General features: G+C 73.1%; 54 protein-coding genes, 1 tRNA gene and 4 pseudogenes (2 of these 59 running past the window's edge). 22 read left to right on the top strand and 37 right to left on the bottom strand.

Annotation, left to right across the window (positions count from 1 at the left end; translation table 11 throughout):
• Both ligD (ACIBJE_RS11295) and ligD (ACIBJE_RS11290) read right to left on the bottom strand, forming a co-directional pair.
• Positions 1 to 150: the start of a non-homologous end-joining DNA ligase gene (gene ligD, locus ACIBJE_RS11295; protein ID WP_396746443.1), read on the bottom strand. Its footprint begins 765 nt before the window's first position; the window shows 150 of its 915 coding nt (coding positions 1-150); it begins with the start codon at positions 148 to 150; its stop codon lies off the left edge, out of view.
• Positions 140 to 1,084, bottom strand: coding sequence for a non-homologous end-joining DNA ligase (gene ligD, locus ACIBJE_RS11290; RefSeq protein ID WP_396746440.1), 945 nt, complete (start codon positions 1,082 to 1,084; stop codon positions 140 to 142). The genes ligD (ACIBJE_RS11295) and ligD (ACIBJE_RS11290) overlap by 11 nt, the downstream gene beginning before the upstream one ends.
• An 88-nt stretch (positions 1,085 to 1,172) precedes the next feature.
• Here ligD (ACIBJE_RS11290) and ACIBJE_RS11285 point away from each other — a divergent pair, with 88 nt between their 5' ends.
• The gene (locus ACIBJE_RS11285; protein ID WP_396746437.1) at positions 1,173 to 2,198 is read left to right on the top strand and encodes a Ku protein; all 1,026 of its coding nucleotides are present in this window, start codon (positions 1,173 to 1,175) and stop codon (positions 2,196 to 2,198) included.
• Positions 2,199 to 2,214: 16 nt separating this feature from the next.
• On the opposite strand, the gene ACIBJE_RS11280 is transcribed toward ACIBJE_RS11285, so the two are convergent.
• Positions 2,215 to 2,607, bottom strand: a complete 393-nt coding sequence (locus ACIBJE_RS11280; protein WP_396746434.1) for a PPOX class F420-dependent oxidoreductase — start codon at positions 2,605 to 2,607, stop codon at positions 2,215 to 2,217.
• Positions 2,608 to 2,766: 159 nt separating this feature from the next.
• Here ACIBJE_RS11280 and ACIBJE_RS11275 point away from each other — a divergent pair, with 159 nt between their 5' ends.
• From ACIBJE_RS11275 to ACIBJE_RS11260, 4 genes are all read left to right on the top strand, one after another.
• Positions 2,767 to 3,417, top strand: a complete 651-nt coding sequence (locus ACIBJE_RS11275) for an FKBP-type peptidyl-prolyl cis-trans isomerase (RefSeq protein WP_396746431.1) — start codon at positions 2,767 to 2,769, stop codon at positions 3,415 to 3,417.
• A 280-nt stretch (positions 3,418 to 3,697) separates the two neighbouring features.
• Complete coding sequence (locus ACIBJE_RS11270; RefSeq protein WP_396746723.1) at positions 3,698 to 4,522, top strand: hypothetical protein; 825 nt, start codon at positions 3,698 to 3,700, stop codon at positions 4,520 to 4,522.
• Positions 4,523 to 4,613: 91 nt separating this feature from the next.
• Complete coding sequence (locus tag ACIBJE_RS11265) at positions 4,614 to 5,261, top strand: HAD family hydrolase (RefSeq protein ID WP_396746428.1); 648 nt, start codon at positions 4,614 to 4,616, stop codon at positions 5,259 to 5,261.
• Positions 5,262 to 5,428: 167 nt separating this feature from the next.
• Positions 5,429 to 6,442 (top strand): NADPH:quinone reductase, encoded by a 1,014-nt coding sequence (locus ACIBJE_RS11260; RefSeq protein WP_396746425.1) that lies wholly within the window; start codon positions 5,429 to 5,431, stop codon positions 6,440 to 6,442.
• 204 nt (positions 6,443 to 6,646) lie between these two features.
• Here ACIBJE_RS11260 and ACIBJE_RS11255 read toward each other — a convergent pair whose 3' ends face one another.
• Positions 6,647 to 8,296 carry a fatty acid--CoA ligase gene (locus tag ACIBJE_RS11255; RefSeq protein ID WP_396746422.1) on the bottom strand — a complete coding sequence of 550 codons (1,650 nt, stop codon included), beginning with the start codon at positions 8,294 to 8,296 and terminating at the stop codon, positions 6,647 to 6,649.
• A gap of 54 nt (positions 8,297 to 8,350) precedes the next feature.
• Here ACIBJE_RS11255 and ACIBJE_RS11250 point away from each other — a divergent pair, with 54 nt between their 5' ends.
• Positions 8,351 to 8,842 carry an NUDIX domain-containing protein gene (locus ACIBJE_RS11250; RefSeq protein ID WP_396746419.1) on the top strand — a complete coding sequence of 164 codons (492 nt, stop codon included), beginning with the start codon at positions 8,351 to 8,353 and terminating at the stop codon, positions 8,840 to 8,842.
• Positions 8,843 to 8,922: 80 nt separating this feature from the next.
• Positions 8,923 to 10,221 (top strand): MFS transporter, encoded by a 1,299-nt coding sequence (locus ACIBJE_RS11245; RefSeq protein WP_396746416.1) that lies wholly within the window; start codon positions 8,923 to 8,925, stop codon positions 10,219 to 10,221.
• Between the two features lie 111 nt (positions 10,222 to 10,332).
• Here the strand turns inward: ACIBJE_RS11245 and ACIBJE_RS11240 are convergent, their stop codons facing one another.
• Positions 10,333 to 10,878, bottom strand: a complete 546-nt coding sequence (locus tag ACIBJE_RS11240; RefSeq protein WP_396746413.1) for a type 1 glutamine amidotransferase domain-containing protein — start codon at positions 10,876 to 10,878, stop codon at positions 10,333 to 10,335.
• Between the two features lie 138 nt (positions 10,879 to 11,016).
• Between ACIBJE_RS11240 and rfaE2 the strand changes: the two are divergent.
• Both rfaE2 and ACIBJE_RS11230 read left to right on the top strand, forming a co-directional pair.
• Positions 11,017 to 12,927 (top strand): annotated as a pseudogene (gene rfaE2, locus ACIBJE_RS11235) (D-glycero-beta-D-manno-heptose 1-phosphate adenylyltransferase); the annotation flags it as partial.
• Positions 12,928 to 13,178: 251 nt separating this feature from the next.
• Positions 13,179 to 14,066: a glycosyltransferase family 2 protein gene (locus ACIBJE_RS11230; protein ID WP_396746720.1), complete on the top strand. Its 888-nt coding sequence runs from the start codon at positions 13,179 to 13,181 to the stop codon at positions 14,064 to 14,066.
• 95 nt (positions 14,067 to 14,161) lie between these two features.
• Here the strand turns inward: ACIBJE_RS11230 and ACIBJE_RS11225 are convergent, their stop codons facing one another.
• The 3 genes from ACIBJE_RS11225 to ACIBJE_RS11215 all read right to left on the bottom strand — a co-directional run bounded on the left by ACIBJE_RS11225 (position 14,162) and on the right by ACIBJE_RS11215 (position 16,407).
• Positions 14,162 to 15,274, bottom strand: coding sequence for a glycosyltransferase family 9 protein (locus ACIBJE_RS11225; RefSeq protein WP_396746410.1), 1,113 nt, complete (start codon positions 15,272 to 15,274; stop codon positions 14,162 to 14,164).
• A 3-nt stretch (positions 15,275 to 15,277) separates the two neighbouring features.
• Positions 15,278 to 15,838, bottom strand: a complete 561-nt coding sequence (locus tag ACIBJE_RS11220) for an Hsp20/alpha crystallin family protein (RefSeq protein ID WP_396746717.1) — start codon at positions 15,836 to 15,838, stop codon at positions 15,278 to 15,280.
• 62 nt (positions 15,839 to 15,900) lie between these two features.
• Entirely contained in the window at positions 15,901 to 16,407 is a 507-nt protein-coding gene (locus tag ACIBJE_RS11215) for a DUF2231 domain-containing protein (RefSeq protein ID WP_396746407.1), read from the bottom strand.
• Positions 16,408 to 16,577: 170 nt separating this feature from the next.
• Here ACIBJE_RS11215 and ACIBJE_RS11210 point away from each other — a divergent pair, with 170 nt between their 5' ends.
• A complete protein-coding gene (locus ACIBJE_RS11210; protein ID WP_396746404.1) occupies positions 16,578 to 17,192 on the top strand; it encodes a pyridoxamine 5'-phosphate oxidase family protein in 615 nt (204 codons plus the stop codon).
• Between the two features lie 4 nt (positions 17,193 to 17,196).
• Here the strand turns inward: ACIBJE_RS11210 and ACIBJE_RS11205 are convergent, their stop codons facing one another.
• Together ACIBJE_RS11205 and ACIBJE_RS11200 are read right to left on the bottom strand one after the other, a co-directional pair.
• A complete protein-coding gene (locus tag ACIBJE_RS11205) occupies positions 17,197 to 17,490 on the bottom strand; it encodes a hypothetical protein (RefSeq protein ID WP_396746401.1) in 294 nt (97 codons plus the stop codon).
• A complete protein-coding gene (locus ACIBJE_RS11200) occupies positions 17,484 to 17,801 on the bottom strand; it encodes a DivIVA domain-containing protein (RefSeq protein WP_396746398.1) in 318 nt (105 codons plus the stop codon). Before ACIBJE_RS11200 ends, ACIBJE_RS11205 begins: the two co-directional genes overlap by 7 nt.
• Before the next feature lie 447 nt (positions 17,802 to 18,248).
• On the opposite strand from ACIBJE_RS11200, the gene ACIBJE_RS11195 reads away from it, so the two are divergent.
• Both ACIBJE_RS11195 and ACIBJE_RS11190 read left to right on the top strand, forming a co-directional pair.
• Entirely contained in the window at positions 18,249 to 18,449 is a 201-nt protein-coding gene (locus ACIBJE_RS11195) for a GntR family transcriptional regulator (RefSeq protein WP_377653408.1), read from the top strand.
• An 84-nt stretch (positions 18,450 to 18,533) separates the two neighbouring features.
• A complete protein-coding gene (locus tag ACIBJE_RS11190) occupies positions 18,534 to 19,370 on the top strand; it encodes a class I SAM-dependent methyltransferase (protein ID WP_396746395.1) in 837 nt (278 codons plus the stop codon).
• 17 nt (positions 19,371 to 19,387) lie between these two features.
• Here the strand turns inward: ACIBJE_RS11190 and ACIBJE_RS11185 are convergent, their stop codons facing one another.
• A complete protein-coding gene (locus ACIBJE_RS11185; protein WP_396746392.1) occupies positions 19,388 to 20,032 on the bottom strand; it encodes a GNAT family N-acetyltransferase in 645 nt (214 codons plus the stop codon).
• A gap of 176 nt (positions 20,033 to 20,208) precedes the next feature.
• On the opposite strand from ACIBJE_RS11185, the gene ACIBJE_RS11180 reads away from it, so the two are divergent.
• The 4 genes from ACIBJE_RS11180 to ACIBJE_RS11165 all read left to right on the top strand — a co-directional run bounded on the left by ACIBJE_RS11180 (position 20,209) and on the right by ACIBJE_RS11165 (position 23,769).
• A complete protein-coding gene (locus ACIBJE_RS11180; RefSeq protein ID WP_396746389.1) occupies positions 20,209 to 20,469 on the top strand; it encodes a hypothetical protein in 261 nt (86 codons plus the stop codon).
• 837 nt (positions 20,470 to 21,306) lie between these two features.
• On the top strand, positions 21,307 to 21,948 hold the full coding sequence (locus tag ACIBJE_RS11175; protein ID WP_396746386.1) for a hypothetical protein: 642 nt from the start codon (positions 21,307 to 21,309) through the stop codon (positions 21,946 to 21,948).
• Positions 21,949 to 22,044: 96 nt separating this feature from the next.
• Complete coding sequence (locus ACIBJE_RS11170; RefSeq protein ID WP_396746713.1) at positions 22,045 to 22,941, top strand: aminoglycoside phosphotransferase family protein; 897 nt, start codon at positions 22,045 to 22,047, stop codon at positions 22,939 to 22,941.
• Positions 22,942 to 23,094: 153 nt separating this feature from the next.
• Positions 23,095 to 23,769, top strand: a complete 675-nt coding sequence (locus ACIBJE_RS11165; protein WP_396746383.1) for a GNAT family N-acetyltransferase — start codon at positions 23,095 to 23,097, stop codon at positions 23,767 to 23,769.
• A gap of 15 nt (positions 23,770 to 23,784) precedes the next feature.
• Here the strand turns inward: ACIBJE_RS11165 and ACIBJE_RS11160 are convergent, their stop codons facing one another.
• From ACIBJE_RS11160 to ACIBJE_RS11145, 4 genes are all read right to left on the bottom strand, one after another.
• Positions 23,785 to 24,474, bottom strand: coding sequence for a hypothetical protein (locus tag ACIBJE_RS11160; RefSeq protein ID WP_396746380.1), 690 nt, complete (start codon positions 24,472 to 24,474; stop codon positions 23,785 to 23,787).
• Complete coding sequence (locus ACIBJE_RS11155; RefSeq protein WP_396746377.1) at positions 24,471 to 25,289, bottom strand: ABC transporter ATP-binding protein; 819 nt, start codon at positions 25,287 to 25,289, stop codon at positions 24,471 to 24,473. Before ACIBJE_RS11155 ends, ACIBJE_RS11160 begins: the two co-directional genes overlap by 4 nt.
• Positions 25,286 to 25,621 (bottom strand): PadR family transcriptional regulator, encoded by a 336-nt coding sequence (locus tag ACIBJE_RS11150; RefSeq protein WP_396746374.1) that lies wholly within the window; start codon positions 25,619 to 25,621, stop codon positions 25,286 to 25,288. The genes ACIBJE_RS11155 and ACIBJE_RS11150 overlap by 4 nt, the downstream gene beginning before the upstream one ends.
• 138 nt (positions 25,622 to 25,759) lie before the next feature.
• Positions 25,760 to 25,836: transfer RNA gene (locus ACIBJE_RS11145), tRNA-Thr, on the bottom strand.
• Positions 25,837 to 26,105: 269 nt separating this feature from the next.
• Between ACIBJE_RS11145 and ACIBJE_RS11140 the strand changes: the two genes are divergently transcribed.
• Positions 26,106 to 27,845 (top strand): metallophosphoesterase family protein, encoded by a 1,740-nt coding sequence (locus tag ACIBJE_RS11140; RefSeq protein WP_396746371.1) that lies wholly within the window; start codon positions 26,106 to 26,108, stop codon positions 27,843 to 27,845.
• A 26-nt stretch (positions 27,846 to 27,871) separates the two neighbouring features.
• Here the strand turns inward: ACIBJE_RS11140 and ACIBJE_RS11135 are convergent, their stop codons facing one another.
• From ACIBJE_RS11135 to tmk, 8 genes and pseudogenes are all read right to left on the bottom strand, one after another.
• Positions 27,872 to 28,375 (bottom strand): AAA family ATPase, encoded by a 504-nt coding sequence (locus ACIBJE_RS11135; protein ID WP_396746368.1) that lies wholly within the window; start codon positions 28,373 to 28,375, stop codon positions 27,872 to 27,874.
• A 74-nt stretch (positions 28,376 to 28,449) separates the two neighbouring features.
• A complete protein-coding gene (locus tag ACIBJE_RS11130; RefSeq protein ID WP_396746365.1) occupies positions 28,450 to 29,310 on the bottom strand; it encodes a stage 0 sporulation family protein in 861 nt (286 codons plus the stop codon).
• A gap of 82 nt (positions 29,311 to 29,392) precedes the next feature.
• A pseudogene (locus ACIBJE_RS11125) lies at positions 29,393 to 29,671 on the bottom strand (hypothetical protein); the annotation flags it as partial.
• Positions 29,672 to 29,800: 129 nt separating this feature from the next.
• A pseudogene (locus tag ACIBJE_RS11120) lies at positions 29,801 to 30,271 on the bottom strand (hypothetical protein); the annotation flags it as partial.
• Positions 30,272 to 30,531: 260 nt separating this feature from the next.
• Positions 30,532 to 30,819, bottom strand: a pseudogene (locus ACIBJE_RS11115) (hypothetical protein); the annotation flags it as partial.
• Position 30,820: 1 nt separating this feature from the next.
• Complete coding sequence (locus ACIBJE_RS11110; RefSeq protein ID WP_396746362.1) at positions 30,821 to 31,150, bottom strand: YbaB/EbfC family nucleoid-associated protein; 330 nt, start codon at positions 31,148 to 31,150, stop codon at positions 30,821 to 30,823.
• Between the two features lie 138 nt (positions 31,151 to 31,288).
• A complete protein-coding gene (locus ACIBJE_RS11105; RefSeq protein WP_396746359.1) occupies positions 31,289 to 32,560 on the bottom strand; it encodes a DNA polymerase III subunit delta' in 1,272 nt (423 codons plus the stop codon).
• Positions 32,560 to 34,620: a dTMP kinase gene (gene tmk, locus ACIBJE_RS11100; RefSeq protein WP_396746710.1), complete on the bottom strand. Its 2,061-nt coding sequence runs from the start codon at positions 34,618 to 34,620 to the stop codon at positions 32,560 to 32,562. The genes ACIBJE_RS11105 and tmk overlap by 1 nt, the downstream gene beginning before the upstream one ends.
• Positions 34,621 to 34,928: 308 nt before the next feature.
• Between tmk and ACIBJE_RS11095 the strand changes: the two genes are divergently transcribed.
• Positions 34,929 to 36,137, top strand: a complete 1,209-nt coding sequence (locus ACIBJE_RS11095; protein ID WP_396746356.1) for an amino acid deaminase/aldolase — start codon at positions 34,929 to 34,931, stop codon at positions 36,135 to 36,137.
• Positions 36,138 to 36,148: 11 nt separating this feature from the next.
• Here the strand turns inward: ACIBJE_RS11095 and ACIBJE_RS11090 are convergent, their stop codons facing one another.
• Positions 36,149 to 36,814, bottom strand: coding sequence for a TetR family transcriptional regulator (locus tag ACIBJE_RS11090; protein ID WP_396746707.1), 666 nt, complete (start codon positions 36,812 to 36,814; stop codon positions 36,149 to 36,151).
• Positions 36,815 to 37,032: 218 nt separating this feature from the next.
• Between ACIBJE_RS11090 and ACIBJE_RS11085 the strand changes: the two genes are divergently transcribed.
• Positions 37,033 to 38,349 (top strand): D-arabinono-1,4-lactone oxidase, encoded by a 1,317-nt coding sequence (locus ACIBJE_RS11085; RefSeq protein ID WP_396746353.1) that lies wholly within the window; start codon positions 37,033 to 37,035, stop codon positions 38,347 to 38,349.
• Between the two features lie 88 nt (positions 38,350 to 38,437).
• Here ACIBJE_RS11085 and topA read toward each other — a convergent pair whose 3' ends face one another.
• From topA to ACIBJE_RS11055, 6 genes are all read right to left on the bottom strand, one after another.
• Positions 38,438 to 41,278: a type I DNA topoisomerase gene (topA, locus tag ACIBJE_RS11080; protein ID WP_396746350.1), complete on the bottom strand. Its 2,841-nt coding sequence runs from the start codon at positions 41,276 to 41,278 to the stop codon at positions 38,438 to 38,440.
• Positions 41,279 to 41,703: 425 nt separating this feature from the next.
• Positions 41,704 to 42,459, bottom strand: a complete 756-nt coding sequence (locus ACIBJE_RS11075) for a hypothetical protein (protein ID WP_396746347.1) — start codon at positions 42,457 to 42,459, stop codon at positions 41,704 to 41,706.
• The gene (locus tag ACIBJE_RS11070; protein WP_396746344.1) at positions 42,450 to 42,992 is read right to left on the bottom strand and encodes a hypothetical protein; all 543 of its coding nucleotides are present in this window, start codon (positions 42,990 to 42,992) and stop codon (positions 42,450 to 42,452) included. The genes ACIBJE_RS11075 and ACIBJE_RS11070 overlap by 10 nt, the downstream gene beginning before the upstream one ends.
• A 169-nt stretch (positions 42,993 to 43,161) precedes the next feature.
• Positions 43,162 to 45,525: a sodium-translocating pyrophosphatase gene (locus ACIBJE_RS11065; RefSeq protein ID WP_396746341.1), complete on the bottom strand. Its 2,364-nt coding sequence runs from the start codon at positions 45,523 to 45,525 to the stop codon at positions 43,162 to 43,164.
• Between the two features lie 407 nt (positions 45,526 to 45,932).
• Positions 45,933 to 46,370, bottom strand: coding sequence for an ATP-binding protein (locus ACIBJE_RS11060; RefSeq protein WP_396746338.1), 438 nt, complete (start codon positions 46,368 to 46,370; stop codon positions 45,933 to 45,935).
• Positions 46,367 to 46,723 carry an STAS domain-containing protein gene (locus tag ACIBJE_RS11055; RefSeq protein ID WP_357137343.1) on the bottom strand — a complete coding sequence of 119 codons (357 nt, stop codon included), beginning with the start codon at positions 46,721 to 46,723 and terminating at the stop codon, positions 46,367 to 46,369. Before ACIBJE_RS11055 ends, ACIBJE_RS11060 begins: the two co-directional genes overlap by 4 nt.
• Before the next feature lie 142 nt (positions 46,724 to 46,865).
• On the opposite strand from ACIBJE_RS11055, the gene ACIBJE_RS11050 reads away from it, so the two are divergent.
• The 3 genes from ACIBJE_RS11050 to ACIBJE_RS11040 all read left to right on the top strand — a co-directional run bounded on the left by ACIBJE_RS11050 (position 46,866) and on the right by ACIBJE_RS11040 (position 50,195).
• Positions 46,866 to 49,214 (top strand): DEAD/DEAH box helicase, encoded by a 2,349-nt coding sequence (locus tag ACIBJE_RS11050; RefSeq protein ID WP_396746335.1) that lies wholly within the window; start codon positions 46,866 to 46,868, stop codon positions 49,212 to 49,214.
• 59 nt (positions 49,215 to 49,273) lie between these two features.
• A complete protein-coding gene (locus ACIBJE_RS11045; RefSeq protein WP_396746332.1) occupies positions 49,274 to 49,477 on the top strand; it encodes a hypothetical protein in 204 nt (67 codons plus the stop codon).
• Between the two features lie 139 nt (positions 49,478 to 49,616).
• Positions 49,617 to 50,195: a hypothetical protein gene (locus ACIBJE_RS11040; protein ID WP_088981044.1), complete on the top strand. Its 579-nt coding sequence runs from the start codon at positions 49,617 to 49,619 to the stop codon at positions 50,193 to 50,195.
• 163 nt (positions 50,196 to 50,358) lie between these two features.
• On the opposite strand, the gene ACIBJE_RS11035 is transcribed toward ACIBJE_RS11040, so the two are convergent.
• The 7 genes from ACIBJE_RS11035 to ssd all read right to left on the bottom strand — a co-directional run.
• Positions 50,359 to 50,760: an Rv3654c family TadE-like protein gene (locus tag ACIBJE_RS11035; RefSeq protein WP_396746704.1), complete on the bottom strand. Its 402-nt coding sequence runs from the start codon at positions 50,758 to 50,760 to the stop codon at positions 50,359 to 50,361.
• Positions 50,761 to 50,799: 39 nt separating this feature from the next.
• Positions 50,800 to 51,282 (bottom strand): TadE family type IV pilus minor pilin, encoded by a 483-nt coding sequence (locus tag ACIBJE_RS11030; RefSeq protein WP_396746328.1) that lies wholly within the window; start codon positions 51,280 to 51,282, stop codon positions 50,800 to 50,802.
• Positions 51,279 to 51,452: a DUF4244 domain-containing protein gene (locus tag ACIBJE_RS11025; protein WP_396746325.1), complete on the bottom strand. Its 174-nt coding sequence runs from the start codon at positions 51,450 to 51,452 to the stop codon at positions 51,279 to 51,281. Before ACIBJE_RS11025 ends, ACIBJE_RS11030 begins: the two co-directional genes overlap by 4 nt.
• A gap of 18 nt (positions 51,453 to 51,470) precedes the next feature.
• On the bottom strand, positions 51,471 to 52,112 hold the full coding sequence (locus ACIBJE_RS11020) for a type II secretion system F family protein (RefSeq protein WP_396746701.1): 642 nt from the start codon (positions 52,110 to 52,112) through the stop codon (positions 51,471 to 51,473).
• Between the two features lie 284 nt (positions 52,113 to 52,396).
• Positions 52,397 to 53,533, bottom strand: a complete 1,137-nt coding sequence (locus ACIBJE_RS11015; protein ID WP_396746322.1) for a type II secretion system F family protein — start codon at positions 53,531 to 53,533, stop codon at positions 52,397 to 52,399.
• Positions 53,506 to 54,741 (bottom strand): TadA family conjugal transfer-associated ATPase, encoded by a 1,236-nt coding sequence (locus tag ACIBJE_RS11010; protein ID WP_396746319.1) that lies wholly within the window; start codon positions 54,739 to 54,741, stop codon positions 53,506 to 53,508. The genes ACIBJE_RS11015 and ACIBJE_RS11010 overlap by 28 nt, the downstream gene beginning before the upstream one ends.
• Positions 54,738 to 55,413 carry the 3' portion of a septum site-determining protein Ssd gene (ssd, locus tag ACIBJE_RS11005; RefSeq protein ID WP_396746317.1) on the bottom strand. It continues 422 nt past the right edge of the window, so the window shows 676 of its 1,098 coding nt (coding positions 423-1,098); its start codon lies beyond the right edge, outside the window — the gene reads right to left on this strand; the stop codon is at positions 54,738 to 54,740. The genes ACIBJE_RS11010 and ssd overlap by 4 nt, the downstream gene beginning before the upstream one ends.

Raw genomic sequence — 55,413 nt, 5'->3', positions numbered from 1 at the left:
CAGGTGCGGCAGGAGCACCGGGGCGATCCGGGTGTAGTAGTCGATCACCTCGCCCTTGGTGAACCCGGCGTCCGGATAGAGCACCTTGTCCAGGTTGGACAGGTCCAGCGGGCGCCCCTCCACCTCCACGCGCAGCCGCTCAGCCGGCATCGTCGACCTCCTCGGGGGGCTTGTCCGGACGCAGTCGTAGTACCCGGGGAAAGCGCAGCCGACCGTCCGGGGTGCGCTGGCCGTACTTCACCTCGACCACCACCCGGGGCTCCACCCAGATCGCACCCCGGGCGTCCTCCCGGGGCACGCCGGGGGCGAACGGCGAGCCGGCGGTGCGCAGCGGCTCCAACTCGGCCAGCAGCGCCCGTTCCAGGGCCGCCCCGATCCCGCCGCCGACCCGGCCCCGGTAGGCGAGCCGGCCGTCCGGGCCGGGCACCCCGACCAGCAGTCCGCCGATCCTGCGCGCGCCGGGCCGCCAGCCGCCCACCACGAAGTCCCCGGTCACTTCCAGCTTGACCTTCACCCAGTCCGGCGAGCGCACCCCGGGGCGGTACGGCGCGTCGAGCCGCTTGGCCATCACCCCCTCCAGCCCATGCTCACCGGCCGCCTCGTAGGTGGCCGGCCCGTCGGGGAAGCCCGGCGGCACCGCCCACCGGGCCCCGGCCAGCCCCAGCGCCTCCAACTCCGCGCGCCGCCGGGCGTACGGCCAGCCGGTCAGGTCCGCGCCACGCAGCCGCAACAAGTCGAAGATCATGTACGTCACCGGGGCGACCGCCGCCAGCCGGGCCGCCCGGTTCCGGTCCCGCACGTGCATCCGCTCGGCCAGCGCGGTGAACGAGGGCTGCCCGGCGGCACCGAGGAGCACCACCTCCCCGTCGAGCAGGGCGTCGTCCACCTGCTCGCCCAGGCTCGCCAGTTCCGGGTACGCGGCGGTGATCTCCACGCCGGAGCGGGCGTAGAGGCGCTGGCCGGCGGCGGAGATGTCGGCCAGGGCGCGTACGCCGTCCCATTTGAACTCGTACGCCCATCCCGACCCGGCCGGCAGCGGCCCGGTCGTCGCGAGCATCGGCCTCAGCGGCGGGCGGCCCGGCACGAGTGTGACTGTAGTTCGCCCGCGAACGGCGCGCGCCACCTTCGATCATTTGCGATCCTGGTCAGAAGCGGTGGAGAGGAGCGCCAGCATGCGGGCGATCTGGAAGGGTGCCGTCTCGTTCGGTCTGGTCTCGATCGCGGTGAAGCTCTACTCCGCCACCCAGGAGAAGGACATCCGCTTCCACCAGGTGCACCGGGCCGACGGCGGCCGGATCCGGTACAAGCGCACCTGCTCGGTCTGCGGCGAGGAGGTCAGCTACGACGACATCGCCAAGGGGTACGACATCGGCGGTGGCGAGATGGTGGTGCTGACCGACGAGGACTTCGCCGACCTGCCGCTGACCACCTCGCACGCGATCGACGTGCTGGAGTTCGTGCCGGCGGAGCAGGTCGACCCGATCCTCTACAACAAGGCGTACTTCCTGGAGCCGGAGGGGGCGGCGACCAAGCCGTACGTGCTGCTGCGCGACGCCCTGGTCGACGCGGAGCGGGTGGCGATCGTCAAGGTGGCGCTGCGCCAGCGGGAGCAGCTCGCGACCCTGCGGGTCCGGGAGGGTGTGCTGTTGCTCAACACCATGCTCTGGCCGGACGAGGTCCGCAAACCTGACTTCGGGTTCCTGGACGAGGACATCACCGTCCGCCCACCGGAGCTGGCGATGGCCAGTTCGCTGATCGACTCGATGGCCGGCGAGTTCCAGCCGGACGCCTTCACCGACGACTACCGGGCCGCGTTGCAGGAGGTCATCGACGCCAAGGTGGAGGGGCGGGAGGTGGTCCAGCCCGAGGAGGTCGAGGAGGCCCCGGCTGCGGCGGTGGACCTGATGGCCGCGCTCCGCGCGTCCGTGGACCGGGCCCGGGCGGCCCGGGGCGAACAGCCGCCGGCCGGCGAACCGACGCCGATCTCGGCGGCCCGGTCGGCGCAGAAGGCCCCGGCGAAGAAGGCTCCGGCGAAGAAGGCTCCGGCCGGGAAGGCGGCCGGGAAGACCACGGAGAAAAAGGCCGCCCCGAAGAAGGCGGCGGAGAAGAAGGCCGCAGAGAAGAAGGCCGAACCGGCGGAGAAGAAGACCGGGGCCAGGAAGGCCGCGCCGAAGAAGGCGCCGCGCAAGACGGCCTGACCCCGGCCGGCGTACGTCAGCCCTGGCTGAGCCGCTGGGTCGGGGTGACCTTGACGATCACGCGCTCCTCGCCCGACTTACGGAACGGGTACGTGTCCTTGTCGAGGTACTTCTTCGCCATCCGGTCGATGTGCTCGTCGGCCCCCTCGGTGGTCAGCTCGACGGTGCCCTTGATCCACAGCGTCCGGTAGTCGTTGGCCCGGTCGGAGACGGAGATACCCACCACCGGGTTGCGCTCCATGTTCCGGTGCTTCACCCGGCCCTTGGCGGTGTTGAAGATGACGTGCTCGCCGTCGGTGTCCACCCAGACCGGGGTGACGTGCGGGGTGCCGTCGGCTTCGATCGTGGCCACGTGGGCCAACTGCGGCTCGTTCAGGAGGGCAATGTCGTCTGCGGTGAGGAACGCCATGGGCCGAATCTACCGTCGAACCGGCCCGCGCACGGCCCGATGCCCGGGGCCGGAGCCGCTGGGACCCCTGCCTGCGAGGCATCGATCCGGGTACCGTTTGCGTCGACTTCGGCCCGGCACCGGCGCCGACCACCTTCATCGCTACAGGGAGTCCTCGACGTGAGTGAGCGCACGGAGAACCGGTCCTCGGGCCAGAGCCCGGCGAGCAAGTCGGAGCGGCGGCTCGCCGCCAAGCTGGCCGCCCAGAAGGCCGCCGAGGCGAAGCGCCGCCGACAGTCGATGCTCGGCGCGCTCGCCGGTCTCGCCGTGGTCGGTGTCATCGTGGCGACGTTCGTGGTCTTCGGGAACGACGACGATCCGGCGGAGCAGCCCATGACCTCCTCGCCCAGTGCGTCGGCGGACGCGCCCGGGGCTCCCGCTCCGCAGCTGCCCCCGAACACCGACCCGGCGCTGGGCACCAAGCCGGCCGTGGCCAAGGGCTCCGGCGAGCTGACCAAGCTCACCGTCACCCCGCTGATCAAGGGCACCGGCCCGGCCACCAAGGCGGGCCAGCAGCTGACGGTCAACTACGTCGGGGTGTTCTACGCCACCGGCGAGGAGTTCGACGCCTCCTGGAAGACCGGGCAGCCGTTCGTCTTCCAGGTCGGCGGGGGCAGGGTGATCCCCGGCTGGGACCAGGGCCTGGTCGGGGTGAACGTGGGCAGCCGGGTCCAGTTGGACATCCCGGCCGAGCTGGCGTATGGCGACGGTGCCGGCGGTCGCCCGGCCGGCCCGCTGCGCTTCGTGGTGGACGTCCTCGCCGCCCAGTGACCGGCGCCACCGGTGGCGTCCGCCCCGCCCGGGTCGGACGCCACCGGGACCGACGGGCCACGCCGGCACCGCGCTGCGGCGGAGCCCGGTCGGACAGGACGGCAGTGGAGGGCGAAGACCGGCGGAACGGCCCGTGCGGTGTGGACCACAGGAGTCTTCCGGCGGCTTGACCGGTGGCAGTAGGTTCAGGATCCACCACGCAGCGCGGCGTGGTGACCACCCGCCGGACGCGGAGGTGCACGTGACGTCACTGGACGATCCGGGGCGGACCGCCCGGTTGATGTGGACCCACTACGAGCCGCTGCACGCGGTGACCTACTTCCACCCCCGGTCCCGGGCCGCCTACGAGGCGATCGGGCTGCGTGGGTACTGGCGCGGCTACTTCGCCGGGCGTGCCGCGCCGCTGGGCGCGACCGACGCCGCCCCGGTGGCGGCGGTCTTCTTCAGCTTCGCCCCGCACATGGTCGGCCGGGCGCTGCCGGCCGTCTGGCAGCTGGCCACCCCGGCGGAGGCACTGCGGGCCCGGCTCACCGGGGCGGTGCAGGCGCTCGCCGAGCTGACGTACGAACTGCCCGAGGGGCACCTGGCCGAGGCGGCGGAGCTGCTGGAGGCCGCCGCGGTGGCGGTGGAGCCCGGCGGCCGGGTGCTGGGCGCGGCGAACGGCGCCCTGCCCCGCGCCGAGTACCCTCTCGCCCGGCTCTGGCAGGCGGCCACCACGCTGCGCGAGCACCGGGGCGACGGGCACGTCGCGGCACTGGTCGCCGCCGGCCTCGACCCGGTGGAGACGCTGGCCTGGCGGATCGCCGACGGCATGCAGCCGATCATGCTGACCGGCCGGGGCTGGTCCGAGGAGCAGTGGCGGGCGGCCCACGACCGGCTGGTCGGGCGCGGCTGGCTGACCCCGGAGGGGAAGCCCTCGGAGGAGGGCCGGGCCGGCTTCCAGGCGGTCGAGGAGGCCACCGACCGCGCCGCCGCCCACCCGTGGCAGGCGCTCGGCACCGAGCGGGTCGACCGGCTCCGGGAGTTGCTCGACCCGCTGGCCCGCCGCTGCCACACCACGATCCCCCCGGGCAACCCGATCGGCCTGCCGGCCCTGCCGGGCTGACCCGCGCTGACCCGACCTGGCCGCACTGACCCGGACTGACCCGGCCGGCCCTGCCGGGCTGACCGGCCCCGGACACGGCAGGATGGGAGCCGTGACGGATGCGGTGGTCTTCGACCTCGACGGCGTGATCGTGGACTCCGAGCCGGTGTGGGAGGAGGTCCGCCGCGCGTACGTGGCGGCGCACGGCGGCACCTGGCAGCCGGACACCCAGCGCCGGCTGATGGGGATGAGCACCGGGGAGTGGGCCCGCCACCTCAGCGATGACCTCGGGGTCGACCGGACCGCCGAACAGGTGGCCGCCGAGGTGGTCGGGGAGATGGCCCGGCGGTACGCCGAGCGCGTCCCGCTGATCGACGGGGCCGACGACGTGGTGCGTCGGCTTGCCGCCTGCTGGCCGCTGGGGCTGGCCAGTTCCTCGCCGACCCGGCTGATCGCGGCGGCGTTGGCCGCGACCGGCCTGACCGACACCTTCGGCGCGACCCTCTCCACCGAGGAGACCGCGCACGGCAAACCCGCCCCGGACGTCTACCTGGCGGTGGCCGCGCGCCTCGGCGTGGAACCGGCGCGCTGTGTCGCGGTGGAGGACTCCTCCAACGGGGTGCGGTCCGCCGCGGCGGCGGGGATGCGGGTGGTGGCGGTGCCGCACGGGGCGTACCCGCTGGACCCGGACGCCGAACGGCTGGCCGCCGTGGTGCTCCCGTCGATCGGCGCGCTCACCCCGGAGGTCGTCGCCGGCTGATCCTCCCCCGGCACGGCCGTACCCGGCGGGTCAACCCCCGGCTTGGTCGTTTCCGGCTGATTCTCCCCCGGCATGGCTGTTCCCGGCGGGCCTCCCCTACTGCGGCCGTACCCGGCATGATCGGGGCACTGCCGGGTACGGCAGCGCGACCGGGAGGAGAGGACGGGATGAAGGCGATCGTGTACGAGCGCAACGGTGACCCCTCGGTACTCCAGGTGGTCGACCGGCCGGTGCCGGAACCCGGTCCCGGGGAGGTGCTGGTGCGGCTCGCGGTCGCCGGGGTGAACCCGACCGACTGGAAGGGCCGCCGCAACTGGCCGGTGCCCGAGGGCGGGCAGACCCCGGGGCAGGACGGCGCGGGGGTGATCGAGGCGGTCGGTACCGGGCTGGACCGGCGGCTGATCGGCGAGCGGGTCTGGGTGTGGGAGGCGTCCTGGCAGCGCCGGTGGGGCACCGCCGCCGAGTACACGGTGGTGCCGGCCCGGCAGGCGGTGCCGCTCGGTGACGCCTCCTTCGATGTGGGGGCCTGCCTCGGTATCCCGTTCCTCACCGCGCACCGTTGCCTGACCGCCGGGGAGACCATGCCGCGACGCCTGCACGCCGGCTCGCTCACCGGCCGGGTGGTGCTGGTGCAGGGCGGGGCCGGGGCGGTGGGAAACGCGGCCATACAGCTCGCCCGCTGGGCGGACGCCACGGTGGTCGCCACGGTCAGCAGCCCGGAGAAGGCGCTGCTCGCGGCGGCGGCGGGGGCTGACCACGTGGTCAACTACCGGGAGCAGGACGTGGTCGAGGAGGTCCGCCGGATCTCGCCCGACGGGGTGGACGCGGTCGTGGAGGTCTCCGCGGCCCGGAACGCCACCGCCGACGTGCAGATCCTGCGGACCGGTGCGGTGGTCAGCGTCTACGCCGACGACGGCGGCGACGAGGTGACCCTGCCGATCCGGACGCTGATGCTGCCGAACGCCCGCTGGCAGTTCGTCCTCGTCTACACCACCCCGTGGCCGGCCAAGGAGCAGGCCATCGCGGACGTGACGGCGGCGGTCGCCCAGGGGCACGTCCGGGTGGGTGAGGGGGCGGGGCTGCCATTGCACCACTACCCGCTCGTCGCCACGGCGGCAGCGCACCGCATCGTGGAGGACTCGGTGGTCGGGAAGGTGCTGATCAGCACCAGCGCGGCCTGACCGGTGATCGCCGGAGCTTCCGCCGACCGGGGGACAGAGCTGCCGACCACCGGGTGAATGTGAAAGATTTTCGCAACAATGCAGGTGCGGCATGACCCGCACGAGCGGGCGGCCCCGGCGCGGTGCGAACGCCGGGGCCGCTCCTGGGGAGGGGGAGTAGGAGTATCGCCCCTACCTCCTCAGGCGTCATGGCACCCGGAACCGTTACATCGCCGTCAACACGTGCACCGCGAGCGCGTCGTCGGCGTACCGGGCACGAACCGCCTTCTTGTCGAACTTGCCGACGCTGGTCTTCGGGACCGCGTCGATGAACGCCCACCGTTCCGGCAACTGCCACCGCGCCACCGAACCGGCGAGGAACTCGCGCAGCTCCTCCGCCGTCGCCGATGCCCCCTCCCGGAGCACCACCGTGGCGAGCGGTCGCTCGTGCCAGCGCTCGTCCGGCACCCCGACCACGCACGCCTCCAGCACCGCCGGGTGCGCCATCAGAGCGTTCTCCAACTCCACCGACGAGATCCACTCGCCGCCGGACTTGATCACGTCCTTCGAGCGGTCGGTGAGCGTGACGAAGCCGTCCGGGGAGAGCGTACCGACGTCGCCGGTGCGCAACCATCCGTCGTGGAACTTCTCCCCGTCCGGAGTCTCGTCACCGAGGTAGCGGGCGGTCACCCAGGGACCCCGGACCTCCAGCTCGCCGACCGAGGTGCCGTCGGCGGGGAACACCTCGCCGTCCGGCCCGACGATCCGGGCGGCCACCCCGGCGGGCACCCGCCCCTGCGTGTAGCGGTAACGCCAGGCCTCCTCCCCGGTCGCCCCGGCCGGCGGACGGGCCACCGAACCGAGCGGTGAGGTCTCGGTCATCCCCCAGGCGTGGATCACCTCGACGCCGTGCCGCTCGCCGAAGGCGTGCATCAGGGCCGGCGGGCAGGCCGACCCGCCGACCACCACCTCACGCAGCGCGGAGACGTCGACGTCGTGGGTGTCCAGGTGGGCCAGGAGGTCCGTCCAGATGGTCGGCACCGCGGCGGCCATCGTCGGCCGTTCCGTGGCGATCATCTCGGCGATCGGCGCCGCCTGGAGGAACCGGTCCGGCATGACCAGCGACGCACCGGACATGAACGCCGCGTACGGCAGCCCCCAGCCCATCGCGTGGAACATCGGCACGATGACCAGCTCCCGACTGGTCGCGTCCAGCCCGAACCCCTCCGGCATGCAGATCTGGAGCGAGTGCAGGTAGATCGAGCGGTGCGAGTAGGCCACCCCCTTCGGGTGGCCGGTGGTCCCGGAGGTGTAGCAGAGCGCCGCCGCGTCGCGCTCGTCGCACTCCGGCCAGTCGTAGACCGTCGGGCGGTCGGCCAGCAGCGCGTCCCAGTGGTGTACGACGATCCGGTCGCCGGCCGCCGCCGACAGGGGCGCCGGGTCCCCGCCGCCGACCACCACCACGTGCCGCACGGTGGTCATCTGACCGATCACCCGGGCCAGCAGCGGGATCAACGTGCCGTCGACCAGCACCACCCGGTCCTCGGCGTGGTCGGCGATGTAGGTGAGCTGCTCCGGGAAGAGCCGGATGTTCAGGGTGTGCAGCACCGCACCCATGCTGGGCACCGCGAAGTACGCCACCAGGTGCTCGTTGTTGTTCCACATGAAGGTGGCGACCCGCTCGTCCCCGGTCACTCCGCACTCGTCGCGCAGCGCGTGGGCGAGCCGGGCCGCCGTCCGGGCCACCTCGGCGTACGACATCCGGCGGGGTTCCGCGCCGGTCCAGGTGACCACCTCGGCCGTGCCGTGCACGGTGGCGCCGTGGTCGAGGATCCGGGCGATCTGGAGGGGGGCGTCCATCATCGTGCTACGCATAGGTAACAAAGTAGTGTGGCGTACGACACGTCGACCACCCCGTAGATTGGTCCGGTGAGTGTCTCCTGGGCCGAGTCGTACGTCGGGCAACTGCGGGCACTGGCCGGTGACCGCACCCTCATGTTCGTGGGCGCGCGGGCCGTGCTGCGCGACCAGCACGGGCGGGTGCTGCTGATCCAGCGCTCGGACAACGGTCACTGGTCGATGCCGGCCGGCGCGATGGAGCTGGGCGAGTCGATCGCCGACTGCGCCGTGCGCGAGGTCCGCGAGGAGACCGGGCTCCGGGCGCTGCGGGTCAGTGCGTTCGCCCTCTACACCGGCCCGGACCGCACCCACACCAACATGTACGGCCACACGTACCAGGTCTTCACCGCAGCGTTCCGGGTCGACGAGTGGGACGGCGAACTGCTGCGGATCACCGACGAGACGACCGACGCCGGTTTCTTCCACCCGGGCGGATTCCCCGCCCCGCTCTCCCCCTCGGTCGCCGAGACCCTCGCCGACCTCGCCGTCTTCGAGCAGACCGACCGGCTCATCCTCAAGTAGTCGGATAGCCCAAGTTAGGTAGCCCTCACCTCGGGGCAAAATGCTGGACAGGGCGCACCGGAACGACGAACATCCCGCACGTGCTGATCAGCCTGCTCCGCCGTACGGCGCTGGACGTGACGCCGCTGCGGACCTCGCGGGACTACCGGCTGGTCTTCACTGCGGCCGGCATCTCCAGCTTCGGATCCTTCATCACCTACGTCACGCTGCCGTACCAGGTGTACCAGATCACCGAGGACCCGCTCCTGGTCGGACTGATCGGCGTCTGTGAGCTCGTACCCCTGCTGGTGATGGCCTTCGTCGGCGGCGCGCTCGCCGACTACCTGGACCGCCGCCTGCTGGTGCTCGGCGGCGAGATCGGGTTCACCCTGCTCTGCGGGGTGCTGCTGGTGAACTCGCTCGACGACGAGCCGCATCTCTGGTTGCTCTACCTGGTGGCCGCGTTGACCGCGTCGCTGGACGGGCTGCAACGACCGGCCATGGAGGGGCTCACCCCGCGCATCGTCGCCCCGGACCAGATCCCGGCGGCCAGCGCGCTGAACTCGCTGCGGATGCAGCTCGCCCAGCTCGGCGGCCCCGGCCTGGCCGGCATCCTGATCGCCACCGTCGACCTGGCCTGGGTGTACGCCTTCGACCTGCTCACCTTCGCAGTCTCGCTGGTCTGCCTGGCCATGGTCCGGGCGGTGCCGCCGCCGCCGGCCGCCGACCGACCGTCGCTGCGCTCGGTGGTCACCGGCCTGCGGTACGCCCGCAGCCGTCCCGAACTGCTCGGCACCTACCTGGTCGACATCAACGCGATGTTCTTCGGCATGCCGCAGGCGCTCTACCCGTTCATGGCCGAGAAAATGGGCGGACCGTCGGTGCTCGGGCTGCTCTACGCCGCCCCGGCCGTCGGCTCGATGATCGCCACGGTCGGCTCCGGCTGGACCGCACGGGTGCACCGGCACGGGTTGATGGTGGTCCTCGCCGCCGGGGCCTGGGGGCTGGCCATCATCGGCTTCGGGCTGGTCAGCTCGCTCTGGTTGGCCCTGTTCTTCCTCGCCCTGGCCGGCGCGGCGGACATGGTCTCCGGCCTGTTCCGCATGATCATTTGGAACCAGACCATCCCCGATCACCTGCGCGGTCGGCTCGCCGGCATCGAGATGCTCTCCTACTCGACCGGCCCGCTCCTCGGCCAGCTCCGCTCCGGCCTGGCCGCCCGGTGGGTCGGCGTGAACGGCTCGATCGTCTCCGGTGGCATCCTCTGCGTGGTCGGCACCGTCGCGCTCGCCGCCGCGCTGCCCGCTTTCCTCCGCTACGACGGCCGCGACGGGCTGGCCCGCAAACAGGCCGAGGACGCGGCCTGGGCGGCCACCGCCGCCGACCGCGCCCCGGCCTGACCACACGGCCCGGACCGCCCCGCCGGGTCCGGTCGGAGCGGGCCTCACCCGGGCCGCACATCCCTCGTCGACGCCCACGCGACGTCTGCTTCCCCGGTGGCTCCGGGGGCCTCAACGGCGGGCGAACTCCTCGACGATCGTGGCGCAGAAGGCCGGCAGGTCGTCCGGCTTCCGGCTGCTGACGATGCCGCCGTCGACCACGCACTCCTCGTCGACCCACTCCGCGCCGGCGTTGACCAGGTCGGTGCGGAGCGTCGGCCAGGAGGTGATCCGCCGTCCCCGGACCAGGTCCGCCTCGACGAGCGTCCACGGGCCGTGGCAGATCACCCCGATCGGCTTGCCCTGCTCGTGGAAGCTCCGCACGAACCGCACCACCTCCGGGTCGGCCCGCAGGAAGTCCGGGTTCGCCACACCACCCGGCAGCACCAGCGCGTCGTACGCCCCGGCGTCCGCCTCGGCCACCGCAACGTCCACGTCGTAGCTGGTCGACGGGTCGAGGTGGTTGAACGACCGAATCGACCCGCCCTTCAGGGAGACCAGCTCGGTCCGGGCACCGGCCTTCTCCACCGCCTCGCGGGGCTGGACGTACTCGACCTCCTCCACCCCGTCGGCGGCGAGGAACGCGATCCGCCTGCCTTCCAGTACTCGGCCTGCCATCAGTCGGCCCTCCTCCGTCTCGTCCTGTTCTCCGTGTCACTGATGGTGTTCCCGGGGCGGGAGGGACAAAACGCGTCGCCCGGGTCACGCCGCCCGGCGGCGGGTTTGACCCGCCGAGGCAGGGGGATCCGGCACGGCATGGCAGGAGCAGCAGCGGAACAGCGCCGGCTCGCCACCGTCGTGGAGAGCTGGCGGGGACGGCCCGTCCTGGTCATCGGCGACGCGATGCTCGACGAGTGGCGGTTCGCCGACTCCGACCGGCTCTGCCGGGAGGCACCCGCCCCGGTGCTCACCCTGCGGCGACGGATCTCAGCGGCCGGCGGGGCGGCGAACACCGCCGTGAACCTGGCCGCCCTGGGCGGCCTCGCCGCGCTGGTCGCCCCGGTCGGCGCGGACGTCGCCGGGGACGAGCTGCACGACTGCCTGGACCGCGCGGGCGTCTGGGACCGGACGGTCAACCAGCCCGGCCGGCCCACCCCGGTCAAGCGTCGGATGCTGGCCGGCAACCAGATCCTGCTGCGGGAGGACTCCGGTGACCCGGACGACGTACTCACCGACGACGGGGTGGCCCGGCTGCTCACCGCCGTGGGGTGCGCGGTCGAGGAACTGCGCGCCGCCTCGGCCGGAGCCGCGCCGACCCTGGTGGTCTGCGACTACGGACTCGGTGCGATGTCCGCGCAGATCCGGGCCTGGCTGGTCGCCAACCGGCACCGCTTCGCCACCGTCGCCCTGGACGCGCACGACCTCGCCGACTGGCGCGGGCTCGCCCCGACCGTGGTGACGCCGAGCTTCGCCGAGGCGACCCGACTGCTCGCCCGCGCCACCGCCACCGGGGTCACCGCCCGGACCACCGGCGTCGACATCCTGCACCTCGATCACCCCGACCCGCCGGACGGCCCCTCCGAACTCGTCGTCGGCACCGCGCCGGGCGAGGGACGGGCCACCCGGACGGCCACCGCCGCCATCCACGACGGCAGCGCCCCGAGCCGGCCGGCCCACCCCGGCGACCCGGCCACCGACCCGGTCGCCACCCCGGCCACCGGCCTGTCACGCACCGTGCCGGCCGTTGGGCCACCGACGCCCACGTCGGCCGACGTGCCACCCACCGGGCCGACCGGCGAACCGATCCCCGGAGAGGAGCGGGTGGCGTTGAGCGGGGACGGGTTCAGCGTCACCGGCACCGGGGTGACCGTCTCCGCCGACGGCACCGGCACGGACCGGGCCCGCCTCGCCGAGTCCCGCCTGGCCGAACTACGCGCGCACACCGGGGCGGACGTGGTGGCCGTCACCCTGGACACCGAGGGCGCCGTGGTCGGCGGTGCCGAGGGCTCGACCAGGCGGAGCCATGCCACCCCGGTTCCGGCCAGCCACGCCGTGGGAGCCGGAGACGCTTACCTGGCCGCCATGACGCTGGCTCTCGCCGCCGAGGCCCCGCTGTCCACCGCCGCCCACCTGGCCCAGCTCGCCGCGACCATCACCGTCTCGGACACCGGCACCTGTGTCTGCCGCCGACAGGACCTGTTGTCCGCGCTCGGCGTCACGGTCGACGGCGGCGAGCGACCGGTGCTGGTCGGCCCGGAGGACCTGGCCTCGATCGTGGCCGCGCACCGGGTCGCCGACCGGTCGGTGGTCTTCACCAACGGCTGCTTCGACGTGCTCCACCGGGGGCACGTGCGATACCTGGAACAGGCGGCCGAACTGGGCGACCTGCTCGTCGTGGCGGTGAACTCGGACGACAGCGTCCGCCGGCTCAAGGGCCCGGACCGGCCGGTGAACCCGGTCGAGGACCGGGTCGCCCTGCTCGCCGCGCTGGCCTGCGTCGACCACGTGGTGGTCTTCGGGGAGGACTCCCCGGCGACGCTGATCGAGGCGATCCGACCCGACGTGTACGTCAAGGGCGGCGACTACCCGCCCGACATGGTGCCCGAGGCTCCCCTGGTCCGTCGGCTCGGCGGGCAGGTCCGCACCCTCGGCTACGTCCCGGACCGCTCCACCTCGGCGATCATCGAACGGATCCGGGCGCAGCAGCTCGCCGAGGCACCGCCCGCCACCGCCACCGCCACCGGCCACCGCACCGCCCCCGGCACCGGCACCGGCACCGGCACCGGTAAGCCGAATCCGGCCGGCATCGACCGCCCGAGGAACGCCCACCTCCACGGCGAAGCCCAGCCGAACGGCAACAGCCACCCCAACGGCAACGGCCACGGCAAGGGGAACCGGGGCCCCTTTCTCACCGGCCGGACGCCGTGAACCGGCCGGACGCCGTAGCTCCACCCGACGCCGCCCACCGGCCGGACATGATGGACCGGCCGCTCGACCTGGGCTCGCCGGACGGCTTCCGCCACGAACGCACCCTGGATGTGCTGATTCCCACCCGGAACCGGACGGCCGAACTCGCGGTCACGCTCTCCGGGCTCGCCGCCCAGGAGGGCGTACCCGGGTTCGGGATCGTGGTCAGCGACCAGTCCGACGGCATCCCGGCCTTCCGCCATCCGGCGGTCGCCACGATGACGCGGGCATTACGCCACCGAGGGCATCCGGTGCTGCTCACCCGTCGGTTGCCCCGGCGGGGCCTGGCCGAGCACCGGGCGTACCTGCTGGACCGGTCGGCGGCCCGGTACGTGCTCTGCCTCGACGACGACGTCTGGCTCGAACCGGGAGCCCTGCACCGGCTGGTCACCGCCATCACCGAGCTGGGCTGCGGGTTCGTCGGCAACGCCGTGCACGGCCTCTCCTACCTCGACGACGTCCGGCCGCAGACCCACCGGCACTACGAGGAGTGGACCGGTCCACCCGTACCGGAGACGGTACGCCCCGGCACCCGCGAGTGGCAGCGCGCGACCATCCACTCGGCGGCGAACCTGCTGCACGTGACCGAACGCCTGGACCTGCCTCCGGGCGCCTGGCGGGCGTACAAGATCTCCTGGATCGGCGGCTGCGTGCTCTACGACCGGGCCCGGCTGGTCGAGGCGGGCGGCTTCGATTTCTGGCGTCGCCTGCCCGAGGGGCACCAGGGCGAGGACGTGGCCGCGCAGCTCGCCGTGCTGGCCCGGTACGGCGGCGCCGGCATCCTGCCCAGCGGGGCGTACCACCTCGAGTCGCCGACCACGGTGACCGAGCGGGACGTGGAGGCGTGGGAGGTCGTCCTCACCGACGTCGCCCCCGGCACCGCGCAACCCACCCGCTGAGGTGTTTGCTGAGGTGTTTGCAGGGGACCCTTCCTCGGCAAAAAGCGGTAACAGGGGACCCCTGCTACCACCCAACCCAACCCACCCGAACCCGGTTACCCGGCGACGGCGAGGAGTTCGCGGGCGGCCTCGACGACCTCCACCGTGGGCACGTCGATGACGAACGAGTCGCGGTGCGGGCACTCGCCGTCGCCCGGCCGCGCCGGATACACCCCGGGGGTGCAGTCGACGCCGCAGACCGGGCAGTGCACCGTCCAGGACATGATCGGTCGATGCCGGTGGCGCAGCGGGTGCCCCGTGTTGATCAGGTTGCCGACCCAGTAGACGCCGACCGTCGGCGTGCCGACCGCCGCCGCCAGGTGCAGCGGACCGGTGTCGTTCGACACCACCAGGGCACAGTCCGCGTAGCAGGCGGCCAACGCGCCGAGGCTGAGCGTGCCGACCTGGGGACGGACCGGCACCCCGGCCGCCGCGACCACCCGGTCGACCACCTCCTGTTCGGCGGGGGTGCCGGTGACCAGCACCTCGTACCCGTCGGTGGTCAGTTCCCGGGCCACCTCGGCGAACCGCTCGGCCGGCCAGCGGCGACGGGTGTCGGTCGCGCCCGGGTGCAGCGCCACCCGGGGCCGGGTCGGCTCGCCGAGCACCGCCCGCGCCTCACCCCGGTCGGCGTCGGTCACCGCGAGGCTCGGTAGGACGGTGGTGGCCGGGGCCCCGACCAGCGCGGCCACCTCCAGATAGCGGATCACCTCGTGCTGGTAGTAGACGTACCGGAGCCAGCGGTCCAGCGGCGGGGCGTCCTCGGCGCGCAGCCCGGCGGTGACCCGCGCACCGAGGCCGCTGACGAGCGGGTTCGAGTTCGCGCCGCCGCCGTGCACCTGCAACGCCAGGTCGAAGCGCTCGGCACGGGCGGCGGCCAGGAAGTCGTCCATGGACGACTCCGGTTCGCCCGGGTCGCGGCCCCGGATCCCCGGGGCCGGCGGGACCACCAGCACCCGGTCCACCGGGCCGGGCCGGTCCCGGAACAGCTTCGCGTGCCACGGCGCACCGAGCAGCACCAGCTCCGCCTCCGGGTACGCGGCCCGCAGCGCGTCCAGCGCCGGCAGGACGAAGATGAAGTCACCGAGCGCGTTGGCGCGCAGCACGGCGATCCGGGCGACGTCCGGCACGCGCCCGGCGACCGGCCCGAGCAGGGACGGGTCGACCATCCGCTACGGCCGGTCGATCTCGCCCGAACCCTCGGACGGGTCGGGCCGGTCGGTGCCGGGTCCGGGCAGTCCGGGGCTGACGTCCGGGTGGTGCAGCTCCCGGTCGGCGGCCGGGTCGACGGGGGGCGTACCCCGCCCGGGGTGGCCGTTGGCGGAACGCGCCGTCGGAGTGGGCCTGGACAGCGAGGTCGGTTGGCCGACGGTGATGGTGCGCGGCGCGGGGCGGGTCGCCCGGGGCAGCCGGATCCGGAGGAGCCCGTGGTCCATGACGGCGTCGATCGCGTCCGGGTCCACCCGGGAGGGCAGGTCCACGCGGTACTCGAAGCCCCGGGTCTCCAGCCCGCCGGAGATGCCGTGGTCGGCGTTGACCTCGGCCTCCGACCGCGCCCGTACGCAGAGTTCCCGGTCGTCGATCTCGACGGCGACCTCCTCGGGTGCCACGCCGGGCAGCCGGACGACGACCTCCCACCCCTCGGCGGTCTCGGTCAACTCCACCTCCGGCGGCCCGGCGCGGCCCCCGACCAGGCGGGCCAGCTCGGCGCGGAGCGACTGCAACTCACCCATCGGGTCCCAGCTCGACGACCGGCCGCGCCAGCCCCGGCCGGAACCGCCGCCCTGCTGCTCGCTCACCGCATGTCCCCGATCCGTGTGGTGGCTGCTGGGGGCCGCAGTGAGCTGGGGGCGTTCAGGTCTGCCTCCCGGTCGACCCCGACGCCGAGCCGGTCGACCAGTTCACCCCCGAGCCACCCGCTGACGCCGAGGATGGCCAGGGCGACCACCTCGATGGCGATGAGCGCGCCGCCGGCCGCCCGCGAGTCGGCGTTGAAGCGCACCACCCAGACGGCGGCGAAGAGCAGGATCACCGCCAGGTTGGCGGCGGCGTGGGTGAGCGCGATCCGTTTGGCCCTGGTGCCGGCCGGGATGGCGAGCAGGTCGAAGCTGCCCGCGATCGCGGCGAGCAGGCCCATGACCAGCCCGACGGTGATGTTCCAGTAGGCAATCTCCCCGAACACGGCGGACCCGCCGAGCGTGTCGACGACATCGAAGAAGACCCCGGTCACCAGCAGGGCGAACGGGAACATCACCAGCATCGGGTGTACGGGGTGCCCGAGCACCTTGAGTCGGCTCTCCATCTCCGGCCTCCCAGGGTCTTCCGTGTCGCGGACGCCCGTGGGATCCGCTGCGTGGGGCGGTACCCCCACCTCTGGTGGACAAACCCCGCCGTGGTCCGCCCGGCGTACGCTGGTCGGCGGCCCTCGGCGTGGCTCCTTGTCACCGAGGTCAACGCACGGGGGAGGACAACGTGACGACGGAGATCACCTCAGCCGAGGAGTTACGCGAACTGCTCGGCGAGCCCAATGCCCGCGCAGTCGCCAAGGAACGCCGGGTCCTGCACGAGCTGGACCGGCAGTGGCTGGCCGCCTCGCCGTTCTGCCTGATCGCCACCTCCGGCGCGGACGGCTCCTGCGACGTCTCACCCAAGGGCGATCCGCCCGGCTTCACGCTGGTGCTGGACGACCAGACCATCGCCATCCCGGAGCGTCCCGGCAACCGGCGGGCCGACGGCTTCCACAACATCCTGGAGAACCCGCATGTCGGGCTGGTCTTCCTGGTCCCCGGCCGGCCGGACACGCTCCGGATCAACGGCCGGGCGACCCTGGTCCGGGACGCGCCCTTCTTCGACCGGATGGTGGTGAAGGGACACCGTCCGCAGCTCGCCATCGTGGTCGAGATCGAGCAGGTGTTCTACCACTGCGCGAAGGCTTTCCTCCGGTCCGAGCTGTGGCAGCCGGAGAGCTGGCAGCCGGGCGTGCTGCCGACCCGGCCCCGGATCGTCAAGGCGGTCGAGGCCCCCGAGATGGCGCTGGCCGACCTGGAACGCCACTACGGCCCCGACTACGTCAGGACGATGTACTGATCCGCTAGCGGAACCGGTCCGGGTTGGGTCGCCGCCGCCGGGCCGCGCAGGGCACCCGGTGGTCGGTGGGCAGGGCACACCGGCCGCCGCCGGGCAGCAGCCGGTCGCAGAACACCCGGTGCCGTACGCCCTGGGCGTCCTCCTCGGAGACGGTCACCTCACCGGCGTCCACGCGGCCGGTGATCTGGGCGAGCGCCCGGGCGGCGGTCCGGGCGAAGATCCGCGCCCGGATCAGGTCGGGCACCACGATCGGCAGGTGGATGACCCAGCGTCCCTCGTTCCGGCCGTCGGTCACCATCGGGCCATCTCACGGGCGGTCGGGGCCTGGGCGGACTGCCAGCTCCGCAGCGCGTCCTTGATGCGCTGGTTCTCCTCCCGTACGGCGGTCAGGGCGGTCCGGGCGACGGACAGCTCGTCGGCGACCCGGTCGAGGAAGACGGCGATCTCGGCCGGGTCCAGCCCCCGGCGGCGGATGGTGAAATGACGGCCCCGAATGCGTTCCGGGGTCAGCGGCGGGTGCCCACGCAGGGCGGTGGTGTCGCTGGTGGACGCAGGTCGCAGGTGGTGGTGCCGGCCCCGTAGCCGGGCTCGTCGGAGGAGTACGCGCACGGGTGACCGCCTTCCGGAAGTCAGGTGATGTTCGCCGAAGTGGTGTTTCCTGATGTTCGGGGGTGCCCCTGCTGGTTCGGGTCCGGCCGGGACACCCCCGCCCTGCCGTGCGCGGCGTCGAGCAGCAGCGACGGCGGAGCCGCCCCGGTCAGCCGGGGGAAGGCGGGCGGCCGACCCGGGGAGGGGGCCGACCACCCCGACCGGGGCAGGTACGTGGTGGAGCACCGATGCCGCACCCACGAGGCGCCAACCAACCGCAAGCACCGCATCGCTGTCCGTGACGCTATCGACACCGGCACACCTACGTCAAGTGCCTCTTGTGTAGCTATTGCAGCACCAGCAGCACCGTCACCTGTTTCATTACATGCATTGCCTGCTTCGGAACATCGATCGATACTGGGAGGGCCAACCGACCGCAAGGGACCAGACGTGCCTATCCCACCCACCATGGATGAGCTGCTCGGCAGCTTGTTACACAAGATCGAGAATGGTTCGTACCCGCCCGGCTCCCAATTGCCATCCGGCCGGACCCTCGCCGCCGAGTACGACGTCTCACACTCGACCATCCAGCGCGCCATAGCGACCCTGCGTGAGCGGGGCGTTCTGGTCGGACGGCCGGGGCGGGGTGTCTTCGTCGCGGAGAAGTAGCCGGGTGTTGGCGGAAGCCTGGTGGCTTCCGGCCCCCACGGGGCCATTCCCCACCACGGTCGTCTGAGCCGATCGGATCTCGTCATGCGACACGGAGAGTTCGAGGATCCTCGACTCGTGTCGGTCTACGACGCCGAGTGCCCGTGGGGACCTGACGACGACTTCTTCCTCGCGCTGGTCGGCGAGACCCCGCAGGCCCGCGTGCTCGACCTGGGCTGCGGCACCGGGCGACTCACCCTCGCCCTGGCCGCCGCCGGGCACCGGGTCACCGGCGTCGATCCAGCCCGCGCCTCCCTCGACGCCGCCCGCGCCAAGCCGGGCGCGGGCCGGGTGACCTGGATCGAGGGCACCGCCACGGTCCTCCCCGAGCGATCCTTCGACGTGGCGGTGATGACCAGCCACGTCGCGCAGTTCTTCACTACCGACGAGGAGTGGGACGGCGTCCTCGCCCACCTCCACCGGGCACTCGTACCGGGTGGGCGGCTGGTCTTCGACTCGCGCGACCCCGCCGACCGACGCTGGGAACGGTGGAACCCGGTCGACTCGCGACGTCGCCCCCACCTGCCCGACGGCCGAACGGTCGAGGCGTGGACCGAAGTCACCAGCGTCCGGGCCGACCTGGTCACCCTCACCCACCACTACGTCTTCGCGCCACCGGCCGATGATCCACTCGACTTGCGGCATACCGGGGTGTCCGATTGGCCGGAGACCCCGACATGCCGCAAACGGAGTCGATCTTCGCCTGCGGACGCCCGCCTGGAGCTGGAAAGCTCGGCGACCCTGCGGTTCCGCAGCGAGGCCCAGCTCCGTGCTTCGCTGCACGCGCGCGGGTTCGTCGTCGAACATGTGCACGGCGGATGGCGGCGCGAGCCCGTCGGGGCAGGTGACGGCGAACTCGTGGTCACTGCCCGCTCCGCCTGACCCGCCGGACGGGTGGGTCAAGCCGCGCCGAAGAGTTCCAGGCAGGGCTCCAGGCCGTCGACGGTGACCGCCGGACGGTCCGTCCGTTCCCAGTTCTCCCGCGTCAGTCGCAGCCGCTGGGAGACGAGGACCTCGCCGCCGCAGACGTCCCGACTGATGCCGTCCGGCTGGTAGCCCAGCTTGCGGGAGACGGCGAGCGGCGCGGCGTTGTCGGCGAACGAGGCGCTGGTCGCGTGCGCGGCCCCGAGGCCGGCGAAGGCCAGGTGCAGCGTGGCGGCGCGCATCTCGGTGCCGATCCCCCGACCGTGGTACGCCAGGCCGAGCCACGAGCCGGTCGCCACCTCGCGGCGTACCGCGAACTCCCGGCCCCAGACGTCCTGGACGCCCACCGGCCGCCCCTCGACGAAGACGACCAGGTCGAGCGACCACGACTGCGGGGTCCACTCGCCCCGTCGACGCCAGTGGGTCTGGACCACGGAGCGGGCCCGCTCGGCAGGTGCGCCCTCCGCCCAGGGCACCAGGAAGCGCCGCTCACCCGGCTCGTGCACGCCCCGCGCGGCGACCTCCGCCAGCTCGGCCAGCTCGTCCTCGGTGGGCAGTCGAAGTTCCAGCCGGGCGGTCCGTAGCCGCAGTCCCAGCAGGGGCCAGTGGTCGATGAGCACGAGGCATTGTGGTCGCAGGGTTGCCGCAGGCGCACCGGGTTTACCGCTGCCGTCGCCTTCTACCGCCGCCGTCGTCGCACCGGATTCACCGGGGAGGCTCCGGGTGGGGAGCCGGCTTCCACCTCAGCCACTTCCGTTCGACCTCGGCGCTCAGGTCGACGCCGTGGTGCCGGGCCATGACCAGCACCTGGCACAGCACGTCGGCCAGTTCCGCCCGGAACCTCTCGTCGGTCTCCTGCTCGGTGAGCCCCTTGTCCCGCCTGACCCGTACACATCAGGAAGGCCTGGGTCAGCTCGCCCACCTCCTCCTGAAGTTTCAGCAGGAACCAGGTCGCATCCTGGGTGATCCCGTGCCGCCGGGCGTAGTTGCGGGAGACCGGCACCAGCATGGCCGCCGGCTGCGGGTCGCCGAAGTCGGAGAGTTCCTCGACGCGTGACCACCGGTCGGCCAGCCCACGGCTGCCATCAGGTCCACGACAACCTCGAGTAGTCGTACAGGACACCCACCAATCGCCTCCCGCCTGCCTGCCGTCGCCGACGCGGCGCGACGGCGAGAACATACCGGGTGCCTGCTGGCAGCCTGCTGGATGCGGGTGGCCGACAGCCGCAGGAATCAGGGGTCGATCGTCGGCCTGGTCGCCTGATGTTCGCTGATCCGCACTTCCGGCGACCAGGCCTGGCCGGCCTTCGCTTACATCCGGGATGTCGCGCGTCGCGCGGTCAGCCCAACAGGCGGTAATAGTAGGGACTGGAGCCGCACAGATTCGTGGGTTGGATCGAGTCGTACGTCCATCCCATCGGAATCGAACAGACCCACAGGCCGTTCCTTGGGGTCCGCAGTCGATATTGGTACCGGAGCGACCCGCAGGAATTGCTGGGCTGCACCCAGTCCCAGGTGTAGCCGCTCGGCACCGAACAGGACCAGGTCCCGTCGAGGCTGAGGACCACCGGCGCGGTTTCTGCGATCAAGGCGCTCTTCTGTGGTGCCGAATTCGCGTACGCGGGAATTGCAGCCGCGCCAATGGCCAGCGGGACCACCATGGCGAGCACAGCGATGAATCGACGCAACACGGCTTTCCTTTCGATCACTGGGGAACCAACCCTCGTTGGCCTCGAAATCGTCGCAGACCGAGTGAGCGTATGTCTATTTTTCGATATTGGCCGGAACCGACTGCGGATTGGACAGACGATCGTCGCGCGCCCGCCAGTCAGGAAGGAACCCACCGCCGGTCGGGGGCCTGGGCCGGTTTGCGGTCCGGCCCCATAATGAGCCGATGTCCGTCGTCGCAGGTGGTACCACATCAGCCGTACGCCCAGGTGGCCGCGCCATCGTCGGCTGGGTGGTGGGCATCGTGGCGGCATGGGGACTCGTCGCCACGATGCACCTGTTCGGCCTGAAGCTGGCCAACCTGTGGCTGTTCGGTCTGCTCCTCACCGGGCTGGGCTGGCTGGTAGCGACGACCGTCACCGGGGTCGCCCTGGTGGCCGTGTGGCGTCGGGGCCGGTCGGTTCAGGCGTTGTCGCTGGTGCTGGTCCCCGGGGTGCTGGCCCCGGTGGCGATCGTGGCCGTCGACTGGACGTCCACCTACGTCCACGGGTTCCACCGCCTCCACCGGGCCGACTTCCACGCCGCAGCCGCGCTCGCCGACCAGGTCACGGCCAGGCACGGCGACCGGTACGGCCAGGTCCTGCCGAAGGATCTCCGGCACCTGTCGTCCAAGGGGCGGGCGGTGCGGATCGGCCCCGAGGGCGGCGGGCAGACGGGGATCCTCCTGCCGGTGTGGGTCGGCACGCCGGACGGCGCGGCCGGCTACGCGTACTTCGCCGAGACGCCGGGCGACACGAGCTTCGACTGTTACGCGGACCCCTGCCGGGTGCGCTGGTCGCTCGGTGAGGGCTGGTACTGGCTGGATTGACCCCCGGAATCGGGAAACCCCGCCTGATGGCCGAGCTGCGGGACCTAATCGGTTCGCGGCGCACCGCCCAGCCGACCTACGGTGCCACCCGTGCCCATGCATGACAACGAGATCCGCGCCAGCGTCGAGCAGGTGCGCCGCCTGGTGACAGCCCAGTGCCCGCAGTGGGCTGGCCTTCCCGTGGTGCCCCTGCCCGACGAGGTGGAGGGCACCGACCACGTACTCTTTCGGATCGGCGACGAACTCGCCGCCCGTATGCCCAAGATTGCCGGGGCGGTCGACCAGGCCGAATCCGACGCGCGATGGCTGCCCTCACTGGCGTCCCACCTGCCGGCCCGGATCCCGGTTCCGCTCCACCTGGGCGAGCCGGGCGCGGGGTACCCGTGGCGGTGGACCATGGTGCCGTGGGTCGCGGGGAGCACGCCTCCCAGGCTGGGCTGCGACGACGTACGCCTGGCCCGCGACCTGGCAGCCTTCGCACGCGCCCTGCACAGGGTGGATCCGGCCGGAGGTCCGGCCAAGCCACCAGGATCCCGGGGGGCGGCGCTGCGCCACGTCGACGAAGCCGTCCGCCGGGTGCTGCCCCGGCTCGCCGAGCATGAGGACGGTTTCGATGTGACGGCGGCCGAGGCGGCCTGGGGCGTCTGCCTGACCGCTCCCGACTGGGATCGGGACCCGGTATGGATCCACGGTGACCTGCAGCCGGGCAACCTCATCACCGACTGCGACCGACTGGTCGCGGTCATCGACTTCGGCGCACTCGGTGTCGGCGATCCGGCACCGGACGTGGCTCCGGCGCTGTGGACCTTCACCGGCGCGGCCCGGGAGGCCTACCGGGAGGCGATCGGGTACGACGACGCTACCTGGCGCCGTGCCTGCGGCTGGGCCCTCGCACCGTCGCTGACCGGCATCGACTACTACCGGCACACCTTCCCGCGGATGGCCGAACACGGCCGCCGAATGGTCCGTGCGGTCATCGCCGAACTGGTGTGAGGGCCGCCGCCCAGTGCGCGGGTTCCGTGGGCATCGCGGCAGTCGTCGGGCGGGTCACGGCGACGGGGGGATGGGTGACCGGGACCCCGCGTCGCAAGGGCCGGTAGCGGCCGAGCGGCGGGCACGGTGGATTCCCAGCGCTACGGTGTGGCCATGATTGAGACCCGTCCGTACGTGGAGGCGGACCGCGCCGCCCTGCGTGATCTGTTCGCGCGGGCCGGTGCCGGTGCCCCGGGTGCGTCGCTGTGGGGGCACCCCGAATCCGAGGCGGCCATCTACCTGGACCCGTATCTGGATCTCGCACCGGGCTCACTGTTCGTCGCCACCGACCAGGGGACGCTGGTCGGCTACCTGACGGGATGCCTGGACAGTTCGACCTTCCCCAGCGAGGAGGAACGCATCGCGGCGGCGTTCCGCCGGTACCGGCTGGCCCTGCGGCCCGCGACCGCGCCGTTCCTCGCCCGGGCCCTGCTGGACGGGACACTGACCGCCCTCCGGCGGCAACCCACCGCAGGGGATTTCGCGGACCAGCGGTGGCCGTCGCACCTGCACATCAACGTGGCGCCCGAGGCGCGGGGCACCGGCGCCGCCGCGCAGTTGATGGGCCTCTGGTTCGACCAGCTCGAGCAGGCCGGTTCGCCCGGATGTCACCTACAGACCCTGGTGGAAAACACCCGGGCGGTGCGGTTCTTCACCCGGATGGGTTTCGTGCCGCACGGACCGACGCCGTTGGTGCCCGGTGTCCGCGACGGCGGCCGTCGGCTCCACCAGCAGACCATGGTCCGGAGCGGGGACCGGACGCAGGTTGACGGGGGCGATCCGCACTGATCGGTCTACTCGTACCTAGCGGGTGACGAAGCGGACGTGCGGGCGACGGCGGAGGCGGATCGTCGCCAGCACAGCCACCAGGGCGGTGGCGAGGACGCCGAACAGCACGCCGTGCGCCAGGCCCCGGGCCAGGTACTCCGGCCCGGTGTGGTCGACGGCGTACGTGCCGATCTCCCGGCTGGACCAGAAGGGCATGAGCCGGGTGACCGCGTCGGCTGGGTCGATCATCATCTGCACGCCGACCACGACGAGTAGGAGCAGCGTCCCCTCCAGGTCGCGCGGCACGGCAGCGCCGATCAGCAGCCCGAACGGCGCGGCCACGGCGACCGCGAGCAACATCGCCAGCGCGATGGCGCCGAGTCGCACCTGGTCGCCGTGGTCGACCGCGACCAGCGCGAAGAACGGCACGGCGATCGACGCTCCGAGCGCCCACATCGCCACCAGCCGGCCGAGGTAGAGGTGATGGCTCCGGTAGCCGGACAGGCGCAGCCGGGGCTCGATCGGTCGGCTGGTGCCGCTGGCGAACAGCGCCGCGGTGCTCACCGCCCAGGCGATCCCGAGGAGCAGGAACCGGATCGACTGTCCGACGTGGTCACCGCGTCGGACCAGGTAGAACGCCAGTGGCAGGGCGAGCAGCAACACGAGTACGCCACGGCGTCGCAGCATCTCGCGGAGCGCCATCTCGGCGACGGTAATGATCTTCATGCTGCCGCCTCCCGCACGGTCAGGTCCAGCACCTGGTCGACCTGGTCCAGTTGGCTGAGCAGGTGGGTGACCACGACGATCGCCCGGCCCTCCTCGCGCCATCGCCACACGTGCTGCCAGAAGTCGAGGTACGTGCCCCGGTCGAAGCCCTGGTAGGGCTCGTCGAGCAGCAGCACGTCGGGGTCGCCCATCGACGCCATCACCAGGTTGAGCTTCTGCCGGGTACCGCCGGACAGGTGCCGGGCCTGCGTCCCTTCCGCCGCGTCCCACTGCAACGCGGCGGCCCCGGCCCGCCCCAGCCGCCGAGACCGGGCCCGGTCCAGGCCCCGGCCGGCACCGATCAGGACGAAGTGCTCGTCGGGCCGGAGGAAGTCGTACGTCCCGGCGTCCTGCGGGCAGTAACCCAGCACGCCGTCGACCACCACCTCGCCCGCGTCCACCGAGAGCAGGCCGGCGCAGACCCGCAGGAACGTGCTCTTGCCGCACCCGTTCGCACCGACGACTGCCACCACCTCGCCGGCGCGTACGGTCAGGTCGACATCGTGCAGGACGGTGCGACGGCCGTACCTCTTGGTCACTCCACGCACGTCGAGCCGGACACGGCCGGGCGGGCGGCGCGGTGGTCGCCGGGCGGCGAGGCTGTCCGCGACGGCAGCGGCGTACCCCTGCGGCGTGCCGAAGGCCCGCAGCGCCGGCTGGCCGCTGTCGCGCAGATGCGTGGCGGCTTCGGCGATGACGTGGCCGGTCACGTCCGGGCCGATCTGGTGTCTGGCCAACTCCTGGCCGAGCGCGTGCAACCAACTGTCGTTGTTCACGGCAGTTCCTCCCGGAATATGGCGTCCACCCGGCCGGCGAACGCGGTCCAGTCGGCGGCCAGCCGGCGCACGGTCTGCTCGCCGGGCGGCGTGAGGCGGTAGTACTTCCGCGCCGGGCCGGTTTCGCCCTCGCGCCATTCGGCGGTGATCAGCCCGGAGCGCTGCAACCGCAGCAGCACCGGATAGAGCGTGCCGCCCTGGATCTGCCCCAGCCCGGCCTGGTCGAGCGCCTGCGCCAGCTCGTAGCCGTAGGACTCCCGCCGGCCCAGCAGCGCCAACACACAGACATCGAGGACGCCGCGCAGCCACTGCCCCCGCCGGTCGTGATCCACAGGGGACAAGGTAGCACAGCTATCTAGATAGAACCGCCACCTAGTGAGCAGACACTCGCCCGACTGCCGGTGCTACGGAGGCATGGAAAAGGCCCAGGTCATGATCGGCGATCAAGCCGTTGACCTGGGCCTTTCCTATGGAGCCGCCTGACGGAATCGAACCGTCGACCTACGCATTACGAGTGCGTCGCTCTAGCCGACTGAGCTAAGGCGGCAACGATCGTCAAGTGTACGGCACACGCCCCGCCCCGGTCTCCGGGGATCCCCGTCACCGCCCCTGCCGAGTCGACCGCCGTCCTCCGCCCTCCTCCGCCTGGCCGAAGGTGGTTGCAGGGGTCCCCTCCTACGCAAAAAGCGGTAACAGGGGACCCCTGCTACCTCCCACCACCCCCCCACCGGCTTAACAGTGGTCGATTCGGACAAGGGTGGCGTAACCGTCGAGCAGCAGACAGCGGTACCCATCCGGGCCGGATACGCTCCGACCGTGAGTGACGACCACCCCTCGCCCACCACCCCGCCGGAGGCGACCAGCGCCGACGAGGGCCACCCCCGCCGCCCGCGCAGCACCGAGCCCCACGAACTGGGGTTCACCCCCCGCCGGGCGGTGCCCTGGCTCGCGCCGCTCCTGCTGATCAGCACCGGCATCCGCACGCTGCTCGCGATGTTCTTCGGGGCGTACCTGGACAAACGAGAGCTGCAGAACGCCTTCGGGAACGGGGTGTCCCGCCAGGTCGGGCCGGACGGCGGGCTCTGGCTGGACTACGTCGCCGACCTGGGCGACGGGTTCGACGCGACGTACTCGGTGGCGTACCTGATCGCCCAGCCCGAGCTGGACGTCGACGGGCACCGGCTGCCCCGGGCGCAGACCCTGGTGATGGGCGGCGACCAGGTCTACCCGTCCGCCGGGTACGAGGCGTACGAGGACCGCTGCAAGGGGCCGTACCAGGCGGCGCTGCCGTGGGCCACGCCGGGCGGCCCGACCCTGTTCGCGGTGCCGGGCAACCACGACTGGTACGACGGCCTGACCGCCTTCCTGCGGCTCTTCGTCCGGTCCCGGGACCAGTACTTCGGTGGCTGGCGCACCGAGCAGTCCCGCTCCTACTTCGCGGTCGAACTACCCGCCGACTGGTGGCTGTTCGGGCTCGACGACCAGTCCGGGTCGTACCTGGACGACCCGCAGCTCACCTACTTCGAGGCAGCCGCCGCGCGGCTCGGCCCGCAGTCGCGGGTGATCCTGGCGGTGCCGGCACCGACCTGGGTGCGGGCCGTCGACACCCCCACCGCGTACGACTCGCTGGACTACTTCATCCGCACGGTCGTCGCGCCGACCGGGGCGACGGTGCGGCTGGTGATCACCGGCGACCTGCACCACTACGCCCGCTACGCGGGACCGGACCGGCAACTGGTCACCTGTGGCGGCGGTGGGGCGTACCTCTACCCGACGCACAAGCTCCCGGAGCAGATCGAGGTGCCGCCGCGCGACACGCTCGCCCGGCGGGCCAGCCGCTCCGAGCCGTACGACCTGGCGGGCCGCTATCCCGACGCGGCGCGCTCCCGACGGTACGGCTGGGGGATCTTCCGCCGGCTGCCGTTCCGCAATCCCGGCTTCACCGCGCTGCTCGGCACCCTGCACACGCTGCTGATGCTGGCGATGGCCGGGGTGGCGGCGAACCGGGCGGGCGCGGTCGAGCAGCGGCTGTTCAGCGTGCCGTTGGTGGCGATGCTGCTGGTGACGATCCTCGGTGCCGGCTTCTTCGCCAAGCCGCCCAGCGCGAGCGGCAAGCGACACTCCCGGCACTGGCTTCTCGGGATCACGCACGGGCTGGCGCACGTCACGCTGGCTGCCGGAGGCACCTGGCTCTGGCTGGAGCTGCCGTTCCACGACTGGCCGTGGCCGATGCCGGTGGTCGCCGCCGCTGTGGTCTACGGGCCGGTGATCGGATTCGTGGCGAGCGAACTCACCGCCGCCTACCTACTGGTCGCGTCGGGGTTCGGGGTGAACGTGAACGAACTCTTCGCCGGCCAGGGCATCGAGGACGCGAAGTCGTTCCTGCGCCTGCGGATCGACCCGGACGGCACCCTGACGATCTATCCGATCGCCGTCGACCGGGTCTCCCGACGCTGGCAGGTCAACCCGGACCAGTCCCCCACCGCCTCCTGGCTCACCCCGGAGGCTCCCCTGACCCCCCGCCTGGCCGAACCTCCGGTGACCCTGCGCCCCTGACCCGCCGGCCCATCCACCGCATGCTCCTACCGGTGCGGAGACAGCATGACGTGACGGAGGATTGCGTCGACGACCTTCGCGACAGGTGCGGTCGCGTCGACTACGACACCGGTTCTCGGAAGGTCTTCCTTCGTCCGATGCAACCGCAGAACCAGTTGGCGTTCCGCCGGCCCTCCGCCCCACTCGTCTTCCGGTCGCCCGTCAAGTCGCCGGTTCAAGGTGTCCAGGTCGACGTCAAGGACGAAGACGCCATCGAACAAATCGACGAACTTGTGGAAGTTCCGCGAGCCCCCGCAGAAGAAGGTAACCGGCTCGTCGTGGTTGGCGACCAGCGCCCTGACGTCGTCCACGCACCAGATGTGGTGCTCGTGCGTGCGACCATCCATCGGCTCACCGGTCTCCGGGTCGCCTTGATAAGCCAGTTCCCGGTCACCATTGATGGCCTGGTAGCCGCGCCGCCGCAATTCTTCGCAGACCGCGGTCTTGCCGGTGCCGGACACGCCTTCGATCAGGTAGTTTCTCAGGCCCATCGCCGGATGTTAACAAGCGAGGTGGGGGACGAATGTGGCCGTGGAGCACCGCCGTTGGCGACGAGGCGCGTCGGTCAGCGCGCTGCGCCCTCCGGGCTTGACTGGTCACGGCTGTCGTAGGCGCGGCGGGAGCCGCAGACGTCGGCGCGGGAGCACATGGAGCGCGAGCCGTCGGCATCCAGGCGGACGGTCACCGCGTCTCTCGGGACGCTGTGGCCGACCACCTTGCCGTCGCCCGCCGGGGTCGACACGCGGGTGCCGACGGCCGGGGCGGACTCCTGGAAGCGCTGGTAGAGCGGGTGCTCGTACTTCAGGCAGCACATCAGCCGGCCACACGCCCCGGAGATGCGCAGCGGATTCAGCGGCAGGTCCTGGTCCTTCGCCATCCGGATGGTCACCGGCTCGAAGTCGTTCAGGAAGGTGGCGCAGCACAGGTCCCGGCCGCAGGAGCCGATTCCGCCCTGCACCCGGGCCGAGTCGCGGGCGGAGAGTTGGCGCAGTTCGACCCGGCAGTGCAGGGTCGCGCCGAGGTCACGGACCAGGGCCCGGAAGTCCACCCGGTGCGGCGCGGTGAAGTAGATGGTGGTCCGGCCATTGCCCCCGACCTCGGCACCGGGGACGTGGTCGACGGCGACCACCTTCATCGGCAGCCCGTGCTCGCGGATCAGCCGTTTCGAGGCGACCTTCGCGTCGGCCTTACGTTTGCGCAACAGCTCGTCGCGGCGCAGGTCCTCGTCGTCGGCGAGGCCGGCGAGCTTGGGGAAGCCGTCGGTGTCCTCGCTGACCCACTGCGGTGCCCAGACACACTCGGCCACCTCGGGACCGTCGTCGGTGGGCACCAGCACACGGTCGCCCACCTGCGGGCGGAACTCGCCCGGGTCGAGGTAGTAGAGGCGGCCGTACCGGTTGAAGCTGACCGCGCAGAGCATCCCCATGCCCTCACCCTACGACCAAGTGACGGCCCCCACCCACCCCGGCGTCGCCAGCCGGTCACCCATCGCAGCCATCGACGGTCGACTAATCGTCCCGCCAGCGGACGCGGAGCGGCTCCGAGGCGGCGGAGCTGCCCGGCCGGGGCCGCCAGGGCGCCTCGGCGAGGCTCGGCGCCCACTGGCGCAGCAGGGTCTCCGCCCCGTCGTACGCGACGGAGAGGACGGCCAGGACCCGGGCCGCGATCTCGGCGGCGGCACGGGCGGAGGCACCAGCGGCGGCTCCCGGTGCCCCGCCGGCCCCGGCCGGGGTGGTGACGCCGAAGGTCCGAGCGGAATGGGCGGGGCCTCCGGTCCGGGCGGGGCCGATGACGCCTCCGGTCCGGGCGGGATCGGCGGGGCCTCCGGTCCAGGACGGGACGGTCGACGCGGAAACGGTCGTGCCGCCGACGCGGGGCGTGGTGGAGTTGACGGGCATGGTGGAGGCGACCCGGGGCGTGGTGGCGGCGACCACGGTCACCGCCTCGGCGGAGCCGAGGACGTCGGCGAGGGCACGGGCCAGCGCCAGGCGGCTCCGCTCGGCCCAGTCGGCGAGCGCGTCAGCGTACCCGGCGGTCGACTCGATCCGCCCGACCAGGCTGTCCGGCCCCTCGTCGAGGTGCCGCAGCAGCTCCGCCCGCGCCTGCCCGTACGCCGAGGCGGCCGGACCCGACCAGGCGGCCTGGTCGGTCAGCGGGGCGCAGGCATCGTCGTAGTCCCGGACGAGCTGGCGCACCGTCCGGCCGGCGCCGGCCAGCGGAGCCGGGCGGAGGTCGAGGAAGGTCCGGACGGCCTCACCCGGGAGGGCCTGCATCCGGCGCAGCAGCGGCCAGACCGGGTGCCCCTCCGGCACCCCGGAGGCGAGCAACGTGTCCACCCGGCCGAGCAGGTCCAGGCCGGGTTCGGCGAGCCGGTCGAGCAGGTCCATCAGCCGTCACCCGAGCGGGGACGGGGCACCCGTGGCGGGACGTCAGCGGTGAACGGGAACCCCGCTCCGGTCGGGACGGTGTCCGCCCCCGCCTGGAAGCCCGCCGCGTGCAGCGGCGCGGGGCCGGTCGGGGCGGCGCCGAACCACGTGTCGCCGGGCGCGGGAGTGGCGAGGCGGGACCAGCCATCGGCGGCGTCGGGCGCGGGGACGGCGAGCCGGGACCAGGCATCGGTGTACCGATCGGGGGCGTGGACGGCGAGGCGGTGCCGGGCCGCGGCGTCGGTGTCGGCGTACCGGTCGGCGGCGTCGCGGATCGCGGACGCGGCGGCGGCGAGCCGGGCGGCGGCGGCCCGCGCCTCCCGGGCCCGGTTGTCGGTGGCGGTGACCCACTGTCGGTGCAGGGCGCGGCCGAGGTCACCGGGGCGGCCGGGCCCGTCAGCGCCGAAGACCACCGGGGCCGGGCCGGTGACGGTCACCGCGTGGGCGACGGCGGCCAGCGTGGCGCTCGCCTCGTCGAGGCGGGCGGCCAGGGCGTACAGGCTGTCCATCTCAGGCCCCCGCCAGCGGTCGGTACGCGGCGAACGTCTCGTTGTGCAGCTTCTCCCGCGCCCACTGCGCGGCGTCGGCCGCCGCGGTCACCGCCGTCTGCACCGAGTTGGCGACATCCCGGGGGTGGCGGTTGTGCAGCGGGCCGAGGAAGCGGACGTCGGTGATCGTGCCGGCGGCGGTGACCACCACCTCGACCAGCCCGTCGGGGGACCGCACGGTGACCTGGACGCCCGCGACCGCCGCGTCGAACTCGGCCTGGAGGGACTCGATCCGGCGGTACCGCCGGACGGCCTCCTCGATCCAGGCTTCGTCGATCTCCCCCCGCGGCATGGGCGGACTCCTCCCGCAAGCGTGTCACTGAGGGTGCCGTCGCCGTCACCACGGCACAGGGACCGTACCGCAATCAATCGGCACTGTCGATGGCCCGGGGAGCAGGGGAAGTGCCCGTTCAGCGGTACCGGGTGGGGCTCAGCCCTTCCACAGGGCGAGCATCATCGCCTCTACGGCGATCTTCGGCTTGACGTTGGCCTCGATGGCGGCGCGACACTCCAGCACCGCCTCCAGCCGCCGCAGCGCCCCCTCGGCGTCCCACTTCTCCGCGCCGGCGCGGGCCATCGCCACGGTGTCGGTGTGCACCGGCGCGACCGGGGCCCGCAGCGCGGTGACCAGGGCGTCCCGGTAGAACCCGGCCAGGTCGACCAGGGCCCGGTCCAGCGCGTCCCGCTGCGCCCGGGTGGCCCGGGACTTCTGCCGCTTCTCCAGGTCCTTGATCTGCCCGGCGGCCCCGCGCATCGCCCCGGCGGCTCCCCGGCCGGTGCCGCCCGCGCCGAGCGCGGTCTGCAACGCGGCCTTCTCGGCGGCGTCGGTCTCGGCGACGGTCGCCGCGGCCTCCGCCTCGGCGGCCTCGATCAGCGCGGACGCGGCGTCGAAGGCGGCCCCCACCCCGGTCAGCCGGCGCGGCACGGCCAGCACCGCGTCCCGCCGGGTGCGGGCCTCCGGGTCCCCGGCCAGCCGGCGGGCCCGGCCCACGTGGCCCTGGGCGGCGGACGCCGCCCACTCGGCCACGTCGGGGGCGATCCCGTCCCGACGGACCAGCACCTCGGCCACCGCGTCGGGCGGCGGCTGCCGAAGCGGTACGACCCGGCAGCGCGACCGGATGGTCACCGAGATGTCGTCCGGGTGGGTGGACGGCGCGCAGAGCAGGAAGACCGTACGCGGGGGCGGCTCCTCGATCGCCTTGAGCAGCGCGTTGCCGGCCGCCTCGGTGAGCCGGTCGGCGTCGGAGATGATCACGACCTGCCACCGACCGCCGGACGGGGTGCTCGCCGCCCGCAGCACCAGGGCACGCATGTCGTTCACACCGATGGAGAGCCCCTCGGGCACGACCAGCCGGACGTCGGCGTGCGTACCGGCCATGGTGGTGTGACAGCCGGCGCAGGTGCCGCAGCCCGTGCCGTGGACGCACTGGAGGGCGGCGGCGAAGGCACGGGCGGCCATCGAACGGCCCGAGCCGGGTGGGCCGGTGAAGATCCAGGCATGGGTCATCCCCGCACCCGGGCCCGGTCCCGCCCCGCCGGTCGGGTCGGTCCCGCCGTCCGGACCGGTCCCGCCGGTCGGGTCGGAGGCGGCCGTGGGGTGGGTGCCGGCGGCCCGCAGCACGGCGGCGGCCGCGCCGGCGGCCCGGCGCAGCGTGTCGACCGCCTCGTCCTGCCCGACCAGCTCGGCGAAGACCTCCGGCATCAGCGGCGTTGCTCCATCGTCACCAGCTCCGTGTCGGATAACTCCGGCTGCGTCGAGGTGTCCGGCTGCTTCGCCGGCGCCGGGTGCACGATCGCCGGGTCGTCCAGCATCGCCTCGATCCGGCTGGCCACCTGGACGGCGATCTCCTCCTGCGGGCGGGACGCGTCGAGCACCAGGTAGCGCTTCGGGTCGGCGGCGGCGAGGTCGAGGAAGGCGTACCGGACCCGCTCGTGGAAGGCGAGCGACTCGGCCTCGACGTGGTCGGTCTCCCCGCCCCGGGCCGCGACCCGGGCCAGGCCGGTGCGCGGGTCGACGTCGAGCAGCACCACCAGGTCGGGCTTGAGGCCGCCGGTGGCCCAGGAGGAGAGCCAGGACACCTCGTCGACCGGCAGCGTCCGGCCGGCCCCCTGGTACGCCAGGGAGGAGTCGACGTACCGGTCGCTGACCACCACCGCGCCCCGGACCAGCGCGGGCCGGACCACGGTGGCCACGTGGTGCGCCCGGTCGGCGGCGTAGAGCAGCGCCTCGGCGCGCGGCGACGGGGTGTCCGAGCCGGGGGCTCCGAGCAGCAGCGTGCGGATCCGCTGGCCGACCGGGGTGGCCCCGGGCTCCCGGGTGACCACCACCTCGCGCCCCTGCCCGCCGAGGGTCTCGGCGAGCCGGGTGACCTGGGTGGACTTGCCGGACCCCTCGCCGCCCTCGAAGACCACGAAGAGACCGGCGGAGACGAAGGGCTCGGCGGGGGTGAGCGGACGGCCCCGCATCGAGCCCCACAGGTCGGCGAGGACCGGGACGCCCTTCTTGTCGTCCATCTGCCGGAAGGCGCTGATCCCGGCGAAGATTCCGGCCAGGCCGGCGGCGAGCAGCAGCAGCCGGGTGGAGGAGATCGAGATGCCGAGATCGGCGATGCGCAGTTCCCGGGAACCGCCGACGCCGACCAGGAGGCTGCTCAGCGCGATCGCGAAGATCAGCACCAGCCGGGTGCCGATCTGCACCACGGCGAAGACCCGGCCCCGGACCTCGTCGGCGATCTCCCCGCCGAGCAGGGTGGTGCCGGCGAGGAAGGCCATGCCCGCGCCCGCGCCGACCAGGATCGCCCCGAGCATCGCCATGGACAGGTGGATGGCGAAGGCGAGTGCCAGGACGGACGCGCTGGCCAGCACGATGCTCATGCCGAACCAGCGGCGGCGGGAGAGGTCCCGGACGACCATCGGGCCGAGCCCGATGCCGATCGCCAGACCGATGAAGATCGCCCCGAATAGGAGGTAGAAGGCGGCGTCGCCGGCCCCCAGCGAGTTGGCGAAGAAGCGGGCGGTGCCGATCACGATGCCGCCACCGGCGAACGCGCCGAAGATGCCGAGCACCAGTCCCCGCACCAGCGGGGTCTGGCCGATGAACCGCCAGCCCTCCTTGAACTGGCGGAGCATGCTCTGCTCGGCGCGGGACTCCCGCTCGGCCTTGCCCTGGCTGATCTCCTTGATGCCGAAGGCCACCACCAGCGCGGTGGCCAGCCGGGAGAGTGCGTTGAACCAGAGCGCCAGCTGTGCGGGCTCGGACCAGGCGGGCACCTCGCCGCCGGTGGCGGCCCGGACGCTGGCGTCCAGCCCGGCGATGCTCAGCGCGGCCAGGACCGGGGTGAGGCCGTACGTGCTGATCAGGCTGAGCTGGTTGGCCATCTCCAGCCGGGCGCGCGGGATGAGGTTCGGGACCGCCGCTTCCTTGGCCGGGAGCCACATCAGGGTGATCGTCTCGATCAGGAACGTCGCCACCGTGGCCCAGCCGACCGCCACCCCGCCGCTGGCGCCGAGGAGCGCGACCATCGGGATGGAGGCGAACAGCAGGAAGCGGAGCACGTCGCAGATGACCATCGTCCAGCGCCGGTCGAACCGGTCGGCGAAGACCCCGGCGAGCGGGCCGAGCACCAGCGCGGGCAGCAGCCGGATGGCGATGACGGTGCCGAACGCGGCGCCCTTGGCGGTGCTCCCCTCGACCTGGTCGGCGGCGAAGATGGAGGTGGCGAGGAGGCCGAGCCAGTCACCGTACGAGGCGGCGCTGAGCACGATCCACAGCCGGCGGAACGGCCGGATGCGCAGCACGGAGCGGAGGGCGGCGTAGCCCGTCCGGTCGGCCTGGTTCGGCGTCGACACGCCGGCCGACTCGCCGTTCTTCTGGCTTTCGATGGCCGTACCTCCAGTGGCGGCCCATCCCTGGGCGTCTCCCGGTGTCACACTCTAGTCGCGGTGGGCAGTCATCCCGCTGAAGTGACATCCTGCTGCTCGCGAGCCTAGGGCCTCGGCGCACCGGGCCACCGACCCGGTCGGACGCGAGGGTGTTTCGCATTAGCCGTTTTCACAGTTAGCGTGCTCACGTGGCCATCGAACGCGACCTTCTCCGCGACCGCCTGGACCGGGCGACCACCCACCTCGACCCACCGTTCGCCGTGGTCGACCTGGCCGCCTTCGACACCAACGCCGCCGCGCTGGTCGACCGGGCCGCCGGCAAGCCGGTCCGGGTGGCCAGCAAGTCGGTCCGCAGCCGCGACCTGCTCGCCCGGGTGCTCGGCCGGCCCGGCTGGCGGGGCGTGCTCGCGTTCACCCTGCCCGAGGCGATCCGGCTGGTCCGTGCCGAGGTCAGCGACGACGTGGTGGTCGCGTACCCGACCGCCGACCGGGCGGCCCTGGCCGAACTGGCCGGCGACCCGGGACTCGCCGCGGCGGTGACCCTGATGGTGGACGACCCGGCGCAACTCGACCTCGTCGACGCGGTACGCGCCCCGGGGCAGCGCCCCGACCTGCGGGTCTGCCTCGACCTGGACGCCTCCTGGCGACCGCTGCACGGGCGGGTGCACGTCGGGGTGCGCCGTTCGCCGGTGCACAGCGCGACGGCCGCCGGCGCGTTCGCCGCCGCCGTCACCGGGCGGCGCGGCTTCCGGCTGGTCGGGGTGATGGCGTACGAGGCGCAGATCGCCGGACTGGGCGACGCCCCGCCGGGGCAGGCGCTGCGGGGCGCCGCGATCCGGGCGGTGCAGCGCCGGTCGTACCGGGAACTGCTGGCCCGCCGGGGCGCGGCGGTGGACGCCGTGCGGGCGCACGCCGACCTGGAGTTCGTCAACGGCGGCGGCACCGGCAGCGTCGCCGCGACCAGCGCCGACCCGGCGGTCACCGAGGTCACCGCCGGATCCGGGCTGTACGGACCGACGCTCTTCGACGCGTACCGCGCCTGGCGGCCCACCCCGGCGGCGTTCTTCGCCTGCGCGGTGGTCCGCCGCCCCGCCCCCGGGGTGGCCACGGTGCTCGGCGGCGGATGGGTGGCCTCCGGGCCCGCCGAGCGCAGCCGGCTCCCCCGGCCCTGGCTGCCGGCCGGGTTGCGGCTGGTCGGCACCGAGGGCGCGGGCGAGGTGCAGACCCCGCTGACCGGCGCGGAGGCCGACCGGCTCCGGGTGGGTGACCGGGTCTGGTTCCGCCATGCCAAGGCCGGCGAGGTCTGCGAACGGGTGAACGAACTGCACCTGGTGGACGGGGACGCCGTGGTCGCGACCGTCCCCACCTACCGGGGTGAGGGATGGGCGTTCCTGTGACCGGGCGGACGTCAGCCGGCGTCGGCGGTCACCGCGGCGGCCGGCGAACCGGCCGGCTCCTCGCCGTCCGCGTTGTTCCCGGCGCTGCCGTTCCCGTCTGCGCCGCTCACCTCGTCGGCGCGGTCAGGAGCCTGGACCTGGCGGTGCAGGTACTCCCGGATCAGCGCCTTGGCCTCGTCCAGCACCCGCTCGTCCCCCTCCGGCTGACGGCGGAACGCGAGCTTGATCAACGCGTCGGCCGCCTCGACGGCGATCTCCAGGATGAAACGGAGCCGGGGTCCGTCGGCCAGACCGAACCGCTCGGTCAGCACCCGGGCCAACTGGTCGGCGATCACGCCGTTGTTGTCCCGTTGCTCGTCGAGCAGGTGCAGGTCGACCACGTCGCCGAAGTGCAGGGTACGGAAACCGGGAACGGTGCGGTGCATCGTGATGTACTCGTCGATCGCCGCGTCGACGCCGTCCCACCAGTCGGTGAGGTCGTCCGAGGCGAACCGCGCGTCGAGCCGCTGGAGGTAGGACTCCATCGTGCGCAGGGTCAACGCCTGCACGATCGCCCGCTTGTCCGGGAAGAACTGGTAGACCGAACCGATCGCGACCTCGGCCCGTTCGGCGAGGAGCGTGGTGGTCAGCCCTTCGTACCCCACCTCGTCGACGAGCTCGGCGCAGGCGTCCAGCATCCGCTGGACCCGCGCGACACTTCGCCCCTGCACCGGTACCCGGCGCAGCGGCCCGGTCGTGGCGGCTGGTGTGGACACTCGACGCCACCCCCCTTCGACGAATGAACATTTCTGCACGTCACGGAAGCGTGACGCTACCGGTACTAACGAGCGGGCCGGCAATGTGGTGTTTACCAGGCACAACGTTCTGATGGTTCCCCTGGCGCACGGAGGCGCACATGACGCGGACGATTCCTGCCGGCACCGCCTGGACGAACTGGGCGGGTAACCAGCGCAGCGTCGCCGGGGCGGTGCCCCGACCACGCGACACCGACGAGGTGGCCGAGGCGGTACGGGCCGCCGCCGAGGCGGGTGCACGGATCAGGCCGGTGGGCAGCGGCCACTCCTTCACCGCCATCGCCGCCACCGACGGTCACCGGCTGGAGCTGACCGACCTCGCCGAGCCGGTCCGGGTGGACCGGGAGCGCCGGCTGGTCACCGTGCCCGCCGGGATGACCCTGCGGACGCTCAACGACCTGCTCGCCACGCACGGCCTGGCCATGCCCAACCTGGGCGACATCGACGCGCAGACCATCGCCGGGGCGATCTCCACCGGCACCCACGGCACCGGCGCGCGACTCGGTTGCCTGGCCACCACCGTCGAGGCGCTGACCCTGGTCACCGGCACCGGGGAGGTGCTGCGCTGCTCCGCCGACGCGCACCCGGACGTCTTCGCCGCCGCCCGGGTCGGGCTGGGCGCGCTCGGCGTGCTGACCGAGGTGACCCTGCGCTGCGTGGACGCCTTCACGCTGCTCGCCCACGAACGCCCGGCGCGGCTGGCCGACGTGCTGGCCGACCTGCCCGCGCTGCTCGACGGGCACGACCACGTCGAGTTCTACTGGTTCCCGTACACCGACCGGGTGCAGGTCAAGACCAACGACCGGGTACCGGCCGACGACCGGCCGCTGCCGGGGTGGCGGGGCTGGCTGGACGACGAGTTCCTGGCGAACACCGTCTTCGAGCGGGCCTGCCGGCTGGGCCGGGCGGCGCACCGGCTCGTCCCGGCGATCAGCGCGGTCAGCGCCCGGGCGCTGACCGAACGGCGGTACACCGGCCGCTCCGACCGGATCTTCTGCACCCCGCGCCGGGTCCGCTTCGTGGAGATGGAGTACGCCCTGCCCCGCGCCGCGCTCGGCGAGGCGCTGGACGCACTCCGCCGGATCGTCGACGGGCTGCCGTTCCCGGTGCTCTTCCCGGCCGAGGTGCGGTTCACCGCGCCGGACGACATCTGGCTGTCGCACGGGTACGGGCGTGAGTCCGCGTACATCGCCGTCCACCAGTACGTGGGCATGCCGTACGAGCCGTACTTCCGGGCGTTCGAGGAGGTGGCCCGGGGGCTGGCCGGTCGACCGCACTGGGGCAAGCTGCACTACCGCGACGCCGGGTCGCTCGCCCCCGCCTACCCCCGGTTCGCGGACTTCCAGGCCCTCCGGGACACCGTCGACCCCGCCCGTGTCTTCACCAACCCATACCTGACCCGCGTCCTCGGCGCATAGCCGGGATCGGCTCCGGAACACGGCGTGTCGGGGGGTCCGAGCGGGATGCCCCGACACGCCGTGTTCCGAGTCGATCATGACCGCCGGATCACTCGGGTTGGGCGGTCGCCTTGCGCGGGGTGGCCTTCTTCGCCGGGGCCTTCTTGGCGGCGGTGGCCTTCTTGGCGGCCGTGGTCTTCGCCGTGCCGGTCTTCGTGGCGCTGGTCTTCTTGGCCGCCGTGGTCTTCTTCGCCGCGGGAGCCTTCTTCGCCCCTGCGGCCTTCCTCGTCGTCTTCTTGGGCGCCGGCCCCTTCGCCCGCTTCTCGGCGAGCATCTCGGAGGCCTCCTCGATGGTCAGCGCCTCCGGCGTCTGCCCCCGCCGCAGCGACGCGTTGCTCTCGCCGTCGGTGACGTACGGACCGAACCGGCCGTCCTTGATCACCAGGGGCTTCTCGGTCAGCGGGTCGACGCCCATCTCGCGCAGCGGCGGCGCGGCGGCACGCCGCTGGCGGGTCTTCGGAGCGGCGAGCAGGGCCAGCGCCTCGTCCAGCGTGACCGTGAACATCTTCTCCTCGGAGTCCAGCGACCGGAACTCCTCACCCTGCTTGACGTACGGTCCGTAACGGCCGTTGTTGGCGAAGACCTCGCCGCCGTCCGGGCCGACCCCGACCAGGCGGGGCAGGCTGAGCAGCTTCAGCGCCTCGTCGAAGGTGAGCGAGTCCGGCGACTGGGACCGCAGCAGCGACGACTTCCGTTCGCCACTGGCGACGTACGGGCCGTACCGGCCGGACTTCAGCAGGATCGGCTCCCCGGTGGCTGGGTCGTCGCCGAGCTTGCGCTCACCGCCGCCGCCGAGAAACAGCTCGTGCACCTTCTCCGGGGTCAGTTCGTCGGGGGCCAGCCCCTCCGGGATCGGGGCCCGGTCGCCGGGCGTGCCGCCCTCCTCACCCTCGGCGTGTGCCGCCGGGGCCTCGTCGGGCACCGCCCGCTGGAGGTACGGCCCGTACTTGCCGACCCGGACGACCACCTCGCGGCCCTCGTCGTCGGTGAAGAGCGGGATGGAGTTGACACTGCGCGCGTCGATCTCGGTGAGATTCTCGGTGACCAGCTTCTTCAGGCCACCGGAACGGGCGATGTCCTGGTCGCCGGCACCGTTGGCGCTGCCGAAGTAGAACGCGGTGAGGAAGTCGACGGCGGCGTGGTCGCCACCGGCGATCTCGTCCAGCTCGTTCTCCATGCTGGCGGTGAAGTCGTAGTCGATCAGGCGGGGGTAGTGCCGCTCCATCAGCCCGATCACCGCGAACGCCAGGAAGGACGGGATCATCGCCTGGCCGCGCTTGACGACGTACCCCCGGTCCTGGATGGTCTGCATGATCGACGCGTACGTCGACGGACGGCCGATACCCAGCTCCTCCAGGGCCTTGACCAGCGACGCCTCGGTGTAGCGCGACGGCGGCTGGGTGTGGTGCTCCTGGGCGGCCAGCTCGTCGGCGGTGAGCGGCTGGTCCTTCACCAGGTTGGGCAGCCGACGCTCGGCGTCCTCGGCCTCGGCGTTCTCGTCGTCGCTGGACTCGACGTACGCCCGCAGGAAGCCCGGATCGGTGATGGTCTTGCCGGTGGCGCCGAAGTCGGCCTCCTCCTGGGCGCTGGAGACCGCGCGGATCCGCACCGAGACGCTGGAGCCGACCGCGTCGGTCATCTGCGAGGCGATGGTGCGCCGCCAGATCAGCTCGTAGAGCCGGTACTCCTCGGTGGACAGCTCGTTGCGCACGTCGCCCGGGGTGCGGAAGTTGTCCCCGGCGGGGCGGATCGCCTCGTGCGCCTCCTGCGCGTTCTTCACCTTGCCGGTGTAGCGGCGCGGCTCCGGCGGCACGCTGCGCTCGCCGTACAGCTCGACGATCTGCCGGCGGGCCGCCGCGATCGCGGTCTCCGACAGGTTCACCGAGTCGGTACGCATGTAGGTGATGTAGCCGTTCTCGTACAGCCGCTGCGCGGTGCGCATCGTCTGCTGCGACGAGAAGCGCATCTTGCGGGCCGCCTCCTGCTGGAGCGTGGAGGTGATGAACGGCGCGTACGGACGGCGGCGGTAGGGCTTCTCCTCGACCCGGGTGACGGCGAACGGCCGTCCCGCCAGGCGGGCGGCGAGTCCGCGTGCCCCACCGGCGTCGAGGTGGACCACGCCCGCGCCCGGCCGGACCCGACCCGTGGTCGGCTCGAAGTCCTTGCCGCTGGCGATCCGGTCGCCGTTCAGCGCGATCAGGGTGGCGGAGAAGGTACGCGGTCCCTCGCCCGGCTGGGCCACTGCGAGGGTGGCGAGGATGTCCCAGTACTCGGCGCTGCGGAAGGCCATCCGCTGCCGCTCGCGCTCCACCACGATCCGGGTGGCCACCGACTGGACCCGGCCCGCCGAGAGCTTCGGCATGACCTTCTTCCAGAGCACCGGGGAGACCTCGTAGCCGTAGAGCCGGTCGAGGATCCGCCGGGCCTCCTGGGCGTCGACCAGGGCGCGGTCGATCTCACGCGGGTTCGCCACCGCCGCCTGGATCGCCGGCTTGGTGATCTCGTGGAAGACCATCCGCTTGACCGGCACCTTGGGCTTGAGCGTCTCCACCAGGTGCCAGGCGATGGCCTCGCCCTCGCGGTCCTCGTCGGTGGCGAGGAGGATCTCGTCGACCTCCTTGGCCAGCCGGGTCAGCTTGGTGATCTGCTGCTTACGGTCGGCGGAGACCACGTAGAGGGCGTGGAAGCCGTTGTCGACGTCCACCCCGAGCCGGGCCCAGGGTTCCCCCTTGTACTTGGCCGGCACGTCGGCGGCGTTGCGGGGCAGGTCGCGGACGTGCCCAAAGCTGGCCTCCACGACGTATCCCGGGCCGAGGTAGCCCGAGATCGTCTTGGCCTTCGCCGGTGACTCGACGATGACCAGACGGGTGGTCCTGGCGTTGCTCGGCACGTCTCCTGCGACCTCACTCCTGCTCGTGGCCCGGCCGCCTCCGGGCGGCACCGCCGTGCTTCCGGACCGCCGACGGTCCGGATGTCCAACGTAACGCGCTGCCCGCGTTCGGGGTTTCGTGGGCGGCGAAGCCACCCGACAGCGGCGGTCGCCTCCCGACGCGGCGCGGACGCATGTGCCGGACGGCGTCACCGTACACCGCGAATCCACCACCGGGCGGGCCACTGTGTCGAACGTCGGCCCGCGACCGGCGCTGCGGGGGATCACCCGGGGACGCCGTCCGACCACCCGCTGTCCCCTACCCGACAGCAGGCCAGGCCATGCGGGAGACGCCGGAGGAAGATCGTTCGGGCGGCGCGCCGAGCGGCGACGCGGGGTCCGGTTCGCACTTTCTGCGGGCGATCCACTACTCATGGTGACCAGCGTCAGGTCGGGCCGGACGGCCATTCGATCGCCGGGGCGGCCGTCGGGCGGTCGCCGACCAGCTCGGCCAGCCGGGTCAGCCGCCGCCGGCCACTGATCCGGTACGCCGGTCCGCCCGTCGCCTCGTCGAGGAAGATCCCGGGGAGCCCGACGGCGGCCAGTGCCCGTCCGACCGGCTCCCAGCAGGGCTCGTCGGCCGGGCCGAGGTGCAGCCGGAAGCCGGACGGTTCGGCGACTCCCGCTGCGGCCAGCCAGAGCCGCAGCCGGCGGCCGTTGAGGTGGAAGGTGGCGGGCGGCCCCTTGCGCACCGGATCCTCCCCGACGACCGGTGGACCGGCCACCCGGCCTTTCCCCTCCGCCCCCGGCCCGTCGGACGCCGGGACGCGCGGGCTGCCGAGCACCTCGGTGGCCCCCGGCTGCGGATCGTCGGGCACCGGGCCGCCGGGGAGCCAGGCCGCCGCGAGCGGCGCCAGGGCGCTGGTGTACGAGGTGCGGACGCGGTGCCGGTCCCCGGTCGCCTCCCAGCTCGCGTTCAGCCCGCGCCGGGCCAGCTCGGCGACGAGCACGTGCACCCGCCAGGCGACGTCCACCACGACCGACAGCCGGGCGGTGCCGCCCATCCGGACGATCTCGGCCGGCCCGGCGAGCAGCCCGGCCAGGTCGGCGGGGGACGGGTCGGCCGCCTCCGTACCGAACAGGGAGAGCTGCCGGACCGGACCGGGACCGGCCGGCGCGTCGGATGGCGGCGTCAGCGACACTCCGGGACCTCGTCGAAGGCCTGTTTGAGTTCTTCCGAGTTGAGCTTGCTGGTGTCCAGCGCGCTCGCGTCGTACTCCTTGTTGAGGGTGTCCACGGCGGCCCGCACCCCGTCGTAGAACTCGGTCGGTTGGCCGGTGCCCAGCCCCGCGATGGTCTTCCGAGCCCGGCCGTAGGCGTCCCGGACCTTCTCCAGCGAGCCGAGGAACCCGGCGGAGACCTGCTCGCCGTGCTCGGTGTCCGGCACGCCGGCCGCCTCGACCTTGCGGCGGGCGGTCTCGCTGGCCTTCTCGGCCCCGGCGAAGAGCCGGACCAGGTTCTCCCTGGCCTGTGCGGGGGTGGTCTGCGCGGTCATCTGCTGCTGGGTGCTGCTGGTCAGTTTGTTGATCTCGGCGCGCCAGGGGGTGAGGGCCTCGCAGACCGTCGCGGCCCAGACCCGGGGCGTCGGACCGGCGCCACACGCGCCGGCCACGAGGACGATCGTGGCCACGACCACCGTGAGCTTTCCGGCGGCTGCCGCCCGGCACGTACGCATGCGTTGCAGCGTACGGCCTCCGTCGTGATGCGCCACCCACCCGTCGATGCCGGTACGGGGTCCACCGGCCGGACCCGACCGGTGGTGCCGCTCCGGTCGCCTGATCACCGGCGGGCCCGCCGGGTCCCCGGTCGGCGGCGTGCCGACCGGGGACCCGGGGGCCTCGGAGTCAGGCGCGGACCGCCTCCGGACGCTGGTCCGGGTTGCCGGCGGCGGTGCCGCCCGAGCCGCCGTCGGCGTCGGACATCACCACGCCCTTGCGCTTGCTGAACACCACGGCCGCGACGATGACCAGGGTCGCCACGACCGCGATGGTCACCCGCAGCGGGGTGTTGCGGTCGTCGCCCACGCTCCAGGCCACCACGGCCGGGGCGATCAGCAGCGAGACCAGGTTCATCACCTTGATCAGCGGGTTGATCGCCGGGCCGGCGGTGTCCTTGAACGGGTCACCGACGGTGTCGCCGATGACGGTCGCGGCATGCGCCTCGGAGCCCTTGCCGCCGTACGCGCCGTCCTCGACCATCTTCTTGGCGTTGTCCCAGGCACCACCGGAGTTGGACAGGAAGACCGCCATCAGCGTGCCGGCACCGATCGCCCCGGCCAGGTACGACGCGAGCGCGCCCGGCCCGAGACCGAAGCCGACCGCGATCGGGGCGAGGATGGCGAGCAGGCCGGGGGTCATCAGCTCGCGCTGCGCGTCCCGGGTGCAGATGTCGACGACCTTGCCGTACTCGGGGCGCTGGGTGCCGTCCATGATGCCGGGCAGCTCGCGGAACTGCCGGCGTACCTCCATCACCACGGCACCGGCCGAGCGGGAGACCGCGTTGATCGCCAGGCCGGAGAAGAGGAAGACGACCGCCGCCCCGATGATCAGGCCGACCAGGTTGCGCGGGTTGGCGACGTTCAGCGCGTTGAGGATCTCCGCGCCGACGTCCCCCACCCCGGCGTCGGAGTACGCGGTGCGCAGCGTGTCGGTGTACGAGCCGAACAGCGCGGTGGCCGCGAGTACCGCCGTGGCGATCGCGATGCCCTTGGTGATCGCCTTGGTGGTGTTGCCGACCGCGTCCAGCTCGGTGAGGGTCCGCGCGCCGTGCTCGTCGATGTCGCCGGACATCTCGGCCACACCCTGGGCGTTGTCGGAGATCGGGCCGAAGGTGTCCATGGCCACGATCACGCCGACGGTGGTCAGCAGGCCGGTGCCGGCCAGCGCGACCGCGAACAGGGAGAGGGTGATCGAGCTGCCGCCGAGCAGGAAGGCGCCGAACACGCCGGCCCCGATGAGCAGCGCCGAGTAGACCGCCGACTCCAGGCCGACGCTGATGCCGGCGAGGATGACGGTGGCCGGGCCGGTCTGCGAGCTCTTGCCGATGTCCTGCACCGGGCGCTTGTCGGTCTCGGTGAAGTAGCCGGTCAGCGCCTGGATGGCGGCGGCCAGCACGATACCGATGACCACCGCGCCGATGGCGACCAGACGCGGGTTCTGGTCCGCGTCGGTGAGGCCACCCTCCAGGTCGGCGAAGCTCGCCGGCAGGTAGGCGTAGGCGGCGATCGCCACCAGCACCGCGGAGATCAGCGCGGAGAGGTAGAAAGCCCGGTTGATCGCGGTCAGACCGGAGCGGTCCGAAGCGCGCAGCCGGGTGATGAAAACCCCGATGATCGCGACGAGCACGCCGATGGTGGAGATGATCAGCGGGAAGACCAGGCCGTCCGCGCCGAACGCGGCCCGGCCGAGGATCAGTGCCGCGACCAGGGTGACCGCGTACGACTCGAAGAGGTCGGCGGCCATGCCGGCGCAGTCACCGACGTTGTCGCCCACGTTGTCGGCGATGGTGGCCGCGTTACGCGGGTCGTCCTCGGGGATGCCCTGCTCGACCTTACCGACCAGGTCCGCGCCGACGTCGGCGGCCTTGGTGAAGATGCCGCCGCCGACCCTCATGAACATGGCCAGCAGCGCGGCGCCGAAGCCGAAGCCCTCCAGCACGGTCGGCGCGTCACCCCGGTAGAGGATGACGACCAGCGCCGCGCCGAAGAGGCCGAGACCGACGGTGAGGAAGCCGACCACGCCACCGGTGCGGAAGGCGATCTTCATCGCCGCCTCGCGCCCGCCCTGCCGCTCCCGGGCCGCGGCGGCGACCCGCAGGTTGGCCCGGGTGGCCAGCCACATTCCGGCCCCGCCGATGAAGGCGCTGAACGCCGCGCCCACGACGAAGAAGGCCGACCGGCCGATCTTCACCATGGTCTCGCTGCCGTCGGTGTCGTGCACCGGCAGCAGGAAGAGCAGTACGACGGCGACCACCACGAACACCGCGAGTGTCCTGAACTGGCGGAGCAGATAGGCCGAGGCGCCCTCCTGGACCGCCCCGGAGATCTCCTGCATGTTGGTGGTGCCCTTACCGGCTGCCAGTACCGCCTTGGTCAAGGCGGCGGCGAAGACGAGCGCCACCAGCGCGATGACCGCGGCGATGACGACGTACGACACGTTGGCACCGGTAAGGGAGAGCTCGCCGCCGTCGGCGGCCAAGATCCCGGACATCTGTGTCCTCCTGTACCGAACACTCGCGTCGGCCGGTGGGACGTACCGACCGGACGCCTGGATGCGGACTCGCAAGCGGAGCCGCCCACCACCGGGACGCGGACAGCGAAGATCAGCTATAGCCGCTGGTGATGGGCGGGGCACTTGCTGACAACCCGCGTACTGTAGCCCCATCCAGTGTCGGAGGTCACACCGAGGGTACGCCTCATGTGGATGATCTTCGTCGCTGTGATATGTGAGGAAATCTGATATAGGCGGGCATCACGACAAGAAGGCCGCGTCCCCGGGCGGGAACACGACCTTCGTCGGTGTGTCGTCTCAATCGGCCTACCGCAGGCGGTGCCGCCCGGATGCCGGGCGGTGCCCGCACGAGCGGGGCGGTGCCGCCGACGGGGAGCCGGGCGGTGTCAGCGGCCCACCGGCCAGACCATCCGGACCTCGGTGCCGACGCCCTCGTCGACCGGCCGCACCTGGAGGTCCTCGACAAAGCCGGCGAGCAGGGCGAAGCCCACACCGGTGGTCAGCGCCTCGTCGGTCAGCGACTCGTTCGCCAACTGGTCGGCGTCCAACGCGGCCAGCCCGAGGCCGGCCTCGATCGGGGCCCGGTCGACCACCCGCACCGCGTACGCCCCGCCGTCCGACATCTCCACCAGCACCGGGGCGGGGATGTCGTACTGCCGGTGCAGCGCGACGGCCCGGGTGCACGCCTCACCGATGGCGAGCCGTACCTCGTCCAGCAGGTCCTCGCGTACCCCGGCCCGTCGGGCGACCGCCACCCCCACCAGGCGGGCGGTGCGGACGTGGACCGGCGCGGGCGAGAAGGAGAGCCGGACCGTCGCCATCACGCCCCCGGGGCGGACGGGTCGGCGGCGATCGCCGCGGCGACCGTCGGGTGGAGCGGGAAGACCTGGTCCAACGCGGTGATCCGGAAGATCTTGAGCAGCGGCTCCTTGTCGCAGACCAGGGCGAAGCTGCCACCGACCGACCGGAGCCGCTTCAGCGCGCCGACCAGCACCCCGAGCCCGGTGGAGTCGAGGAAGTCGACCCGACCCAGGTCGACCACGACCCTGCGGGCACCACCGTCGATCAGCTCGATGAGCCGTTCACGCAGGCGGGGGGCGGTGTAGACGTCGACCTCACCGCCGACCTCGAGCACCGTGTGCTCGCCCTCGCCGTGGGTCGCCAGCGACAGCTCCATCGGTCCTCCCTCGCAAGAGCCGCAAACTCTCCTGGGCATCTAACCATCTCCGCCGCCGCGCCGAGCAGGTCACCGGTGGCGGGCACCTCCTTACCCCGGGCCCGGGTGGTCGAAAGCCGGTCCCCGGTGCGAGAGTGCCAGGGTGACCACCGCCGCCACCGTGTCGACCGGCTCCGGCCCCGGGCGTTCCCCGGCCGAGCTGCTGCGCCGGTTGCGCGCCCGGAGCGTCGCCGACCCGGTCACCCACGTCGAACGGGTGCCGTCCCGACCCGGGGTACCGGTGCCGTGGCCGGAGTGGGCCACGCCGGAACTGCGCGCGGCGTTCGAGCGGCGCGGTGTGGTCGCGCCGTGGCGGCACCAGGCCGAGGCGGCGAGCCTGGCGTACGACGGTCAGCACGTGGTGGTCGCCACCGGCACCGCGTCCGGCAAGTCCCTGGCCTACCAGCTTCCCGCGCTGGCCACCCTGCTGGCCGACCCCCGGGCCACCGTGCTCTACCTCGCGCCGACCAAGGCGCTCGCCGCCGACCAGTTCCGGGCCGTCGCCGAACTCGAACTGGAGGGGGTACGCCCCGCCTGCTACGACGGGGACACCCCGCGTGCCGAGCGGGAGTGGATCCGCCGGCACTCCCGGTTCGTACTGACCAACCCGGACATGCTGCACCACGGGGTCCTCCCCGGGCACGCGCACTGGTCCGGCTTCCTGCGCCGGCTGACGTACGTCATCGTCGACGAGTGCCACACCTACCGGGGCGTCTTCGGCTCGCACGTCGCCCACGTGCTGCGCCGGCTACGGCGGCAGTGTGCCCGGTTCCGGGCCACGCCGACGTTCGTGCTGGCCTCGGCCACCTCCGGTGACCCGGCGACGGCGGCCGGACGGCTCACCGGACTGCCGGTGGCCGCGGTCACCGAGGACACCTCGCCGCGCGGCGGGGTGACCTTCGCCCTCTGGGAGCCGCCGCTGCTGCCCGCCACCGCCGACGACGCGCCGCAGGACCTGACGCCGACCCGCCGGTCGGCCCTGCGCGAGACGGCGGACCTGCTCGCCGACACGGTCGCCGAGGGGGTACGCACCCTCGCCTTCGTCCGGTCGCGTCGGGGTGCCGAGGTGGTGGCGAGCACCGCCCGCCGCGCCCTCGACGAGGCGGTGCCGGGGCTCGGCGCGCGGGTGGCCGCATACCGGGCCGGCTACCTGCGCGAGGAGCGGCGTGAGCTGGAACGGGCACTGCTCGACGGCGACCTGCTCGGGCTCGCCTCGACCAACGCGCTGGAACTCGGCGTGGACCTGGTCGGCCTGGACGCGGTGCTGATCTGCGGGTACCCGGGCACCCGGGCCTCGCTCTGGCAGCAGGCCGGACGGGCGGGGCGCTCCGGGGGTGAGGCGCTGGCCGTGCTGGTGGCCCGGGACGACCCGCTCGACACCTATCTGGTGCACCACCCGGAGGCGCTGTTCGGGGCACCGGTCGAGGCGACCGTGCTCGATCCGGCCAACCCGTACGTGCTCGCCCCGCAGCTGGCCTGCGCGGCGGCCGAGGCCCCGCTGACCCCCGACGACCTGGAGCTCTTCGGCGACGGGGCGAAGGAGGCGGTGGACGCGCTGGTCGCGGCGGAGGCGCTGCGGCAGCGGCCGACCGGCTGGTACTGGCGGCACCGGGAGCGACCCCAGGTGGACCTGCGCGGCGAGGGTGGTGCCCCGGTCTGCGTGGTGGAATCGGCGACCGGGCGGCTGCTCGGCACCGTCGACGGCGGCTCGTCGCACTTCCTGGTCCACCCCGGCGCGGTCTACCTGCACCAGGGCGTCTCGTACGTGGTGGACGACCTGGACCTGGCCGACGGCTGCGCGCTGGTGCACGCCGAAGAGCCGGACTGGTCGACCCACGCCCGGGACGTCACCTCGCTGTCGGTGGTGTCGGTCCGCTCGTCCGTGGACGCCGGTCCGGTCCGGCTGTTCCTCGGCGAAGTGGACGTGACCAGCCAGGTCGTCTCGTACCAGCGGCGGCGGCTCTCCTCCGGCGAGGTGATCGACACCCGCCCGCTGGACCTGCCGGCCCGGGAGCTGCGGACGGTCGCGGTCTGGTTCACCGTCACGCCGGAGGCGCTGGCCGGGGCGGGGGTGGAGCCGGCCGACGTGCCGGGCGGGCTGCACGCCGCCGAGCACGCCGCGATCGGTCTGCTGCCGCTGGTGGCGACCTGCGACCGGTGGGACATCGGCGGCCTCTCCACCGCGCTGCACCCGGACACCGAGGCCCCCACGGTCTTCGTCTACGACGGCCATCCCGGCGGGGCGGGATTCGCCGAGCGGGCATACGGGACGGCGGCGGCGTGGCTGCGGGCGACCCGGGACGCGATCGTCGAGTGCGGTTGCGAGACCGGGTGCCCGTCCTGCGTGCAGTCCCCCAAGTGCGGCAACGGCAACAATCCGCTCGGCCGGACGGACGCCGTGCGGGTCCTCGACGTGGTGCTGGCCAACCTGCCCGACGGAACGCAGGCATAGACCGCCCCCGTTCGGGGCATCTGGCCTGGGAGCGCTTCCATGCCCCCCGAGGAGGAGTCGTGGCCGACACCATCAGCGAGACCGTCGACCTGCTCTATGCGGTCGACCAGGAGAACCTGACCCGCGACCAGCAGATCGCCCTCGGCGCGGCGCTGGCCCAACTCGCCCAGGCCGAACGGCTGGAGCAGATCAACGAACGCCTGCGCGCCATCCACCAGGTCCTCAACAGCTGGGCCCTCCGCGCCACCACCGACTCCCGCTGACCGCTTCCCCCGCCGCCACCCGCCCTGGCGCACCGACCGTGAAGTGCACGCCGCCCGGTGCGTCGCAGACCTGGTGATCAACTGTGCCGGCGGGTGGAAGGTGTGCGAGAGTCGGGCGCATCGGACGGAAGGAACCTTCATGCAGCTCAACCAGCTCCAGGCCCAGCAGCGGTTCCACATTCGGCAACGTCTGCGGTTCATGGTCAACCAGTACGAGGTCCACGCGGTCGCGCCGGACGGCTCGGAAGGCGGGCTGCTCGCCTTCGCGCAGCAGAAGCGGCTCGCCTTCAAGGAGCAGGTGACCATCTACACCGACGACAGCAAGCAGCAGCCCCTACTCGGCTTCAAGGCCCGGCAGCGGCTCGACGTCGGGGCCACGTACGACGTCACCGACCACCTCGGCAACCCGATCGGGCTGTTCCGCAAGGACTTCGCCCAGTCGCTGCTGCGCTCCACCTGGCACGTCGAGCAGCCCGGCCTGCCCCCGACGACCGGCCAGGAACGCAGCATGCCGGTGGCCCTGCTGCGACGCTTCGTCGAGTCGCTCTCCTGGCTGCCCTACCACTTCGACTTCACCGCCGGTGGCCAGCCGGTCTTCTCCGTGGTCAAGCAGTGGGGGCTGCGCGACCGGTACACCGTCGAGGTGGCGCACCCGCAGATCGACCGCCGTCTCGTGATCGCGATGGCCATCGGTTTGGACGCCCTCCAGGGCCGCTGAGGCCGGCCCGGACCGGGACGGCGAGGGTCCCCTCCGCGCGGGCCGGTTGGTCCTCCGTCGCGGCCGTGCCGGCCCAGGCGCGTACCGGGTTGGCCCTCCGTCGCGGCCGTGCCAGCTTAGGCGCGTACCGGGTTGGTCGTGCTCCGTCCGCGGCCGTCCCGACTCAGCCGCGTACCGGGCCGGCTCGGGAGGTGACGGTGGCCTTCCGGTGCAGCCCGGGAAGCGGTGCGACCGTCACCTCCGCCGTGACCTGGACGTCCAGCCCGTCCAGGTGACACTTGGCCAATCGGGCACCGTTGGCGGCGGCGAGTTCGGCGGCCCGGCGGCAGGCGGTCTCCGCGCCCCGGAAGCTGATGCCCGCCCCGGCCAGGGCCGCGAAGTCGGCTGCCACCCGTGCCTGCTGCCGGGCCGTACGGGCTGCGCCCACCGCCGCGCCGAACAGCCCGACGAGCAGAAGGACCAGTCCCACCGCGAGCAGCAGGATGCTCGCCCCACCCCGGTCCCCCGCCGGGCACCGGTGCCGCCCGATGCACGGACCGGCCGTCCGGATCTCCTCGTTCCTCATGATGAGCAACCGCTCGCTCCTCTCGACGACGCGGGACCGTCACGACGCGGGGAACGGGGTTCCGGGCTCGACGGCGGCCACGGCTGTTGCCGCCACGGTGATCCGGGGCAGGTTCGCGCCGAGCGTCCGCACCGGGGCTCGTACCGTCACGGTCACCCGGTCCTGGTCGACCTCGATCGAGATGTCGGCCCCGGCCGGGGCGACCCGGTCACCGGCTGTCCTCCCGCTCTCGCCCCGGGAGGCGGCGAGTGCCGCCTCCCGGGCCGCGTCCAGACAGGTGGCCTTCGTGGTCGCCGCGCTGACCACGGTCAGCCCGGCCAGGAGCAGCAGCATCAGCGCCGGCAGGCCGGCCGCCAGTTCAGCCGTGAAGGAACCCCGGTCGTCACCGGCCGCCCCCTCGGCGACGACGGCTCCCTGGCCGCCATCGGCCGCCGCCTCGGCGACGGATCCCCCGGTGGCAGCGGTCGGCGACGTGGCGACGTGTGGGGCACGGGCACGGCCGGCCCGCCGGCGCCCGGTCACTTCAGGGCCCGGTCGATCACCGCAGTCAACGCCGACTGCACGTTACCGCTGGTCAGCACCTTCAACAGGATGCCGGCGAAGGCGACGGCGGCGAGGGTGCCGACGGCGTACTCGGCGGTGTTCATCCCGGCGTCCCCGCGCAGGCGGGCCATCAGTTTGCGCACGTGCATGTCCTTTCTCGACGGTTGTCAGAGCACGTCGCCGAGGACGGCGACGATCACCGGCACCAGGCCGGCGAGAATGAAGGCCGGCAGGAAGCAGAGCCCCAGCGGCAGCACGATCAGCACACCCGCCCGACGGGCCGACGCCTCGGCGGCCACCGCCCGGTCGGTCCGCAGGTCGTCGGCGAGACGGCCCAGTGCCCCGGCCAGCGCCGCGCCGCTCTGCGCCGACCGGACCGCAGCGGTCACCAGCCGGTCCGCCCCGGTAACCGGGGCCAGGTGGGCCCACGCCTCCTCCGGCGTTCCGCCCAGCAGAAGAGTGCGCCCGACCCGGCCGAGCCGGTCGGCAAGCGGCCCACCGAGCGCCTCCGCCACGGCCATCACCGCCCGATCCACGGGTGCACCGGCCCGCATCGCCGCCGCGAGGAGGTCGGCGGCGAGCGGCAGGTCGGCGACCTCCGCGAGCCGTCGGTTGCGGACAGCCGGCGGCTCGATCCTCCGGAGCAGCCGATCGAGGATCACTGCGGCCAGTGCTCCCCCCACCGCTCCGGCCCAGCCGCCGACGACCACGGCGACCGCGACGCCGGCCAGACCGGCGGTGAGCCGGATGACATCCGGTCGCCGTCGGTAGGTCGCCTCCGCCTCCGGACCCGACGGGCGTTCCCGCAGGCCGGACCGGCGATGGGGGCGCGGGTGTGCCACGGCGACGACCAGCGCCGCGACGAGCAGGAGACCGGCGGCGGTGAGCTGGGCGGTGCCGGCACCGGCCGGACCGGCGGCGGCCACGGGGCCGGGAGCGAGAACGGTGGAGCCGCCGACGGGGGTGGGACCTTCCGTCGGGACAGTGGCACCACTGGTTGGCGCGGAGGCGCCGTCGGCCAGGAGGACGTGACCGTCGGCCCGGGCCGTGACCAGGATCGAGGCGGCCGACCGGTGGCTACCCGGGGCGCGCATCAGACCGCCCCACCGGGGGTGGCACCCAGCCGCTCGGCCCAGAGCAGGCCAACAACCTGGAGCACGGTGGCCGCGACCGCACAGCCGGCCCCGACCGGAGTGTGCAGCAGTACCCGGACCGGATCGACGCCGATGCCGTACCCGAGGGCGATGCCGCCGAGCGGCAACGCGGCGAGCAGCCAGGCGGTGGCCCGGGCCCCGGCGGCCTGGGCGGCCGCAGCGGCCAGGCCACGGTCCATCGCCCGCGTGTCGGCCTCGACCCGCTCCACCAGTTCGGCCAACGGCGCACCCGTCCGGTCGGCCAGGCGGGTCGCCGCGCGGGTCAGCCGGTCGATCCGATCGGGGCCGACCGGCCCGGCGGCATCGGCGGTGGAGAGCTGCCGCTGGTCGGCGGGGTCGGTGCCGCCCGGGACGGCGGGATCGCCGGCGGCGGTGGCCGGGACCGACGGGCCAGCCGCCGGCAGGGCGTGCTCGTCGGTGAGGGTGGTCGGAACCGGCAGACCGGCCCGTAGGTCGGCGGCGAGCGCACCGAGCTGGTCCAGCCGGTGGCGCCGGAGTCGTTCCGCCGACCGGATCGCACGACGCCGGAGCAGGGCCCGCACGCCGAGAGCGGCGTACGCGGCAGCCACCACGGCGGCCGCCGGCCCGGCGAGCAGCCCACCGCCGGCCGCCCCGGCACCGGCCGCCAGGAAGACGCCCCGCCTCCGCAACGTCGCCCAGCGGCCGGTGAAGCCCTGACCAGCGTCGTCGACCTGCCAGGCCGCTCCGGCGACCGCTCCCGGTGGGGAGTTCGGACCGCTCCCGGCGCGCCCACCGGCTGGAATGGTGGCCGGCCCACCGGGAACGCCGGCCGGGCGGGACGGGTCCCGGCGGTTGGGTGGCCCCGCCGGGGTCCGCCGGCCGGTGGCCCGCAACGGGCCGGGCCGCCGGGTCCCTGGGACGTGGATGGCGTGCTCCGAGTCAGCCGTCGTGTCCCCGTCGACCGGCGGGGTGACGTGTCGCCCGGACCGGAACAGCGCCCGGTACCGGGACCGGCCTGCGCCCGTCGGCCAGCCGATGACGGCGGCAGCCGCGAGCACCAGCAGCACCACGGGCCAGGCCGCGGCGCTCACGGCGTCCCCGACGAGCCGGGCCACGGTTCGGCCAGGATCGGCGGCACCGGCACACCGCGCTGCTGGAGCAGTACACCGAGGGTGCGGGCGGCCCGCCCGGGACCACGTCCGCGCACCCAGGCGGGCACGACCGTGACCAGGCGGTCCGGCCCGTCGGGCAGGAGCAGCGAGACCGACTCCAGCACCCGGCCGCTACGCCCCCGCCGCATCTGGAGCAGCACCTGGAGGGCGGCGGTCACCTGGGCGTGCAGGGCCGCACGGGGCAACCCGCCGAGCAGACCGAGCGCCTCCAGCCGGGCCGGTACGTCCGACGGGGCGTTGGCGTGCAGCGTTCCGGCCCCACCGTCGTGACCGGTGTTCAGGGCGGCGAGCAGGTCGACCACCTCACCACCCCGGCACTCCCCGACCACGAGCCGGTCCGGTCGCATCCGCAGCGCCTGCCGCACCAGGTCGGCGAGACCCACCGCGCCCGAGCCCTCCACGTTGGAGGTGCGTGCCTGCAACCCGATGACGTGCGGATGCACCGGACGCAGTTCGGCGGCATCCTCGACCAGCACGATCCGTTCGGTGGTCGGCACCAGCCCGAGCAACGTGTTGAGCAGGGTGGTCTTGCCGGAGCCGGTGCCCCCGGTGACCAGGTACGCCAGCCGGGCCGCCACGACGGCGGCGAGCAGTGGGGCCACCGGCCGGGACACCGTGCCGTGGTCCACCAGTTCGTCGAGGGTGAACGGACGCTGCCGGAAGGTCCGCAGCGACAGGTAGGGCCCGCTGGTCGCCACCGGGGGCAGGACGGCGTGCAGCCGGGTGCCGTCGGCGAGCCGGGCGTCCGCGAACGGGGACCCGTCGTCGAGCCGCCGGCCCGCGCCGGCTGCGAGGCGCTGCGCCAACCGGCGTACGTCGTCCACGGTGCCGACCGGGACCGCCACCTGCCGCAGGCCGTCGCCCCGGTCGATCCACACCCGGGTGCCATTGACGAGAACGTCGGTGACCTGGGGATCCGCCAGCAACGGCCCGAGTGGCCCGGCACCGACGAGGTCGTCGTGCACGCGGTCGGCCATCCGCAGCACCACGGTGTCACCGAGGACGGCGGCGGCGGGCTCGGCGCGCACTGCGGAGACCACCGTGGCGGGAGTGACCGGAGTGGCCTCGGCGGCGAAGCGCTGGCGTACCCGGGCGGAGAGCTCGCCGACGACGGTGGCCGGACGGTCCGGCAGACGGGGGTGGTCGGTCATGCCGCGCCTTCCACGGGCTGACCGGTCAGGTCGGCGACGATGCGCTGGCAGAGGGCGGCGAGCGGGCCACGGCCGGTCGCCGCCGGGGCCTCGCCCCGCTCCAGGCCCCGGGAGATGCCCGGCTCGGGTCGCAGCGTGCCGGCGAGCGGCAGGCCGAGTGCCCGGGCCACCTCGGCGGCCTTCAGCCGCCCTGGCGCGGGGCCACGGACGATCACCGCCAGGTCGGTGCAGTGCGGCGCGGCGGCGACGACCACCTGGGCCGCTGCGGCGGTGGCCCGCAGCTCGGCGGGGACCACCAGGAACACCCGGTCGGCGGCCTGCAGGGCGAGCACGGCGGCGTCGTCGAGCTGGCGGGGCAGGTCGACCACGACCATGTCCCGGCCCCGGCGGGCGGCGTCGAGCGTGGCGGCCATCGCCGGTGCCGGCAGCGGCAGCGGATCGCCCCGATCCCCGGAGAGGACCACCAGGTCACCCCGGCTGGGCAGGGCCTGGACCAGGGCGGGCGGGTCGACCCGACCGTCGGCGTCGGTGAGCGCCGGCCAGCGCAGACCTTCCAGCTGCTCCCAGCCGAGCACCAGGTCCAGGCCGCCGCCGAGCGGGTCGGCGTCGACGAGGAGGGTCCGGAGCCGGGCGCGGGCGGCGGTGACCGCCAGACCACCAGCGAGGACACTC

Origin of the sequence: Micromonospora sp. NPDC050187, from assembly GCF_044459745.1 — a bacterium.
Classification (GTDB): Bacteria; Actinomycetota; Actinomycetes; order Mycobacteriales; family Micromonosporaceae; genus Micromonospora.
The sequence above is the reverse complement of the archived record's forward strand: the minus strand, read 5'-3'. Positions and strand labels throughout refer to the sequence as shown.

Bases quoted from the DNA above. Each gene is read 5' to 3' on its own strand.
- ACIBJE_RS11285 (WP_396746437.1), top strand. From the start codon at position 1,173: ATGCGGGCGATCTGGAAGGGTGCCGTCTCGTTCGGTCTGGTCTCGATC.
- ACIBJE_RS11280 (WP_396746434.1), bottom strand. From the start codon at position 2,607: ATGGCGTTCCTCACCGCAGACGACATTGCCCTCCTGAACGAGCCGCAG.
- ACIBJE_RS11270 (WP_396746723.1), top strand. From the start codon at position 3,698: ATGTGGACCCACTACGAGCCGCTGCACGCGGTGACCTACTTCCACCCC.
- ACIBJE_RS11260 (WP_396746425.1), top strand. From the start codon at position 5,429: ATGAAGGCGATCGTGTACGAGCGCAACGGTGACCCCTCGGTACTCCAG.
- ACIBJE_RS11255 (WP_396746422.1), bottom strand. From the start codon at position 8,296: ATGCGTAGCACGATGATGGACGCCCCCCTCCAGATCGCCCGGATCCTC.
- ACIBJE_RS11240 (WP_396746413.1), bottom strand. From the start codon at position 10,878: ATGGCAGGCCGAGTACTGGAAGGCAGGCGGATCGCGTTCCTCGCCGCC.
- ACIBJE_RS11230 (WP_396746720.1), top strand. From the start codon at position 13,179: ATGGACCGGCCGCTCGACCTGGGCTCGCCGGACGGCTTCCGCCACGAA.
- ACIBJE_RS11225 (WP_396746410.1), bottom strand. From the start codon at position 15,274: ATGGTCGACCCGTCCCTGCTCGGGCCGGTCGCCGGGCGCGTGCCGGAC.
- ACIBJE_RS11220 (WP_396746717.1), bottom strand. From the start codon at position 15,838: ATGGGTGAGTTGCAGTCGCTCCGCGCCGAGCTGGCCCGCCTGGTCGGG.
- ACIBJE_RS11215 (WP_396746407.1), bottom strand. From the start codon at position 16,407: ATGGAGAGCCGACTCAAGGTGCTCGGGCACCCCGTACACCCGATGCTG.
- ACIBJE_RS11205 (WP_396746401.1), bottom strand. From the start codon at position 17,490: ATGGTGACCGACGGCCGGAACGAGGGACGCTGGGTCATCCACCTGCCG.
- ACIBJE_RS11195 (WP_377653408.1), top strand. From the start codon at position 18,249: ATGGATGAGCTGCTCGGCAGCTTGTTACACAAGATCGAGAATGGTTCG.
- ACIBJE_RS11190 (WP_396746395.1), top strand. From the start codon at position 18,534: ATGCGACACGGAGAGTTCGAGGATCCTCGACTCGTGTCGGTCTACGAC.
- ACIBJE_RS11180 (WP_396746389.1), top strand. From the start codon at position 20,209: ATGACCAGCACCTGGCACAGCACGTCGGCCAGTTCCGCCCGGAACCTC.
- ACIBJE_RS11175 (WP_396746386.1), top strand. From the start codon at position 21,307: ATGTCCGTCGTCGCAGGTGGTACCACATCAGCCGTACGCCCAGGTGGC.
- ACIBJE_RS11170 (WP_396746713.1), top strand. From the start codon at position 22,045: ATGCATGACAACGAGATCCGCGCCAGCGTCGAGCAGGTGCGCCGCCTG.
- ACIBJE_RS11165 (WP_396746383.1), top strand. From the start codon at position 23,095: ATGATTGAGACCCGTCCGTACGTGGAGGCGGACCGCGCCGCCCTGCGT.
- ACIBJE_RS11160 (WP_396746380.1), bottom strand. From the start codon at position 24,474: ATGAAGATCATTACCGTCGCCGAGATGGCGCTCCGCGAGATGCTGCGA.
- ACIBJE_RS11135 (WP_396746368.1), bottom strand. From the start codon at position 28,375: ATGGGCCTGAGAAACTACCTGATCGAAGGCGTGTCCGGCACCGGCAAG.
- ACIBJE_RS11130 (WP_396746365.1), bottom strand. From the start codon at position 29,310: ATGGGGATGCTCTGCGCGGTCAGCTTCAACCGGTACGGCCGCCTCTAC.
- ACIBJE_RS11110 (WP_396746362.1), bottom strand. From the start codon at position 31,150: ATGCCGCGGGGGGAGATCGACGAAGCCTGGATCGAGGAGGCCGTCCGG.
- ACIBJE_RS11105 (WP_396746359.1), bottom strand. From the start codon at position 32,560: ATGCCGGAGGTCTTCGCCGAGCTGGTCGGGCAGGACGAGGCGGTCGAC.
- ACIBJE_RS11090 (WP_396746707.1), bottom strand. From the start codon at position 36,814: ATGCTGGACGCCTGCGCCGAGCTCGTCGACGAGGTGGGGTACGAAGGG.
- ACIBJE_RS11085 (WP_396746353.1), top strand. From the start codon at position 37,033: ATGACGCGGACGATTCCTGCCGGCACCGCCTGGACGAACTGGGCGGGT.
- ACIBJE_RS11070 (WP_396746344.1), bottom strand. From the start codon at position 42,992: ATGCGTACGTGCCGGGCGGCAGCCGCCGGAAAGCTCACGGTGGTCGTG.
- ACIBJE_RS11065 (WP_396746341.1), bottom strand. From the start codon at position 45,525: ATGTCCGGGATCTTGGCCGCCGACGGCGGCGAGCTCTCCCTTACCGGT.
- ACIBJE_RS11055 (WP_357137343.1), bottom strand. From the start codon at position 46,723: ATGGAGCTGTCGCTGGCGACCCACGGCGAGGGCGAGCACACGGTGCTC.
- ACIBJE_RS11040 (WP_088981044.1), top strand. From the start codon at position 49,617: ATGCAGCTCAACCAGCTCCAGGCCCAGCAGCGGTTCCACATTCGGCAA.
- ACIBJE_RS11035 (WP_396746704.1), bottom strand. From the start codon at position 50,760: ATGAGGAACGAGGAGATCCGGACGGCCGGTCCGTGCATCGGGCGGCAC.
- ACIBJE_RS11025 (WP_396746325.1), bottom strand. From the start codon at position 51,452: ATGCACGTGCGCAAACTGATGGCCCGCCTGCGCGGGGACGCCGGGATG.
- ACIBJE_RS11010 (WP_396746319.1), bottom strand. From the start codon at position 54,741: ATGACCGACCACCCCCGTCTGCCGGACCGTCCGGCCACCGTCGTCGGC.